This is a genomic window from Nocardiopsis alba (assembly GCF_000710955.1).
Lineage (GTDB): Bacteria > Actinomycetota > Actinomycetes > Streptosporangiales > Streptosporangiaceae > Nocardiopsis > Nocardiopsis alba.
Genome location: NZ_BAZE01000010.1, coordinates 1 through 57,671 on the forward strand (window position 1 = coordinate 1; position 57,671 = coordinate 57,671).

General features: G+C 66.9%; 51 protein-coding genes (1 of these 51 running past the window's edge). 26 read left to right on the forward strand and 25 right to left on the reverse strand.

Going from position 1 to position 57,671, the window contains the following annotated elements; translation table 11 throughout:
- The coding region (locus TR33_RS17825) for an IS5 family transposase (protein ID WP_042284279.1) at window positions 1–490 on the forward strand (490 nt) is incomplete at its 5' end.
- Between the two features lie 362 nt (window positions 491–852).
- Here TR33_RS17825 and TR33_RS17830 read toward each other — a convergent pair.
- Together TR33_RS17830 and TR33_RS17835 are read right to left on the reverse strand one after the other, a co-directional pair.
- On the reverse strand, window positions 853–1,047 hold the full coding sequence (locus TR33_RS17830; protein WP_014909542.1) for a type II toxin-antitoxin system VapB family antitoxin: 195 nt from the start codon (window positions 1,045–1,047) through the stop codon (window positions 853–855).
- A 104-nt stretch (window positions 1,048–1,151) separates the two neighbouring features.
- Window positions 1,152–1,682 carry a DinB family protein gene (locus TR33_RS17835; RefSeq protein ID WP_042284282.1) on the reverse strand — a complete coding sequence of 177 codons (531 nt, stop codon included), beginning with the start codon at window positions 1,680–1,682 and terminating at the stop codon, window positions 1,152–1,154.
- Window positions 1,683–1,834: 152 nt separating this feature from the next.
- On the opposite strand from TR33_RS17835, the gene TR33_RS17840 reads away from it, so the two are divergent.
- Window positions 1,835–2,602 carry an alpha/beta fold hydrolase gene (locus TR33_RS17840; protein ID WP_014912709.1) on the forward strand — a complete coding sequence of 256 codons (768 nt, stop codon included), beginning with the start codon at window positions 1,835–1,837 and terminating at the stop codon, window positions 2,600–2,602.
- 34 nt (window positions 2,603–2,636) lie between these two features.
- Here TR33_RS17840 and TR33_RS17845 read toward each other — a convergent pair whose 3' ends face one another.
- The gene (locus tag TR33_RS17845; protein ID WP_014908197.1) at window positions 2,637–3,080 is read right to left on the reverse strand and encodes a VOC family protein; all 444 of its coding nucleotides are present in this window, start codon (window positions 3,078–3,080) and stop codon (window positions 2,637–2,639) included.
- Between the two features lie 252 nt (window positions 3,081–3,332).
- On the opposite strand from TR33_RS17845, the gene TR33_RS17850 reads away from it, so the two are divergent.
- The 3 genes from TR33_RS17850 to TR33_RS17860 are packed head-to-tail and all read left to right on the forward strand — an operon-like array spanning window position 3,333 to window position 5,414.
- Window positions 3,333–4,301, forward strand: a complete 969-nt coding sequence (locus tag TR33_RS17850) for an ABC transporter ATP-binding protein (protein WP_042284284.1) — start codon at window positions 3,333–3,335, stop codon at window positions 4,299–4,301.
- On the forward strand, window positions 4,298–5,155 hold the full coding sequence (locus TR33_RS17855) for an ABC transporter permease (RefSeq protein WP_014909133.1): 858 nt from the start codon (window positions 4,298–4,300) through the stop codon (window positions 5,153–5,155). Before TR33_RS17850 ends, TR33_RS17855 begins: the two co-directional genes overlap by 4 nt.
- Complete coding sequence (locus tag TR33_RS17860; RefSeq protein WP_014911179.1) at window positions 5,145–5,414, forward strand: helix-turn-helix transcriptional regulator; 270 nt, start codon at window positions 5,145–5,147, stop codon at window positions 5,412–5,414. The genes TR33_RS17855 and TR33_RS17860 overlap by 11 nt, the downstream gene beginning before the upstream one ends.
- A 93-nt stretch (window positions 5,415–5,507) precedes the next feature.
- Here TR33_RS17860 and TR33_RS17865 read toward each other — a convergent pair whose 3' ends face one another.
- On the reverse strand, window positions 5,508–6,173 hold the full coding sequence (locus TR33_RS17865; RefSeq protein ID WP_042284286.1) for a class II aldolase/adducin family protein: 666 nt from the start codon (window positions 6,171–6,173) through the stop codon (window positions 5,508–5,510).
- Between the two features lie 315 nt (window positions 6,174–6,488).
- On the opposite strand from TR33_RS17865, the gene TR33_RS17870 reads away from it, so the two are divergent.
- The 7 genes from TR33_RS17870 to TR33_RS17900 all read left to right on the forward strand — a co-directional run bounded on the left by TR33_RS17870 (window position 6,489) and on the right by TR33_RS17900 (window position 16,295).
- The gene (locus TR33_RS17870; RefSeq protein ID WP_017533014.1) at window positions 6,489–8,015 is read left to right on the forward strand and encodes an aldehyde dehydrogenase family protein; all 1,527 of its coding nucleotides are present in this window, start codon (window positions 6,489–6,491) and stop codon (window positions 8,013–8,015) included.
- A 173-nt stretch (window positions 8,016–8,188) separates the two neighbouring features.
- Window positions 8,189–9,766 carry a GMC family oxidoreductase gene (locus tag TR33_RS17875; RefSeq protein ID WP_017533015.1) on the forward strand — a complete coding sequence of 526 codons (1,578 nt, stop codon included), beginning with the start codon at window positions 8,189–8,191 and terminating at the stop codon, window positions 9,764–9,766.
- On the forward strand, window positions 9,763–10,929 hold the full coding sequence (locus tag TR33_RS17880) for a quaternary amine ABC transporter ATP-binding protein (protein ID WP_017533016.1): 1,167 nt from the start codon (window positions 9,763–9,765) through the stop codon (window positions 10,927–10,929). Before TR33_RS17875 ends, TR33_RS17880 begins: the two co-directional genes overlap by 4 nt.
- Before the next feature lies 1 nt (window position 10,930).
- A complete protein-coding gene (locus TR33_RS17885; protein WP_042284289.1) occupies window positions 10,931–12,892 on the forward strand; it encodes an ABC transporter permease in 1,962 nt (653 codons plus the stop codon).
- Window positions 12,885–13,856 carry a glycine betaine ABC transporter substrate-binding protein gene (locus TR33_RS17890; protein ID WP_026124709.1) on the forward strand — a complete coding sequence of 324 codons (972 nt, stop codon included), beginning with the start codon at window positions 12,885–12,887 and terminating at the stop codon, window positions 13,854–13,856. The genes TR33_RS17885 and TR33_RS17890 overlap by 8 nt, the downstream gene beginning before the upstream one ends.
- A 139-nt stretch (window positions 13,857–13,995) precedes the next feature.
- Window positions 13,996–15,876: an endonuclease/exonuclease/phosphatase family protein gene (locus tag TR33_RS17895; protein ID WP_042284290.1), complete on the forward strand. Its 1,881-nt coding sequence runs from the start codon at window positions 13,996–13,998 to the stop codon at window positions 15,874–15,876.
- 98 nt (window positions 15,877–15,974) lie between these two features.
- The gene (locus TR33_RS17900; RefSeq protein WP_042284292.1) at window positions 15,975–16,295 is read left to right on the forward strand and encodes a helix-turn-helix domain-containing protein; all 321 of its coding nucleotides are present in this window, start codon (window positions 15,975–15,977) and stop codon (window positions 16,293–16,295) included.
- Between the two features lie 64 nt (window positions 16,296–16,359).
- Here the strand turns inward: TR33_RS17900 and TR33_RS17905 are convergent, their stop codons facing one another.
- Window positions 16,360–16,608, reverse strand: coding sequence for a membrane protein (locus TR33_RS17905; protein WP_014908460.1), 249 nt, complete (start codon window positions 16,606–16,608; stop codon window positions 16,360–16,362).
- A 174-nt stretch (window positions 16,609–16,782) separates the two neighbouring features.
- Between TR33_RS17905 and TR33_RS17910 the strand changes: the two genes are divergently transcribed.
- Window positions 16,783–17,343, forward strand: coding sequence for a hypothetical protein (locus TR33_RS17910; RefSeq protein WP_017533022.1), 561 nt, complete (start codon window positions 16,783–16,785; stop codon window positions 17,341–17,343).
- Window positions 17,344–17,418: 75 nt separating this feature from the next.
- Here the strand turns inward: TR33_RS17910 and TR33_RS17915 are convergent, their stop codons facing one another.
- The 8 genes from TR33_RS17915 to purS form a co-directional block, all read right to left on the reverse strand.
- On the reverse strand, window positions 17,419–18,597 hold the full coding sequence (locus TR33_RS17915; RefSeq protein WP_052358188.1) for a PQQ-binding-like beta-propeller repeat protein: 1,179 nt from the start codon (window positions 18,595–18,597) through the stop codon (window positions 17,419–17,421).
- Between the two features lie 140 nt (window positions 18,598–18,737).
- Complete coding sequence (locus TR33_RS17920) at window positions 18,738–21,146, reverse strand: TPR repeat domain-containing protein (protein ID WP_159068797.1); 2,409 nt, start codon at window positions 21,144–21,146, stop codon at window positions 18,738–18,740.
- Window positions 21,147–21,164: 18 nt separating this feature from the next.
- Window positions 21,165–21,515: a hypothetical protein gene (locus TR33_RS17925; RefSeq protein WP_042284300.1), complete on the reverse strand. Its 351-nt coding sequence runs from the start codon at window positions 21,513–21,515 to the stop codon at window positions 21,165–21,167.
- Between the two features lie 162 nt (window positions 21,516–21,677).
- Window positions 21,678–23,972: a phosphoribosylformylglycinamidine synthase subunit PurL gene (gene purL, locus TR33_RS17930; protein WP_042284303.1), complete on the reverse strand. Its 2,295-nt coding sequence runs from the start codon at window positions 23,970–23,972 to the stop codon at window positions 21,678–21,680.
- An 81-nt stretch (window positions 23,973–24,053) separates the two neighbouring features.
- A complete protein-coding gene (locus tag TR33_RS17935) occupies window positions 24,054–24,581 on the reverse strand; it encodes a hypothetical protein (protein WP_042284306.1) in 528 nt (175 codons plus the stop codon).
- Between the two features lie 59 nt (window positions 24,582–24,640).
- The gene (gene purQ, locus TR33_RS17940; RefSeq protein WP_014913193.1) at window positions 24,641–25,336 is read right to left on the reverse strand and encodes a phosphoribosylformylglycinamidine synthase subunit PurQ; all 696 of its coding nucleotides are present in this window, start codon (window positions 25,334–25,336) and stop codon (window positions 24,641–24,643) included.
- A gap of 286 nt (window positions 25,337–25,622) precedes the next feature.
- Window positions 25,623–26,108, reverse strand: coding sequence for an ATP-binding protein (locus tag TR33_RS17945; RefSeq protein ID WP_017533028.1), 486 nt, complete (start codon window positions 26,106–26,108; stop codon window positions 25,623–25,625).
- 237 nt (window positions 26,109–26,345) lie between these two features.
- Window positions 26,346–26,588 (reverse strand): phosphoribosylformylglycinamidine synthase subunit PurS, encoded by a 243-nt coding sequence (gene purS / locus TR33_RS17950; protein WP_014910038.1) that lies wholly within the window; start codon window positions 26,586–26,588, stop codon window positions 26,346–26,348.
- Window positions 26,589–26,864: 276 nt separating this feature from the next.
- Between purS and TR33_RS17955 the strand changes: the two genes are divergently transcribed.
- Window positions 26,865–27,500 (forward strand): sigma-70 family RNA polymerase sigma factor, encoded by a 636-nt coding sequence (locus tag TR33_RS17955; protein ID WP_017533029.1) that lies wholly within the window; start codon window positions 26,865–26,867, stop codon window positions 27,498–27,500.
- A gap of 251 nt (window positions 27,501–27,751) precedes the next feature.
- Here TR33_RS17955 and TR33_RS17960 read toward each other — a convergent pair whose 3' ends face one another.
- From TR33_RS17960 to TR33_RS17970, 3 genes are all read right to left on the reverse strand, one after another.
- A complete protein-coding gene (locus tag TR33_RS17960; RefSeq protein WP_042284309.1) occupies window positions 27,752–28,819 on the reverse strand; it encodes a CPBP family intramembrane glutamic endopeptidase in 1,068 nt (355 codons plus the stop codon).
- A 125-nt stretch (window positions 28,820–28,944) separates the two neighbouring features.
- Window positions 28,945–29,331 carry a VOC family protein gene (locus tag TR33_RS17965; protein ID WP_017533031.1) on the reverse strand — a complete coding sequence of 129 codons (387 nt, stop codon included), beginning with the start codon at window positions 29,329–29,331 and terminating at the stop codon, window positions 28,945–28,947.
- Window positions 29,328–29,621: an ArsR/SmtB family transcription factor gene (locus TR33_RS17970; RefSeq protein WP_042284311.1), complete on the reverse strand. Its 294-nt coding sequence runs from the start codon at window positions 29,619–29,621 to the stop codon at window positions 29,328–29,330. Before TR33_RS17970 ends, TR33_RS17965 begins: the two co-directional genes overlap by 4 nt.
- 254 nt (window positions 29,622–29,875) lie before the next feature.
- Here TR33_RS17970 and TR33_RS17975 point away from each other — a divergent pair, with 254 nt between their 5' ends.
- The 5 genes from TR33_RS17975 to TR33_RS17995 all read left to right on the forward strand — a co-directional run bounded on the left by TR33_RS17975 (window position 29,876) and on the right by TR33_RS17995 (window position 36,507).
- The gene (locus tag TR33_RS17975) at window positions 29,876–32,248 is read left to right on the forward strand and encodes a molybdopterin oxidoreductase family protein (RefSeq protein WP_234305883.1); all 2,373 of its coding nucleotides are present in this window, start codon (window positions 29,876–29,878) and stop codon (window positions 32,246–32,248) included.
- A complete protein-coding gene (locus tag TR33_RS17980) occupies window positions 32,245–32,712 on the forward strand; it encodes a hypothetical protein (RefSeq protein ID WP_042284313.1) in 468 nt (155 codons plus the stop codon). The genes TR33_RS17975 and TR33_RS17980 overlap by 4 nt, the downstream gene beginning before the upstream one ends.
- Before the next feature lie 290 nt (window positions 32,713–33,002).
- A complete protein-coding gene (gene pdhA / locus TR33_RS17985; protein WP_042284314.1) occupies window positions 33,003–34,118 on the forward strand; it encodes a pyruvate dehydrogenase (acetyl-transferring) E1 component subunit alpha in 1,116 nt (371 codons plus the stop codon).
- Window positions 34,119–34,121: 3 nt separating this feature from the next.
- Window positions 34,122–35,102 carry an alpha-ketoacid dehydrogenase subunit beta gene (locus TR33_RS17990; protein ID WP_014909586.1) on the forward strand — a complete coding sequence of 327 codons (981 nt, stop codon included), beginning with the start codon at window positions 34,122–34,124 and terminating at the stop codon, window positions 35,100–35,102.
- 19 nt (window positions 35,103–35,121) lie between these two features.
- Window positions 35,122–36,507, forward strand: a complete 1,386-nt coding sequence (locus TR33_RS17995; RefSeq protein ID WP_042284316.1) for a dihydrolipoamide acetyltransferase family protein — start codon at window positions 35,122–35,124, stop codon at window positions 36,505–36,507.
- Window positions 36,508–36,719: 212 nt separating this feature from the next.
- Here the strand turns inward: TR33_RS17995 and TR33_RS18000 are convergent, their stop codons facing one another.
- The 8 genes from TR33_RS18000 to TR33_RS18035 all read right to left on the reverse strand — a co-directional run bounded on the left by TR33_RS18000 (window position 36,720) and on the right by TR33_RS18035 (window position 47,179).
- Window positions 36,720–37,652 carry an AEC family transporter gene (locus TR33_RS18000; protein WP_017533035.1) on the reverse strand — a complete coding sequence of 311 codons (933 nt, stop codon included), beginning with the start codon at window positions 37,650–37,652 and terminating at the stop codon, window positions 36,720–36,722.
- Between the two features lie 77 nt (window positions 37,653–37,729).
- Window positions 37,730–38,173, reverse strand: coding sequence for a GerW family sporulation protein (locus tag TR33_RS18005; RefSeq protein ID WP_014913479.1), 444 nt, complete (start codon window positions 38,171–38,173; stop codon window positions 37,730–37,732).
- 110 nt (window positions 38,174–38,283) lie between these two features.
- Window positions 38,284–39,399 carry a hypothetical protein gene (locus TR33_RS18010; RefSeq protein WP_042284318.1) on the reverse strand — a complete coding sequence of 372 codons (1,116 nt, stop codon included), beginning with the start codon at window positions 39,397–39,399 and terminating at the stop codon, window positions 38,284–38,286.
- Between the two features lie 124 nt (window positions 39,400–39,523).
- Window positions 39,524–41,860, reverse strand: coding sequence for a serine/threonine protein kinase (locus TR33_RS18015; protein ID WP_042284321.1), 2,337 nt, complete (start codon window positions 41,858–41,860; stop codon window positions 39,524–39,526).
- Between the two features lie 52 nt (window positions 41,861–41,912).
- Window positions 41,913–42,272 carry a hypothetical protein gene (locus tag TR33_RS18020; RefSeq protein ID WP_042284323.1) on the reverse strand — a complete coding sequence of 120 codons (360 nt, stop codon included), beginning with the start codon at window positions 42,270–42,272 and terminating at the stop codon, window positions 41,913–41,915.
- An 11-nt stretch (window positions 42,273–42,283) separates the two neighbouring features.
- Window positions 42,284–42,577 (reverse strand): WXG100 family type VII secretion target, encoded by a 294-nt coding sequence (locus TR33_RS18025; protein ID WP_042284325.1) that lies wholly within the window; start codon window positions 42,575–42,577, stop codon window positions 42,284–42,286.
- A gap of 46 nt (window positions 42,578–42,623) precedes the next feature.
- A complete protein-coding gene (locus tag TR33_RS18030; protein WP_159068798.1) occupies window positions 42,624–42,962 on the reverse strand; it encodes a hypothetical protein in 339 nt (112 codons plus the stop codon).
- A gap of 296 nt (window positions 42,963–43,258) precedes the next feature.
- Window positions 43,259–47,179, reverse strand: a complete 3,921-nt coding sequence (locus TR33_RS18035; RefSeq protein ID WP_042284328.1) for a type VII secretion protein EccC — start codon at window positions 47,177–47,179, stop codon at window positions 43,259–43,261.
- A 280-nt stretch (window positions 47,180–47,459) separates the two neighbouring features.
- Here TR33_RS18035 and eccD point away from each other — a divergent pair, with 280 nt between their 5' ends.
- From eccD to TR33_RS18065, 7 genes are all read left to right on the forward strand, one after another.
- Window positions 47,460–48,800 carry a type VII secretion integral membrane protein EccD gene (gene eccD, locus TR33_RS18045; protein ID WP_042284331.1) on the forward strand — a complete coding sequence of 447 codons (1,341 nt, stop codon included), beginning with the start codon at window positions 47,460–47,462 and terminating at the stop codon, window positions 48,798–48,800.
- A gap of 359 nt (window positions 48,801–49,159) precedes the next feature.
- Entirely contained in the window at window positions 49,160–50,269 is a 1,110-nt protein-coding gene (locus tag TR33_RS26670; RefSeq protein ID WP_159068799.1) for a hypothetical protein, read from the forward strand.
- A 6-nt stretch (window positions 50,270–50,275) separates the two neighbouring features.
- Window positions 50,276–50,890, forward strand: coding sequence for a PQQ-binding-like beta-propeller repeat protein (locus TR33_RS18050; protein WP_159068800.1), 615 nt, complete (start codon window positions 50,276–50,278; stop codon window positions 50,888–50,890).
- A 31-nt stretch (window positions 50,891–50,921) separates the two neighbouring features.
- Window positions 50,922–51,626, forward strand: coding sequence for a hypothetical protein (locus TR33_RS26675; protein ID WP_159068801.1), 705 nt, complete (start codon window positions 50,922–50,924; stop codon window positions 51,624–51,626).
- 655 nt (window positions 51,627–52,281) lie between these two features.
- The gene (locus tag TR33_RS18055; RefSeq protein ID WP_042284337.1) at window positions 52,282–52,605 is read left to right on the forward strand and encodes a hypothetical protein; all 324 of its coding nucleotides are present in this window, start codon (window positions 52,282–52,284) and stop codon (window positions 52,603–52,605) included.
- A gap of 98 nt (window positions 52,606–52,703) precedes the next feature.
- A complete protein-coding gene (locus TR33_RS18060; protein WP_159068802.1) occupies window positions 52,704–55,103 on the forward strand; it encodes a TPR repeat domain-containing protein in 2,400 nt (799 codons plus the stop codon).
- On the forward strand, window positions 55,103–56,485 hold the full coding sequence (locus TR33_RS18065) for a PQQ-binding-like beta-propeller repeat protein (protein ID WP_052358192.1): 1,383 nt from the start codon (window positions 55,103–55,105) through the stop codon (window positions 56,483–56,485). The genes TR33_RS18060 and TR33_RS18065 overlap by 1 nt, the downstream gene beginning before the upstream one ends.
- 70 nt (window positions 56,486–56,555) lie before the next feature.
- Here the strand turns inward: TR33_RS18065 and TR33_RS18070 are convergent, their stop codons facing one another.
- Window positions 56,556–57,671, reverse strand: partial view of a protein kinase family protein gene (locus TR33_RS18070; protein WP_042284341.1) — the 3' portion only. Its footprint extends 972 nt past the window's final position; the window shows 1,116 of its 2,088 coding nt (coding positions 973–2,088); its start codon lies off the right edge, out of view; the stop codon is at window positions 56,556–56,558.

The window sequence follows — 57,671 nt, forward strand, 5'->3', positions numbered from 1 at the left end:
ATCCGCGCCAAGAGAGGGGGAGAAGACAGGGCCAAACCCCACCGACCGGGGTAAACCCGGTTCCAAGCTCCATCTGCTGTGCGACAACCAAGGGCTGCCGCTGACCTGCGCGATCTCCGCGGCCAACGTCAACGACGGCGAAGCGCTCAAACCCCTGGTGCGAGGCATCCCCGCGGTGCGCTCACGCCGAGGACCCCGCAGGCGACGCCCCGCCAAGCTGCACGGCGACAAGGCCTACCACTCCCGCGACCGGCGCCGCTGGCTGCGCGAACGCCAGATCGGCGTGCGCATCGCCCGCCCCGGCGTCGAGTCGTCCCAGCGACTGGGCAGGCACCGGTACAAGGTCGAGCGCTCCATCGCCTGGCTGGGCTCTTACCGCAGACTGAACGTGCGCTGGGAACGCAAGGCCTCCAACTTCCTGGCCATGCTCGGCATCGCCTGCATCCTCATCTGCTACAAGCATCTGGCCAAGCACAGCGAGGACTTTTGAGATGAGCTCTAAGTGATTTCTCGTGACGGAGGGTTGTTCTTCGTGGTCGTGGTGGGTACTGTTTCTATCAACGCGGAACGACAAGGTCGCTTCCGCGGAGAGACCTTCCAGGCCGCGACTCCAGGGGGGAGGAGTCGTGGGCCGCTTCCCAGAGCGGGGGTCGCCTCCGTACTTTGAGGGGGGATGCGGAGGCGACCCTCGCCACCTCGTAACGGGGGCGTTCTCACCGAAGGGTGAGGGCGCCCCCGTCGCCTTTCCCGTGGTCTCGTCCGCCTCGTGCGCGAAAGTCCGTCCGAGGGACGACGGGCGCCCCGGCCGAAGAGGCTTCGACCGGGGCGCCGTCTTTCCGGGGGCGTCCGCCGTCAGTCCTCCGGGGCCCGACGTTTGGCGGCGGCCTCCGCCCGGTTGCGCTCGTGCATCGTCTCGGCCCGGCTCCGGTGGCGGGCCGCGTAGACCCGCAGGGCCAGGTTGACCGCCTCGTCCTCGCTCCGGGCCCCGGAGAACCGTATGGTCTCCCGGAGGGCCTCGTCGTCGATGTCGATCCAGGTCGGGCTCACTCCGCGCTCCTCGGGCTCTCGGGGGTGGGACGACCCCATCGTCCCGCACGCGGAGGGTGACGAGCGCGCTACGGAGAAAAGCGACCCGGGCGTGTCGCGGGTGGTCAGCCCATGGTCTTCTGCCCGTCCAGGGACTCCCGGACGATGTCCGCGTGACCACAGTGCTGTGAGATCTCACGGAGCATGTGCAGCAGGACGTCGCGCGCGGTCCAGGAGACCCCCTTCTCGAACCAGGGGGCCTCCGGAAGCGGGTGCGAGACCTCCAGGTCGGGGAGCGAACGCACGTACTCCTCGGTGGCCCGGGCGGTCTCCGCGTAGTCGGCCAGGATCCCCTCCAGGGTCTCGCCTTCGAGGAGTCGGAAACCGTTCTCGTGCTTCTCGAAGGTCTCGGGGTCCTCATAGTCGACCTCGACGGGTCCGTCCTGGATGAACGCGATCCAGGAGCGTTCGACCTCGTTCAGGTGCTTGACGATCCCGGCCAGGTGCAGGGAGCTGTCCGTGGTGCACCGGGTGGCCCGCTCCTCGTCGAGGCCCTGGAGAGTGGTGAGCAGGAACTCGCGCTGCCGGGCGAGGAACGTCAGGAGCGCCTCCCGCTCGACGTCGATGGTGCCGTTCACGCTGCTGTTCGTCGTCATGGTGGTTCCTTCACAGCTCGCCGTCTCGGATGCCTCGACACTAGAGAGCGTGGCGGTCGATTCCCGTCCTCCACTCCACGCGGGCCCTGGAACCTTCTGGCCCTCCCGAAAGCACTACGGATAACCTGGCGTTCCGGCGACCCGGAGGTTCCATGGCTCTGATTCCGCTCCAGTACCGACTCGACGGCCCCGCCCACGCCCCCGTGGTCCTGCTGGTACCGCCGTTCGGCACGACGATGTCGGTCTGGGAACCACAGCTTCCCGAGCTCACCCGCGACCGGCGGGTCCTTCGGGTCAACCATCGGGGCCACGGACTCTCGCCGACGCCGGAGGGGCCCTACTCCGTCGAGGGTCTGGCCTTGGACGTGCTGGGGCTCTTGGGAGAACTGGGCTTCGGTCGGGTGGCGGCGGTCGGGGCCGGTTTCGGATCCTCGCTCCTGCTGTGGATCGCGGCCAACTCCCCCCGTTCCCTGGACCGGCTCGTGCTGCTGGCGTCCGCGTCGCGCACCCCGCCCATGCACCACTGGGCCCGGGTCGCCGACCGGGCGCGTGAAGGTGGGATGGAGGCGGTGGTCGAGGAGGTGACCCTGCCCTGGTTCACCCCCGGCTTCACGGCCGACGCCCCCGAGGTGGCGGCTCTGCTCACCGATGAGCTCCGCGGGGTCGACCCGGTCGCCTACGCGTCGCTCTGTGACGCGATCGTCCATATGGATCAGCGCGACCTGGTCTCCGGTGTGCGGGTTCCGACCATGGTGCTCTCCGCCGCGCACGACCCCCTGCTCCCACCCGGGCATGGGCGCAGACTGGCCGACGGGATCGCCGATTCCCGGTTCGAGGTGGTATCCGGGGCGGCGCACCTTCTCGGTGTGGAACGCGCCGACCGGGTCAACGAGCTGCTGAGGGAGTACGTGGCCTCCTGAACGGCCGCGTTCCGGTCGGCCCGGGTCGGGCGGCTCAGCCCTCGGAGGACTCCATGTCCCGCACGGGTTCGTCCAACTCGACCATGGGGATCAGGGGCCGGTTGATCTCCAGGAGGTAGCCGTCCGGGTCGCGGAAGTGCGCGGCCCGGATGCCCCAGGCGGTCCAGTCCCGGGGCTCCATCACCTGGCGGGCCCCGCCGGCGGTCAGCCGCGCGGCCTCCTCGTCCACGTCGTCGACCTCGAAGATCACCGCGAGTCGATCCTGGTGGGGCAGTTCGGGGTCGGCCGTGTCGGTCTCCAACGCCTCGGCCATGACCTCGCGCTGGTTGAGGGCCAGGCGGGTCCCCGAGCGCACATCGAATTCGGCGTACCTGCTCTTCTCGTCGCCCCAGAGCACCGGGAGTCCGAGGACGTCGGAGTAGAAGTGGAAGCAGGCCTCGTAGTCGTTCACGAGAAGCCGGATGTAACTACAGCGCATGGGAGCCTCCTGCCGTGCGGGTGGGTGGTCGGCACCATTGTCATGTCCGAGAGTGGCGGATTCCCGGCTATCCGTACCCGCATCCCGGGTGGCCGAATGTGGTCACGTCCTTTCATTCCCCCATCGACCTGCGTGGACGGGTCCGGTTCTCTCTGATCTTCGCATGTGCTCGCCAACAGCGGCTGTACTCATAGATGTAGTACTCCTACTATCAAAAGAAGAAGAGATCCTATGGATAGGAGGAGGTGCGCTATGGGAACACCGGTCACACGACGGTCCGAGGCCCTGGCCGCCGGAGTCGACGCGGAGATCGTCCTGCGCGTCGAGGACCTGCGGATGAACTACGGGAGGAAGGAGGTCCTCAAGGGGATCGACCTCACCGCCCGGCGCGGCGAGATCATCACGCTCCTGGGTCCGAACGGGGCCGGGAAGACCACCACTCTGGAGGTCCTGGAGGGCTTCCGGCGCCGCTCCTCCGGGAAGGTCGACGTCCTCGGTTCCGACCCGGAACACGGGGACGAGGCCTGGCGGGCGAGGTCGGGCGTGGTCCTCCAGTCCTGGCGCGACCACGGCGCCTGGAAGGTCCGCGACCTGCTCCACCACTTCGGTCGCTTCCACGCCCCCTACTCCACCCCCGACCGGATCCGCCCCTACGACACGGACACGCTGCTGGCCCTGGTCGGCCTCACCGAGCACGCGGGGCAGCGGATCAAACACCTCTCCGGTGGACAGCGGCGGCGCCTGGACGTGGCGATCGGCGTGGTCGGTCGTCCCGAGATCCTCTTCCTCGACGAACCCACCGCGGGCTTCGACCCGAAGGCCCGTCAGGCGTTCCACGACCTGCTCTTCCGGCTGGTCGACGAGGAGGACACCACGATCCTGCTCACCACCCACGACCTGGACGAGGCCGCGAAGCTCTCCGACCGCGTGCTCCTCCTCGCGGGCGGCAGGATCGTCACCGAGGGCAGCCCCGACGAACTGGCCGCCTCGGTGGCCGGGGACAGCGAGGTCACCTGGACCGTCGACGGGCGGCGTCACGTGCACGGCACGGACGCCCCGGCCCGGCACATCGCGGAACTGTACGCGGTGCACGGCGACGGGATCACCGACCTGAAGGTCACCCGGACGTCCCTGGAGGACGTGTACATGACCATGGTCCGGCGGTACGAGAGCGGGGACGCGGAGGTCGCCCCCGCCGACCTCGACGAGGAGAACCGATGAACCCCACTCTCAACGCGGTCCGCGCCGGTCTCTCCCGCGGTCGGATCGAGTACGGACTGTCCTTCCGCAACGGTCAGGAGCTGTTCGGCTACCTGTACATGCCGTGCCTGTTCCTGGGGTTGGCCCTCATCTTCCAGACGATGGGTCTGGGGGAGGGCGAGGTCCAGATGCCCGGGGCGTTCGTCCTCAGCGGCGGGTTGGCCTTCTCTCTGACGATCCTCGGTATCGCCACCGTCCTACAGACCCTGGCGAGTGAACGTGAGGACGGGACGCTACTGCGTGCCAAGGCCGTCCCCCGCGGGCTTTTGGGCTACACCGTGGCCAAGTCCACGCACATCGCGGCCGTGGCCGTCACGATGGCGCTTCTCACGGTGGTGCCGGGGCTGCTGTTCGTCGACGACTTCGGTTTCGAGCGGTGGACCGATGTGCTGGTGCTGCTCTGGGTGTGCGTCCTCGGGGTGCTCGCCCTCGCGCCCATCGGCGCGATCATCGGCGCTCTGGTCGGAAACGCCCGAACGGGTGTCTCTCTGGCGATGCTGCCCACCGTCGTCGTCCTGATGTTCTCCGGCCTGGTCATGCCCTTGACGCTCATGCCCGACTGGATGTTGGACATCGGCCGTCTCCTGCCGGTGTACTGGCTCGGCCTGGGGCTTCGCGCCGCCCTCCTGCCGGACTCCTACGCGGCCTTCGAACTCGCGGGTTCGTGGGAGTTGCCGTTGGTCGCCGGTGTCCTGGCAGGCTGGGCGGTGGTCGGACTCCTCCTCGCACAGTGGGTGCTGCGGAGGATGGCCCGGAAACAGTCGGGGTCGAGGGTCCAGGAAGCCCGGGAGAAGGCGATGAAGCGTGCCTGGTGAGAAGAGCGTCGGTCGCCGTGACAAGGCGTCCACCGAGATCATCCACAACCGGATCGCGATGCTGCGGGCCGAACGCGGGGTCTCCCGTCGGCAGCTGGCGGAGGCCCTGGGCGTCCACTATCAGACCGTCGGCTACCTGGAGCGGGGCGAGTACAGTCCGAGCCTCCACCTGGCGCTGCGGATCTCCCGCTACTTCGAGGTCCCCGTGGAGGTCGTCTTCTCCATCGAGCCCTTCCCCCGTATCGGCCACCGACCGTAGATCCCCCGACCCGACCGGAACGAGGGGTCGGCCTTCACGGGAACGGGGCCCGCGACATCGTCGCGGGCCCCGTGGGCTTCGGTGGGGGAGGAACTAGAGGAAGGGGTCGGGTCCGGCCCAGCCGTAGGTGTCGCGGTGACGGATCTCGGCGAGCTCCTCCTCGGACAGCACGCGCGGTTCGCCGACCTGACGGGCGCGCAGGTAGGTGCCACTGAGCCAGTCGAGCAGCCGCAGGTTCTCCAGGGCGTGCTCCAGGTTCCGGCCGAGGGCGAGACCTCCGTGGCCGGCCAACAGGGCGGCGTCGCGCCCCTTGAGGGCCTTGACCGCCTGGTCGGAGATGTCGCCGGTGCCGTAAGGGGCGTAGGGGGTGACGGCGACGGCGCCGCCCAGACCGGCGGCGCGGTGGTGGATGGGAGGGAGCTCGACCAGCACGGTCGACACGGCCACGGTGTCGGTGGTGAAGGCGTTGACGACCGCGCCGACGTCGCGACCGTGTTCGGCCGCGTCGCGGTGGACGGCCAGGTGGAGGGTGGCCTCGGCGGCGGGGTCGCGCCGTCCTTCCAGCACACGGTCGTCCAGGGACATGACGGGGCAGTCACCGGGGCCGAGCTGTTCCAGGGGGATTCCGTGCGGGGTGACGACCACGAGGTCCCCGCTGCGAACGCTGATGGTGCCCGCCTCGCCGGGCGCGGTGCCGGGGTGTCGGGCGATGGACCGGGCCGTCAGGCAGACGTCGCGACGTTCTTGTTCGAGCAGCATGCGTTCCTCGATCGGGTTCGCGGTCGGCACTCCAAGGGGTGCCCCGGATGAGCGGGACGAACCGACTTAGGTACACCTAAATGTACGTCAAAGTCTCGTTCCGGTATTCCCCAGTGCGGTGTGTTCCAAGACCGTGAGCGCGGGGTGGGACGTAGGTCTGTCCTCGAAGGGCCGGTGATACAGACCACCAAGGGGTGTCCCATAGTCCACCGGTCGGCGTTTCGCCTGATCAGTGATGCCTATGGCAACGTTGGGGTGAGTGTGACTTATGAGACGAGGCAGTTTGTGACTACCGATCTTGGGCAAAAGGGATCCGTGAAGCACCCTTACGTAACCCTGCCGTCCGCGCCGTACCTGGCAGAGCCCGGTTCGGCCACCGCCACCAGCCTCTACATCGACGGTGAGTGGCGAGCGGCGAAGAACGGGCGGGTCCGGGAGATCCTGGACCCCGCCGACGCCTCCGTCCTGACCATCGTCAGCGAGGGCGGAAGAGCGGACACCGAGGCGGCCATCGCCGCGGCCCGACGCGCCTTCGACACCGGTGAATGGCGTCGTACCTCCGCGGACGAACGCGGACGCGTCCTCGAGAAGATCGCCGACCTGCTCCAGCGCGACCGTGAAGAGATCGCGATCATGGAGTCGTTCGACACCGGCAAGACCATCGAGGAAGGCGGGATCGACGTCGACGACGTCACCAATGTCTTCCGCTACTACGCCGGTCTCGCCGACAAGGACGCGGGCCGTCTGGTCTCCGCGCCCGAGGGCGTCCACAGCAAGATCGTCTACGAGCCCGTCGGTGTCTGCGGCATGATCACGCCGTGGAACTACCCGCTGCTCCAGCTCGCCTGGAAGATGGCCCCGGCGATCGCCGCCGGCAACACCATGGTGATCAAGCCCAGTGAGGTCACCCCGGTGACCACCGCCAAGCTGGTGGAGCTGTCCACCGAGGCGGGCATCCCCGCCGGTGTGGTCAACCTGGTGATGGGCAGCGGCCCCGACGCGGGCGCGCCCCTGTCCGAGCACCCCGACGTCGACCTGGTCTCCTTCACCGGTGGCCTTGTCACCGGGCGCCGGATCATGGCGGCCGCCTCCGAGACGGTCAAGAAGATCGCCCTGGAACTGGGCGGGAAGAACCCGAACATCATCTTCCCCGACGTCGACCTGGACACGGCCGTGGACTACGCGCTCAGCGCCGCGTTCTTCCACTCCGGCCAGGTGTGCTCGGCCGGCGCGCGACTCATCGTGCACAACGACATCCACGACGCCTTCACCACCGAGCTGGCCCGCCGCGCCGAGGCCATCCGGATCGGCCGAGGCCAGGACGAGGGCGTGCGTTGCGGGCCCCTGGTCTCCGCCGAGCACCGGGCCAAGGTCGAGAAGGCCGTGGCCCGAGGCGTGGAGGAGGGCGCGCGGGTGATCGCCGGAGGCAGGCGCCCCGACGACCCCGAGCTCCAGGACGGCTACTTCTACCGTCCCACCGTGTTCGTGGACTGCGACCGCGCCATGGACATCGTGCAGACCGAGGTGTTCGGTCCGGTCGTGACCGTCGAACGCTTCGAGACCGAGGCCCAGGCGATCGAGCTGGGCAACGACACCGACTACGGCCTCTCCGGCGGCGTATGGACCGACGACACCGCCCGTGGCGAGCGTGTGGCGGCCGCCCTGCGCCACGGCACCGTCTGGATCAACGACTACGGGCCCTACTTCCCGGGTGCGGAGTGGGGCGGCTTCGGTCGTAGCGGCGTCGGCCGCGAGCTCGGCCTGGCCGGTCTCGACGAATATCGCGAGGCCAAGCACATCTATCGGAACCTGGCTCCCGAACCGCAGCGCTGGTTCGGCTGACCTTCCCAGGCCCCGGGGTTCGAACGATCCCGGGGCCCCGCCCGTTCGGGGGCACGAGCGCTTCCGCCGTGCCCTCGGCCGGGCCTTTCCACGAGAAGAAGAGACACCCGACGCAGCACAGGTCGGTTTCCCCCGACGCCCCCCATGCGTGACACAACGAGAGGAACCGGGTCGTGTCCAACGAAGAGACCGTGTACGACTACGTCATCGTCGGTGGTGGCACCGCGGGTTCGGTGATCGCCAACCGGCTCACCGAGGACCCCGGCACCACCGTCTGCGTGATCGAGGGCGGACCCGACGACCGGAACCTGGAGCACGTGCTCCGACTCCGCGACTGGCTGAGCGTCCTGGACGGTGAACTCGACTACGGGTACACCACCACCGAGCAGCCCAACGGCAACTCGCACATCCTGCACTCGCGCGCCCGGGTCCTGGGCGGCTGCTCCTCGCACAACACCCTGATCAGCTTCCGGCCGTTCGCCGAGGACCTCGACGAGTGGGTCGCCGCCGGCGCCGAGGGCTGGGACAACGCCACCGTGCAGTCCTACGCCGACCGGATCAAGTGCAACATCATCCCGATCGCCGAGAAGGACCGCAACGACATGGTCAAGGACTGGGTGTCCTCGGCCTCGGAGGCGGCGAACGTTCCGGTGATCGAGGACTTCAACGCCCTCACCTCGCACGGCGACGGTTTCTCCGGTGGCGCGGGCTTCCTGTCCATCGCCTACGACCCCTACACCGGCTACCGCTCCTCGGCCTCGGTCGCCTACATGCACCCGATCATGGACGTGCGCGAGAACCTCACCGTACTGCTGGAGACCTGGGTCGGACGGATCCTCTTCGACGGCGACCGCGCCACCGGGGTCACCGCCACCACCAAGGACGGCGAGCGGATCACCGTCAAGGCCCGTCACGAGGTCATCGTGTCGGCCGGCGCGATCGACAGCCCCCGACTGCTGATGCTGTCCGGTGTCGGCAACGCCGAGGAGCTGGGCGCCCTGGGCATCGAGTCGCAGCACGACCTGCCGGGTGTGGGGGAGAACCTCCAGGACCACCCGGAGTCGATCATCATGTGGGAGACCACCCGTCGGATCCCCGAGAACACCGTGATGGACTCCGACGCGGCCCTGTTCGTGCGACGTCACGAAGGCGACGACCCGCGCCCGGACCTGATGTTCCACATCTACCAGATCCCCTTCGACGACAACACGAAGCGGCTGGGCTACGACTCGCCCGAGGACGGTTACGCGGTCTGCATGACCCCGAACATCCCCCGGTCCCGCTCCCGAGGCAGGCTCTACCTCACCAGTGGCGACCCCGAGGCCAAGCCCGCCCTCGACTTCCGCTACTTCACCGACCCGGAGGGCTACGACGAGCAGACCATCGTGGACGGCCTGAAGATCGCCCGCGAGGTCGCCGAGACCGAGCCGTTCAAGTCCTGGATCAAGCGCGAGGTCGCCCCCGGGCCGAAGGTCCGGACCGACGAGGAGCTCTCCGAGTACGGCCGTCGCGCCGCGCACACCGTCTACCACCCGGCGGGCACCTGCCGTATGGGCGCCGTCGACGACGACGCGGCCGTGGTCGACCCCCGCCTGCGCGTGCGTGGGCTGAAGGGGCTGCGCGTGGCCGACGCCTCGGTGTTCCCGACCCTGCCCACCCCGAACCCGATGGTCATGGTGCTCGCGCTCGGGGAGCGCGCCGCCGACCTGATCCGCGAGGATCGGCGGGCCGAGGAAGGTGAGGCCCGATGAGCGCGCAGACCGCCGAGGAGAGCACGCCCCCGGGCGCCACGGACGTCACCTTCTCCGTCCGCAACCTGTGGAAGATCTTCGGTAAGAACGCCGACAACGTCATCGGCACCGAACTGGAGCGGGCCGACCGCGACCGCATCAAGGAGGAGACCGGCTGCACCGTCGCGGTGCGCGACGTCTCCTTCGACGTGCGCCCAGGAGAGACCTTCGTGGTCATGGGGCTGTCGGGGTCCGGCAAGTCCACGCTCATCCGCTGTCTGACCCGCCTGATCGAGCCCACCTCGGGTTCGGTCCTGCTCGACGGCGAGGACATCGGGGACGCCTCCGACCAGCGTCTGCGCGAGCTGCGTCGGCGCAAGATGGCGATGGTCTTCCAGCATTTCGGACTCCTGCCCAACCGCAAGATCATCGACAACGTCGCCTACGGGCTGGAGGTGCGCGGAATGCCGCGCGCCGAACGCTACGAGCGGGCCCGCGAGATGATCGAGATGGTCGGCCTGAGCGGATACGAGAGCTCCCGTCCCGGCCAGCTCTCTGGAGGTATGCAGCAGCGCGTGGGCCTGGCCCGCGCCCTCGCCGTCGACCCGCAGGTGCTGCTGTTCGACGAGCCGTTCAGCGCGCTGGACCCGCTGATCCGCCGCGACATGCAGAACGAGGTCGTCCGGCTCCAGAAGGAGCTGAACAAGACCTCCGTCTTCATCACCCACGACCTTCAGGAGGCGCTCAAGCTGGGCGACCGCATCGCGATCATGCGCAGCGGAGAGATCGTCCAGGTGGGCACCCCCGAAGAGGTGGTCGGTCGTCCGGTCAACTCCTACGTCGCCGACTTCACCTCCGACGTGGCCCGCACGACCGTGCTCACCGCCCGATGGCTGGTCCGCGACGCCTACCCGGAGGAGCGCACCGACGGCCCGACCACCGAACCCGGCACCGTCCTGGCGGAGGTCCTGCCGATGCTCGCCGCGAGCACCGCCCCGGTCCGGGTCGTGGAGGGCGACACCCTCCTCGGCTACGTGGGCCGCGACGACGTACTGCGCGCCATCGCGGAGGATCAGCTGGAGGGCTCCGAGCAGGTCGACGCGATCGTCGAGGAGACGGTGGAGGAGATCTCCGACGACGTCGTCGACCCCGGGGGCGCCGCCTCGACGGGGAACGGTGGGTGACATGGCCACGGTGACCGAACCCGCCGGCACCAAGGAGGCCGGCACGGAGAACACGGGGGACGGCGACGGCGGGCTTCTGCGCAGGAGCTGGTTTCAGGCCCTGCTGGTGGTCGTGGTGCTGATCCTGGGCTACCAGCTGACCCGCCTGATGGGCTCCCCGTCCTGGGCGGGCGGTTTCCCGGGCGCCACCGGCAGCGCCTTCATGGCCTGGCTCGACGGTGTCTACGCCTGGATCGTCGCCAACCGCAACGACAGCCCGCTGTTCCTCTACTTCTTCAACTACATCTCCGTGGGCCTCGGGTCGGCCGTCGTGCTGATCAACCAGGTCCTGAACACGTTCACCTGGCTCGGCGTGACCGTCATCGGCGTGCTCGCCTCCTGGCGGGTCGCGGGATGGCGGGTGGCCCTGCTGGTCCTCGCCACCTTCGCGGTGTTCGCGCTGACCGGGCTGTGGAACGAGTCGATGACGACGTTGTCGCTCATCATCACCTCGGTGTTCATCGCCCTGCTGTTCGGTATCCCGCTCGGCATCCTGGCCGGTCGGAGCGAGGGGTTCTACCGGGCGATCCGTCCGGTGCTGGACTTCATGCAGATCATGCCGGCCTTCGCCTACCTGCTGCCGTTCGTGCTGCTCTTCGGCATCGGTAACGCGTCGGCCGCCGTGGTGACCGCCGTCTACGCGCTCCCGCCGGTCGTACGGATCACCGCGTTGGGCATCCGCGAGGTGAACAAGGGCGCCATCGAGGCGACGACCTCGTTGGGCTCCACCCCGTGGCAGATCCTCACCAAGGTGCAGCTGCCGCTGGCCAAGCGCACCATCCTGTTGGGCGTCAACCAGACCATCATGCTCGCGGTCTCCATGGTCGTCATCGCCTCGGTCATCGGAGCGGGCGGTCTCGGCGACGCCATCTATCAGGCGCTGTCCAAGATCAACGTCGGTCAGGCGTTCCAGGCGGGTCTGGCGATCGTCATGCTCGCCATCGCCATGGATCGGGTCACCGGCGCGGTCGGCCACGGAGCGCACACACCGCGGATCGAAGCACGTTATCGGCTGCCGCTCTTGGGCGGCATGCTCGCCGCGGCCGTCGCGGCGATGGTCGTGGGCCGTCTCCTCGACCTGGGAGGCTGGCCGCGCGACCTGTCGCTCCGGATCGACATCCCGGTGAACGCCTTCGACAAGGCGATCGAGGCGGCGATCGGCCCGGCCGCCGCCGCTCTGGGCTCCTGGACACAGAGCTGGATCCTCGGACCGCTCGACAACCTGCTCAGCGGATCGCCGTGGTGGTTGGTGACGCTCGCCGCCGCCGCGCTCGGGCTGATCTTCGCGGGCAGGCGGGTCGCGGTGATCTCCGCGCTCTGCTTCATCGCGATCGGCCTCCTGGGTGTGTGGGACAACGCCATGGCCACGCTCTCCCAGGTGCTGGTGGCCACGGTGGTCACCATCGCGCTGGGCGTGGTCCTCGGTGTCCTGATGTCGCGCAACGACTTGGTCGCCGTGGTGTTCCGCCCCGTGCTCGACTTCATGCAGACCCTGCCGCCGTTCGTCTACCTGATCCCGGCGGTGGCCCTGCTCGGACTGGGCCCCGTGCCCGCTCTGGCGGCCGCGGTCATCTTCGCCCTGCCCCCGGTGATCAGGTTGGTGAACGACGGTATCCGCGGGGTGCCCGAGGGCACCCTCGAAGCCGCCGTCTCCCAGGGCTCCACGAAGTGGCAGCTGCTCACCAAGGTGGAGCTGCCCATGGCGCGCGGCTCCCTGCTGTTGGCGGTCAACCAGGGCATCATCCTGGTCCTGTCCATGGTGGTGATGGGCGCCCTCGTCGGCGCCGGCGCGCTCGGTAACGACGTCGTCCTCGGGCTGGCGCAGAACGAGCTGGGCCTGGGTATCGCCGCGGGCCTGGCGATCGTGTTCCTGGGTCTGTTCCTGGACCGGGTGACGCAGGGAAGGAGGGCACCCCGTGCCTAGGTTTCTGAAGAGGGGCGTCCTGCTCCGGTCGCTCGCCGTGGGGTTGGCCCTGGTGATGGTGAGCTCCTGCGCGGTGCGCACCGATCAGATCGCCCGCGACCCCAACACCGTCCGGATCGCCGTGAACGGCTGGGTGGGCTACGAGGCCAGCGCCGAGGTACTGGCCAACATCCTGCGGGAGGAGATGGGCTATGAGGTCCAGCTCATCCGCGTGGACGAACAGCCCTCCTGGCAGGCGCTCGATCAGGGCGTCATGGACGTGATCGTGGAGAACTGGGGCCACGAGGAGCTGTTCGAGCTGTACGGACCCGACGGCAACGGCACCGCCGTGGACGGCGGTCCCAACGGCAACGAGGGTGTGATCGGCTGGTACGTCCCCGCCTACCTCGCGGAGGAGTACCCGGAGATCACCACCCTGGAGGGTCTGAAGGCCAACACCGACCTGTTCCGGACGGCCCAGACGGGCGACAAGGGCGAGTTCCTGGCCGGAGCCCCCGGGTTCGTCAGCCAGGACCAGGGGATGATCAACGCCTTCGACCTCGACCTCGAGATCGTCTACGCCGGGTCGGAGGCCGCGCAGATCACCGAGGTGCGGCGCCGTTACGCCAACGAGGAGCCGGTGCTCTTCTACTTCTACGACCCGCAGTGGTTCCAGGAGGAGGTGGACCTGGTCAAGGTCGACTTCCCCGACTATCACGAAGGTTGCGACGCCGACCTGGACGACGTTCCCTGTGACTACCCGGTCTACGACCTGAACAAGATCTTCAGGGCCGGTTTCGTGGAGGAGGACGACTACGCGTACCGCTTCCTCGACAACTGGAAGTGGACCAACTCGCAGCAGAACGAGGTCGCGCAGATGATCGCCGACCAGGGGATCTCTCCGCCCGAGGCGGCCGAGATCTGGGTGAGCGAGAACCGCGACGTGTGGGAGAAGTGGCTTCCGGAAGGCCACGAGACCCGCTGACGCGTGGACGACGGGTGGGGGCGGCGACCGGTGTGGTCGCCGCCCCCACCCGTGCCCGGGGTCTTCGCCCTTGCCACGGGCCGGGGGAGAAGGTGAGAATCCTTCGGGAACCTCGCCTGCCCCCACAGAGCGGAGCACCATGCGTCAGGGACGCCTCGCCACACTCCTCGGAACCGTCCTGCTGCTGGACGTGCTCCGGGTCTTCCTCCCCTCGCTCATCACCCTCTTCGGGCAGGCGGGCTCGACCGGCCCCGAGGTCATGGGCGCCTACGCCCTCGCCTGGTTCCTGCTCCCCTTCCCCGCCGTACTCCTGACCCGGTGGGTGCCGCCCGCCACCCTCGCCCTGGTCACGGCGGGCCTCCTCGTGGTCGGTCGGATCGCGCTCCAGGCCACCGAGGGAGGAGACCCCCAGCTCTACCTGTCCTCGGCCCTCGTGGGGCTGGGCGTCGTCTGGCTGACCTGCGTCGTGGCCGCCACCGCCACCGACGGTCGAACGAACGCGCACGAGGTGATGATCGGCGTGGTCGCCGGTACGGCCGCCTCGTCCGTCGCGCACACGGCACTCGGCACCGTCGATCCGCTCTGGCGCGAGGGCGTCCTCGTCTGGACCGGGGTCGTGGTCGTGTGCGCGGCCTTCCTCGCCGCGTCCCTGTGGACCCTGCGGGCCGAGGCGGGAGAACCCGCCCCCGTCGGCCCCCGCGCCTGGCTCTCCCTGGGGCCGCTGCTCTTCCTGACCGGCCTCTACACCGCCAACCCGGCCGTGGCCCGCACCCTCGCCGAGACCCCCTACGCGTCGGTCGTGATCGCGGTCGTCGCGGTCCTGTCCGTCGCCGTCACCGCCCGACCCCGCGCCTTCGTCCCGGGCCCCCTCGTCCCCTTGACCTTGATGCTCGTGGTCCTGACGGCGTTGTCGCTCGTGTCCTCACTCGACGGCGACGTGCCCGGAGTGCCGCCCACCTGGACCTGGGCGCTCCTCGTCCCGGGACAGCTCGCCCTGGCCGCCTGCGCCGGGCTGGCGGTGTCCCGCCCCGCCCCTGGGGCCACCGCGGCGCGCACCGGGGCCCTCGCCGCCTCGGGGCTCCTGCTCTTCGTCGTCCTGGTGTTCGCCTTCTACGCCGCCTACGACCTGCACATCCCCAACACGTACGTACCGTTCCTCGCTCTGCTCCTCCTCGCCGCGGCGCTCCCGCTCCGCCCCGGAACGGACACGACCCCACCGGCCCGGACCATGCCCGGGGCCGCCGGCGCCGCCGCCCTCGCCCTGGCCGTCACGCTCGCACCCCTCTTCGTCCGAGCCGAGACCACCCCCGCCGAACCCGGCTCCGACGGCCTACGGGTGGCCGCCTACAACGTGCGCATGGGGTTCGGCATGGACGGACGCCTGTCCACCGCCGAACAGGCCGAGACCCTGCGCGCTCTGGACGCCGACGTCATCGCGCTCGGCGAGGTGGACCGGGGCTGGCTGCTCAACGGAGGTCACGACCACCTGTCGGCGCTCGCCGAACACCTGGGCATGACCGCCTACTGGGGGCCCGCCGACGGCCCGTTCTGGGGAGACGCCCTGCTCACCGACCTTTCGGTCACCGAGGTGCGCGGCCACACCCTTCCCGCGAGCGGACCCACCGGCGCCCAGGCTCTGGAGGCGACCCTGACCTGGCGGGGCGCCGATGTCACGGTGATCGCCACCCACCTGCAACCCGAGGGCTACGACCTGGCCGACCCGAGCTCCCGAGCCCAACTGGCCGCCCTCATGGAGATCGCCGAGACCGCCCACGGCCGCGGCACGCCCGTGGTGGTCGCGGGCGACCTCAACCTCGAACCCGAGGACCTGCCCTTGGGGGAGACCCTCCACGACGCCTTCGCCGACGCGCGCCCCTTTCCCACCATGGTCGCCGCCGCCCGCTCCGACCAGCAGATCGACCACATCCTGGTCACCGACGACTGGAGGCCGAGCGACCCCGCCGCCCCGGACGTGCCCCACTCCGACCATCGCCCCATCGCCATCACCCTCCACCCCTGACGGTGACGGAGCAGGGTTCTCCCGATATCCCCGAACAGGGGCTTTAGGATCTTCTCGAACCCTGCACCGCATGGGGAACGGCGAGAGGCGGACGAGGCATGAGCATGGGCCGAAGCCAGCGTGACAGCGGCCATCTGGAGAAGGCCGTCGAGACCTCTGGCGGGGTGGAGCGGTTCGAGGCCGAGGTCGCCCGTCTCCAAGACCAGGCCAGGGCTTGGCGTCTGGTCGAGATGCGGAGGCATCGAGGGCTGGGGCAGGCCGAGGTGGCGCGTCGGATGGGGGTCTCGGTCTCCAGGGTCTCCCAGATCGAATCCGGTGACATTTCGACCCGCGACGTCCTCGACCGCTACGTCACGGCCTTGGGCGGAACGCTCGTCCTGGTGGCCGACTTCGGGGACGAGCAGCTGAAGGTCGGCTGAGCAGGAGGGGTGGGAGGCCGGAGCGGCTCCGGCCTCTACCGTCCTCTTCATCCGACGGTGTGGATCAGTGCTGGGGGCGCTCGTAGTGGAGCCGCCGGTTCACCCAGTAGACGTTCACACAGGCGGCGACGAAGCCCGCGCCGAGGAGCACCGCCAGCCAGAGCTGGTCGGTCCAGAGCACGGCGGCGATGGTGCCCAACAGGAGTACCAGGGCCCCGAACACCGCCAGGACCCGCCGGAAACCCAGGGCGCTGGCCGGGCGGTCATGGCTGCCGAGCGCGCCCTTCAAGCTGCCACGTCTGGCGCGTTCCATCTTCCTCCACCTCCTCCTAGTAGTCCTACCCCAGTGGGACCGGGTCCTTCCTCCGGGGTGCCCTTCAGGCAGGGGCCGTTAACGCGCACGGCGGGGGAGGGGCGGTGCGCGGTGGGTCCGTCTCCTTCAACAGAATGGGGTGGACCTTCCGACCATCGCCCCCGAAGGAGCAGCTTGTCCCGCCACCCGGGCCGCGGGCCCGCCTTCTCGATCATCGCTCTGTCGATCGTCCTGGCTCTGGCAGGTTGCTCCTCCGCCGAACCCGAGCCCCCACCGGACACCGAGTACGCCTCCGAACTCGTCTCGGTCTTCTGGGTCGAACGTCAGGTGCGGGTGGTCACCCTGGATCGGATGATCGACGAAGTGGGATCGGACGAGGTGCTCGTGAACATGGGTGGTGCCCGTGAGCTCCTGTTCGACCAAGGGATCATCGTCCCCGAAGGAGGGGGTGACGCGGACGTGGACTGGGAGGCCGGCTACCAGGACGGTGACCTGGAGGGGTACGTCGTCGAGCTCGACGAGGACGCCTGGGACACCATGGTCGGCTTCAACCGGATCGACAGCGCCCTGAACGACGCCATGCACCACAACGAGGTCACCTGGTGCGGGGACACCGTCACCGGCGAGGAGTTCGTCGACGCCTACATGGACGAGCACCAGGGGGCCTTCGACACCCACGACGCCTACGAGGCGAGCGTCGCCGACCACGTCGACTGCGGCGACGGAAGGATCTGACCCGCCCCGAGGACGGAGAGACCCGCGCCCGCCCGAGGGACTCGGGCCGGCGCGGGCGGGTTCATTCGTAGGTGCTCACCTGAGCGCCACGACGCCCTCGATGGCGTCGATGCCGGCCCCGCGTTCCACCGGGACATAGGCGATGACCGACCCGGGCACGGAGAGCAGCCGACCGGGATCGAGACTGCTCGCCGTGGCGGTGGTGGTCGCGGTGATGACGTCCTCCGCGCCCTCGTCGTCCCAGGGGGTCACCACGACGTCGATCGCGTCCTCGTCGGAGCCGCGTTCCATGTCGATGGTGAGCAGGTGGTCGGGCAACCCGACGGCGGTCTCCGGTGTGTCTCCGGAGAAGCGCCCGTCGGGAAGGGTGACCGAGGAGAGCACCTCTCCGTCGAAGGTCCGCAGCTCGTGGCTCGGATCCTCCGCCAGGTGATCCGGACCGGCGAGGTAGGTGCCGTCCCCGAGCTCCAACACCGGTTTCGGGGACTCGGCGAGGACCTCACCATCGGCGGGGTCGATGATCGTCCACCCCTCCTCACCCGGAAGGTCGGCCACCAGGCGGCCCTGGAGGAGCTTCGCCTCCGCCAGGCCTCGGCCCTCGGTGTCCTCGGCCTCCCGACGCCAAAGTTCCTCGCCGTCCTTCGGGTCCAACGCCACCAGGGCGTTCACCGTGTCGGGGGCGGGAACGCGGAGCGCGTCCTCGGAGGTGTCCTCCGAACAGTGCAGGAGCAGGACGATCGCCTCGGGGAAGGAGAGCGTGGTGATCGTCCGGGAGGGTCCGCCTTCGGAGCAGGTGAGGGACTCCTCCTGCCGCCAGAGGGAGGCTCCGGTCTCCAGGTCGGTCACCTCGTGGAGGGCTTCGGTGGCCTCGCCTTCACGGTGGAACAGGAGCTCGCCGTCCAGAAGACGACCCGCGCCGTTCCAGTCGAGGTCCCGGGCCGCGGCCTCCCCGGTAGAGGTGTCCAGTAGCAGGGCGGGCTCGTTCGAGGCCGAGACGAGGACGCGTTCCCCCGAAGGAGAGAAGGAGGCGGAGAACCCCTCCGCCTCGGGCGTCTGGTAACGCCACAGTTCGTCGCCGGTGTCGCCGCGCAGGCCGACCAGTCCGTCCGTCAGTTCGATGATGGTCCCGGTCGGTCCCGCGTGCACCTTCGAGACACGCTCGCCCTCGCCGGGACTCCACTCCCAACCGACCTCGCTCACCGAGACCACGGCCTCGGGTGTCGTCGGCGACCCATCGGACACCCGGTGGATCACGTCTGTAGCGGAGAAAGGGTTCTCCTCAGGAGAGGAACAGGCCGATACGGTCAGTGTCAGGCAGAGAGCGGACACCGATATTCTTAGAGCATTTTTTTCGTTCATGTTCCATTGTGTATCGATCATTCGGTCTTCACCGATCAGGTCCTCGAGTCCAGAGCTTCTCTCCCGAGGTCATAATGCTCGCCGAAGCCTTCGACTACACTGCCTCCGAGCTCATTTTCCGCGTCAGGCCACTTTTCGTCCCGGAGTTCTTTCAAAATGCTGTCGGCGGCGTCTTGGTAAGCTTCTGCATCGAACTCTTCATCCTCGTTCAGCCAGCGATGTGGATCCAGGCTGATTTCTCCTGTGTTGGGATCTCGGAGGTATTCGACATCTTCTCCGAATTCGTACTCACCTGAGTTTTCCACGGCGATCGCAGCATGAATGTTGGCTCGGTTATTCAGTGCGATGGGTGAGAAATCAGAGCTTGTGTCACGCTGTATGTCGATGCTGTCCATCGAAAGCACTTCCTTGAAGCCCTGCTTCATGACTTCACTGATGGTGCTGACTCCAGGGACAGGAATCTCGTTGAAGATGGCTGCGGCCATATCGACAGAGTTGTTGTTTACCTGGTTCTTGTAGTCGATGGCCTTGTTGGTATTATTGACTCGATTTTCGTGCTCGTTGTCGATGGCCTTGTCGATAAGGGAATTGAAGATCCCGGATGCTCGGGCCTCCGCGTGGTCGGGTGGGTAGTCACCGAAATATGTGGCTGCGGCCTCTTCTGTGCGGAAGAAGGAGGCGGTTTTCAGGCGGGATGCGGCTTCTTCGCTACCCACGATATACTCGGCGAAGGCGAGGCGTGTCATGGGGTCGATTTCAAGGTTCCCCTCGCCGCGGTATCTATTCTCCACCGAGTTGAGGGTCGGATCGTCTCCCCCGGCACCATCGATGTTGAAGCCGATGGTGCTTTCCATGGCTTCGATATTGTTCAGGAAGAGATCTGCGAAGGAATCCGCGATTTCAGGGTTCAAGTGGGTAAAGGATACGTTTTCCCAGGTGACATCGTTCGCTTTGTCCTCGACATCGTGACCGGTCTCACCGAGCTTTTCCTGCATCTCTGGAGTGGTGATGGTCTCCAAGAGCGCGAGGAAGGCCTCGGACCCTCGATCGACCTTATCCTGATCATCGCTGTTCTGGAAGTGCTCGATCCAGTTGGTCACGCTGCTCACAGCGGCTCCGTCATCGGACCAATCGCGAGTGTAGATGCTTCCGAGAAAGGACTCCGGAGTGACGTTTTTATGGTTATCGTGGTGAGAGTATTCCTCTCCAGAGAAATCATTCCCTGTCAACATGATGTAGTTGGCCTCGGGGTTGCGGGCGGCTACACCGATGATGTCCTGGTAGGCCTCCTGGTCCGGTTCGCCTCCGTAGAAGTCGGCAAAATGGATGTTGGTCGCGGTCGTCGCCAAAAGGCTGGTGGAGAACTCAGTTCCCCCCACCAGGCCAGGCCCAGAGGAATCGAGAAATTCAGCAAGTGTGGAAAATTGGGAACCCCAGGCCCGGTAGGCGGACATATAGTCTTGAGGATCCTTGCCGTCGATGACGGCTTGCGGGTCGAACTTCTCGGGCCCCAGGGCGACTTCCCGAACATCCGATGGGAGACGGTCCATGCCGCCGCCGAGGGCTTCGTTGGACAGCCCTAGCATTCCATTGGCGAGGTTTCGAGTGAGATCGTCTCGTAGTGTGGGATCCAGTTCACTTTCGCCGATTTTCTCGACGAATGCGAGAAACTCACCCTCGTCTCCACCGAGAGAGCCGTAAAGACGTTCCAGGAACTCGAGCTCACCTTCGCTGAGTTCGGTGCCCTGATCCTTGGCTGTCAAGGAGCGGTGCACGACCGAGGTCAGGAGGGCGAGGGCCATCGGGTGGTCCTCGAGGAACTCTATGGCGTCCTCGTCGCCATTGATGGCAGCCTCAATTTGCAGAGCCAGCTCATCGGCCTCGTCGCCCTCAATGTGGTAGTAGTCCACATTGCCAGTGGTGTAGTAGCCGATCTGGCCGAGGTATCCTGCCTCTACCAGGGTTCGAATGTTCTCCGCGGTCGGCCCTTCGGCCAGTTGGTCCTCTGACGCTTGGCAGCGCTTCTCCAGCTCTTTCCAGGCCTCATCGGCATCATCGTTCTTCTGTTTGAGTAGAGAGTCGCGCAGTTCTTGATCGAGCTCTTCGTCGCCGGTCGAGATCATTCCGCTCTGAGTGGAGAGCATCATTTTGATCTTGTCGATCTCGTCCTCGTACCAGTCGACGTCGGTGATCACCTTCTCGATAACTCCGAAGGCATGGATGCATGCCATGAGGGCGCTGCTCCACGCTTCCTCGTTCTCCTGAGCGGTGGAGCGCAACTCGGCCGAGATCATTCCACTGAAGTGGTCCGATACGGGCTCGGTGATCGTGTTGTACTCGCTCGATCGTCCACTGATCTTTGCGTGTAGATCTTCAAAGGAAGCCTGATCGTCTGCGAGTTTTCCGGTGTCTATTTCACATTTTTCGTAACTGAGTTCGGGCAACGCGATTTCCTTGGGGGGCTACTGCTGGGGGAGGGGGCCGGTGTGGTTGACCGGACGCATGGGCATGTCCGTACTGTTGTACACGTCCTCGCTTTCAGCATCGGTGCTCGAGACCTCTTCGGCACCACTCTGAATGTTGCCCGCGAGGGTCAAGGCGTGTTCTTTCACTTTTTCCATGTGGCTGGAGTGTGCTTCGCTGAAGACATCCCAGTTCTCGACCCCGGGGGCTTTGGACATTCTCTCTCCGACCCCGAGGGCCAGATCCTCGAAGTCGGCAGGGAGGTCCCTCAGTTGAGCAGCCGCCTCTTCTGAAGCAGTGCCGCCACTGTGGGCATCGTCGACATTGACTTCGAGCTCATCCGCGCTCATCAATCCACCCCTTTCAGAGTATTTTATTTCACTTTTGTTTCGTCGACATGTGAGGAATGATTTTACTAGGGTCGGGTGATATTCCGGGCTGTCGGGGGCAGGAGACATCCGGACATGCGGAAGGGGGCACCCCTATAGGAGTGCCCCCTCGGTCGTTCGGTTCTACACGCCGTCCATCAGGGCGGGCAGGGCCGCCTCGTAGGAGGAGCGCAGGTCGTCGAGACCGACCTCCACGGCACCGCCCGGGTGCTCGACCACGAGGGCGTCGCCGCCGACGGTGCCGATCCGCCGGAGCGGAACGCCGTGCTCGGCGGCCAGGGCCGTGAACGCCTCCGCCTGCTCGGGGCCGACCGAGACGATCGCGCGCGCGGCCGACTCGCTGAACAGTTCGGTGAACACGTCCTCGGTGACCTCGACCCGGATGCCCCGGCCACCGCGCAGCGCGGACTCGGACAGCGCGACACCCAGGCCGCCGTCGGACAGGTCGTGCGCGGCCGTGGCCAGGCCCCGCTCGGCGGCGGTGGCCAGGACCTCGCCCAGCGCGGCCTCGGCGGCCAGGTCCACCTCGGGCGGCAGCCCGCCCAGGTGCTCGTGCACCACGTCGGCCCAGGCCGAGCCGCCGAACTCGGGGCGGGTCTCGCCGAGCAGGAACACGTGGGCGCCGTCGGCGTCGAAGCCCGAACGCAGACGGGCGTTGACGTCGTCGATGACACCGAGCACGCCGATGACCGGGGTGGGGTTGATCGCCACGTCACCGGTCTGGTTGTAGAAGCTGACGTTGCCGCCGGTCACGGGGGTGCCGAGCTGCTTGCAGGCGTCGGCCAGACCGCGGGTGGCCTCGGCGAACTGCCACATGACCCCGGGGTCCTCGGGGGAACCGAAGTTGAGACAGTTGGTGACGGCCAGCGGGCGGGCGCCGGTGGCGGCGACGTTGCGGTAGGCCTCGGCGTAGGCCAGGCGGGTGCCCGTGTAGGGGTCGAGTCGGGTGAAGCGGCCGTTGCCGTCGGTGGCCAGGGCCACGCCCCGGTCGGAGTCGTCGGCGATGCGGATCATGCCGGAGTCGTGCGGGGTGGACACGACGGTGTCGCCGCGCACGTAGCTGTCGTACTGGCCGGTGACCCAGGTCGGGTCGCCCACACCGGGGGCTCCGAGCACGCGCAGGAGCTGTTCGCGCAGTTCGGTGTCGTCCTTCGGGCGGGGCAGCGCGGCGGCGTCGTCGGACTGGAGGGCGTCCTGCGAGTCCGGGCGCGCGTAGGGGCGCTCGTAGACGGGGCCCTCGTCGGAGGCGGTCCGCGGCGGCATGTCCACGACGGTCTCGCCGTGCCAGGTCATCACGAGGCGGCCACCGCGTTCGGCCTCCTCGGGGGTCACGTCGGTGACCTCGCCGATCTCGGTGGCGAGGATGCCCCACTTGTCGCAGACGGCCAGGAAGGCGTCCATCTTGGCGGGTTCGACGATCGCCATCATGCGCTCCTGCGACTCGCTCATGAGGATCTCCTCAGGCGTGAGCCGGTGGTCGCGCAGCGGGACCCGGTCGAGCTGGATCCGCATTCCACCGGTGCCTCCGGCGGCCAGCTCGGTGGTGGCGCAGGAGACGCCGGCGGCGCCCAGGTCCTGGATGCCCACCACCATGTCCTCGGCGTACAGCTCCAGGCTGCATTCGATGAGGAGCTTCTCCATGAACGGGTCGCCGACCTGGACGCTGGGCCGCTTGGCGTGCGACTCGTCGTCGAAGGTGGCGCTGGCCAGCACCGAGGCACCGCCGATGCCGTCGGGGCCGGTGGTGGAACCGAACAGGACCACCTTGTTGCCGGGGCCGGGGGCCTGGGCGAGCTTGATGTCCTCGTGCTTCATGACGCCCACGCACAGGGCGTTGACCAGCGGGTTGCCGATGTAACCGGGACCGAAGCCGATCTCACCGCCGATGTTGGGCAGGCCCAGGCAGTTCCCGTAGAAGGAGATGCCCGAGACGACGCCGGGCAGGACCCGCTTGGTGTCGTCGGCGTCTGCGGGGCCGAAGCGCAGGGCGTCCATCACCGCGACGGGGCGGGCTCCCATGGTGAGGATGTCGCGGACGATGCCGCCCACGCCGGTGGCCGCGCCCTGGTGCGGTTCCACGTAGGAGGGGTGGTTGTGCGACTCGATCTTGAAGGTGACGGCGTTGCCCTCACCGACGTCGACGACGCCCGCGTTCTCGCCCATGCCCACCAGCAGGGCGTCGCTTTCGGGGGCCTTCTCCCCGAACTGGCGCAGGTGCACCTTGGAGGACTTGTAGGAGCAGTGCTCGCTCCACATGACCGAGTAGATCGCCAGCTCGGCCGCGGTGGGTCGGCGGCCCAGGATCTCGCGGACCCGCTCGTACTCGTCCTTGGCCATGCCCAGTTCGGCGTACGGCTGAGGGGTGTCCGGGGTGTCGTGCGCCGTGGCGACGGTGTCGAGGCCGGGTACTTCAGACATGCGGTGGTTCCGTTCGGGTGTCGCGGAGTTGCGCGGGTTCTTCGGGCCGGGCCTTGGCCGTGTCCGCCGCCCGGTGTCGGATCAGTAGGCGGGCATGCCCGCGTTGCCCAGCATGAGGACCGGCACTGCGCCGGCGGCCGGGGCGGAGGAGTCGGCGACCAGGGTCTCGCCGTCGGTGAGGACGGAGTCGGCGAGTGCGATGTCGTCCGAGGATTCGGCGTTCTCGGGGAGCTCTTGGCGCCAGCCGTTGCCGAGCAGGTGTTCGTACACCGTCTCGACGGCCTCGTTAGCGTCGACGTCGAGTTCTTCGCCCTCCTCGCCGGCGATGAGGATCAGGCGGAAGCACTGGCCCTGGGCGCAGTGCGCCTCGTCCTGGTCCACGTAGGTGAAACCGGACGGGGGGCTGCCGAGGGCACCGACCTCCGGCGGCGGTTCGGGCTGTTCGCCCTGCGCCTGGGGCGGGGGCTGTTGCCCCTGCGCCCCGGGCGTGGCCACGGGTGCCGAGTTGAACGACTGGAAGAGGCCGATGGCCCCGGAGACCACGAGGCCGATCACGACCAGTCCCACCAGGACGTACATGGTCTTCCGGGAGCGCAGCAGCGCCATCATCGCGAGTCGTCCCCCTGTCGGGTGAGGTCGGTTCGGCGGTCGCGCCGATCCGGTGTGCGTCAGGCGTGGGCCGGGGTTCCGGCCGCCAGGTGTCCGAGGATCGAGGTGAAGAAGCCCAGCCCGTCGGTGGAGGGGCCGGTGAGCGCCTCGACGGCGTGCTCGGGGTGGGGCATGAGCCCGACGATGTTGCCGTGCTCGTTGGTCACCCCGGCGATGTCGCGGCGGGAGCCGTTGGGGTTGGAGCCGACGTAGCGGGCGATGACCCGGCCTTCGCCCTCCAACCGGTCGAGGGTCTCCTCATCGGCGACGTAGCCGCCCTCGCCGCTCTTGAGGACGACCAGGATCTCCTGCCCCTCGTCGTAGGAGCTCGTCCAGGCGGTGTTCGTGTTCTCCATCCGCAGGACCTGGTCGCGGTTGACGAACCGCAGGGAGGAGTTACGGGTGAGGGCACCGGGCAGCAGGTGACTCTCGCACAGGATCTGGAAGCCGTTGCAGATGCCCAGGACCGGGAGGGCGCCCGAACGCGCCGCCGGGATCAGTTCGGACATCAGCGGGGCGAACCGCGCGATGGCTCCACAGCGCAGGTAGTCGCCGTAGGAGAACCCACCGGGCAGGACCACGGCGTCGACCCCCTTGAGGTCGGCGTCCGCGTGCCAGAGGGAGACGGGTTCGGCACCCGCCAGGGACACCGCGCGGGCGGCGTCCTTGTCGTCAAGGGTGCCTGGGAAGGTGACGACGCCCACACGGGCTGTCATGAGCACACTCCGGGGTTGTTGTTCGACGGGGAGGGGTCGGTGCCTGGCCCCGTCACGGGAACGGAGCGTCCGCTACCCCCGCAGCGTACCCGCTCACCTGTACTCGGGTACGACCGTCACCCCTTTCCGAGGCGGTGCTCCTGTGCGATCCTCCCAAGGAACCCCCTTCTGGGAGGGGTGGAGGTGTACGACCGGACAGGTCCGTGGGATGCGTCACGGCGTCCGGAGGGCGGGGTACCGCGCCCCGTGTGGACGGTCCACGGGGCGCGGGGCCGGTGCGGGGGCATCAGGACAGGGCGAGTTGTCCGGACGAGGATCGGTGGTCCCGCGGCGGTGCCCCGTTCGCGGCCGGGTCGCACGCGGTGAGGCGTTTGCGCAGGACGACGGTGGTGTGCGGTTCTCCGTGGAAGGCGACCTCGTCCATGAGGTACCGCATCAGCAAGATGCCCCTGCCCGATTCCGATTCCAGACCCGGGAGGGGCGTGCGGTCCGAGGTGAACCTCGCGGCGAGCGCGCCGGGGTTCGGCGCTCTTCCGGTATGGGAGATCCGGAGTCCGCACCAGCCGGGGGCGAACTCGGCCCCGACCTCGTAGTCGGCGGCGGGGTCGCCGTGCTCGACCGCGTTCGCACAGGCTTCGGAAGCGGAGAGCAGGATGTCGTCCACGCAGGCCCGGCACATCCCCATCCTGTCCAGGAGGGCGCCGAGCACGTCGCGTACGACGGCGACCGTGTACGCCTCTCGGGGGAGGGAGATCGAGAAAACGGTGTCCATCCGTGTACCTCTCGTGCTCCGTGTCGGTGACCGTCTCGGCACGTTAGGGAGCCTTCCCGAGGTCGCTCCGGGTAAAACGAACAGCCGCGCCCTCGGGGGACGCGGCCGAACAAGCCGGACACTTCCGGCACGTGGGACCAACGGTGTGTCCGTTCCCGCCGTCCGATTACCCGTCGAAGGGCGGTCCCCGCCGGTGAGGGCGGGGAAGACCGGGGCCGTTGGGGAGGTCGAGACCGATCAGGCGGGACGGACCTCGAAGTCCTCGATGACGGTGTTGGCGAGCAGGGTCTCGGCCAGACGACGGACGTCGGCGAGCTTGGCCTCGTCCACCTCGCCCTCGACCTCGACCTCGAAGCGCTTGCCCTGGCGGACCTGTTCGACCCCCTCGAAGCCGAGTCGGGAGCAGGCCCCGGCGATGGCCTGGCCCTGAGGGTCCAGGATCTCGGGCTTGAGCATGACGTCAACCACGACGCGGGCCACAGGTCCTCCACAGGAAAAACGGGTATGCCACTGGATCCACCGTCCGAAGGGCGCCTCGTCGGGACGCGCCTGGTGGCGACGTCAGCGTATGACACCGGAGGACGGTGTCGCGTTCCGGCCAGTCGCCACGCGGGACTTTTACCGCACACTTACGGGTATCGGGGACGGTTTCGGTACGTTCGTGACCCGTATCACGGACATTGATGTCATCATTGGGAAGGTGAAGCTGCGTCTAACAAGGTGGAAGTGATCGTTCGGTCGTCCCTAGGGGGAAACTTGACGACTCTCGAGAAAGATCAGACCTCCACGGCCGGTGGAGCCCGCGACGAGGGCCAGACACTGGACTTCGCCACCGCGGTCACGCCGTTCGCAGACCAGCTCTACCCGACGGCTCTGCGTATGACGCGCAATCCGGCCGACGCCGAGGACCTCGTGCAGGAGACCTTCACGAAGGCCTTCGCCAATTTCCATCAGTTCCGGGCCGGCACCAACCTGAGGGCCTGGCTTTACCGGATCCTGACCAATACCTTCATCAACGGCTACCGCAAGAAGCAGCGGGAGCCCCGTCAGGAGACCACCGACGAGATCAAGGACTGGCAGCTCGCCGCCGCCGAGGCGCACACCTCCTCGGGAATGCGGTCGGCCGAGACCGAGGTCCTGGACCACCTGCCCGACTCCGACATCAAGCAGGCCCTGGCCCGTCTTCCGGAGGAGTTCCAGGAGGTCATCTACCTCGTGGACATCGAGGGCTACGCCTACAAGGAGGTGGCCGCGCGCATGGGGACCCCGCTGGGCACGGTCATGTCCCGCCTGCACCGAGCCCGCCGTCAACTGCGCGAGATGCTCGCCGACTACGGGCGTGAGCGTGGTATGAGGGTGCCCGCTCCGAAGGCGCGTACAGCGGCCGAGTGAACGGCCGTTCCGGGCCCGAGGAGAGGGTGGACGAGGGCCCGGGAAGAAGGCCTGGACGAACGCCTTCGCGGCGTTCGGAAAAGGCCGTGACCCCTCTTTCTCCGGACGTTTCCCGGACCGACCGGGAACGACCCCCGAAGAGGCGACGACGAACACGCCTCCGCCGTTATCCGAACCTCCGGATACGGCGGCGGAGGGCGGCCGTCCCCGCGAATGCGTGCGCCCCCTCCGCCTTTTCCCGAAACGATCCGTCACCGTTCTCGCGGGGCCTCGTGCGTCTCCCTTTCCGAAGGTGTGAGCGCGGGTCCCGTTCCCCGTGTGCGCGCCCACACCACGATGGTGATCAGGATCAGAAGGACGCAGGGCACGAGCATGATCGCCGAGCCGGCTCCCACCGAGCGGTCCATCCCCTCGACGAGGTCGCTGCGGGTGACGAGCGTCAGCAGGAAGGCGATCGTGTTGTTGACCGCGTGGACGACCACCGCCACCTCCAGACCTCCGGTCCGCCACGTGATCAGGGCCAAGGTCACGCCGAAGGTGAGGTAGTAGAGGTTGAGCCACGGATCCAGGGCGAAGTGCGCGAGCATGAACAACAGACCGGAGACAGCGACACCGAGGAGGAGCGCGGCGCGCGGGCCCTTGCCCCAGCTCGCGGCGACCCGGAAGGCGAGACCGCGGAAGCCGTACTCCTCACCGGCCGACTGCAACGGTGTGAGCAGGAGGACGATGCCGAACATCAGGACGAGGTCCGAGGGCCGCCACACCCCCTCCGGCATCGGGGTGAACATCGAGAAGACGGTCATGTAGACCGCCCAGATGGGCAGGATCACCAGGAACGCCCGGCCGAAGACCGCCGGCCTGAAGACCGACAGAACCGAGTGCAGCGAGGCCCCCTTCACCCCGTAGAGCCATCGCTGGATCAGCATGCTCCAGGGCACCAGCAGGGCGAGCCCGATCAGGGCCGACGCCTGGGTGGCCGGGGTGAACTCGTCGCCGCCGAGGAGCACGCTGGGGCGGCCGAGCGCCATGTCGACGAGCGATCCGAGGATCGTGAACCCGAACGAGAAGGCGAGCATTCCGCCGAAGAGCAGGACGAGCGCGGCGATACCCCGCCAGATCCGGCGCCGGTCGTCGGCGAGGACCCGGTGGTACTCCACTCCCGGCGGGACGGGGCGAGGGCCCCGTCGTCTCGGGGCCGGAGCGGCGGCCCCGACGGGGGCCGAGGGCGCGTGGCCCGTCGGGTCGATCCCCGTCGAGGGGAGGCCTCCGGCCGGTTCCGGTGAAGGTGTCGGGGTGCTGCGGTCTTCTTCGCGGTCCATGTCTCGAATCTAGATTTCCGAGGACCACCGCGAGTAGTGGCGCGCGTAACCGGTCGTCTCCGTGTTCCTCATCGGACCGGTGATGACGGATGTCATGCGTCGATCCGAGCCGACACCTCGACCGGTCAGGCCACTCGCATGATCTGGATGAGGTTGCCGCAGGTGTCGTCCAGGACGGCCGTGGTGACCGAGCCCGCGTCGATCGGCGGCTGGGTGAACCGCACCCCGTGAGCGCGCAGGCGTTCGTACTCGGCGTGCACGTCGTCGACGGAGAAGGCGGCGGCGGGGATCCCGTCCGCGACCAGGGCCTCCTTGTACGGACCCACGGCCGGGTGGCCGGAGGGCTCCAGCAGCAGTTCGGGCCCCTCGGGGGCCTCGGGCGAGACCACGGTCAGCCACCGGGCGTCCCCCACGGGGACGTCGTTCTTCTTCTCGAAGCCCAGCACGTCGGTGTAGAAGTCCAGCGCCTTGGCCTGGTCGTCGACGAAGACGCTGGTCAGGTCGATCCTCATGTGTCGTTCTCCCGTGTACGGGGACCGGTCCACCGTTCGACGAGGTGTCGCAACGGCTCGGGGTCCAGGTCGTGGAATCGGTAGCGTCCCTCTCGCCGGATCTCGACCAGCCCGGCCTTCTCCAGCACCGCGAGGTGCTGCGATATGGCCTGGCGGGACATGGTGAGCCCGTGTCTCATGTTCAGGCGCGAGCAGATCTCGAACAGGGTCTGTCCGGACCGCTCGGTGAGCTCGTCGAGGATGCTCCGGCGTGTGGGATCGGCGAGGGCCTTGAAGATCTCGTCGTCCACGTCGCCACTATAGGCAAGTTTTCACTTGCCTATCAAGCTCTGATCTGCCCGTTCTCGGTAAAGATCGTGTCCGTCGCGTCCACGGTCGATGTGTGGGGGCGCCGGCGCCCGGGTAGCCGAGGGGACATCGGCGCGGCCGGTCCGGACCGCGTCACGACGCGAAGGGGTGATCTCCCGTGCCGTTCAGGGACCCGATCGCCGATCCGTGGGGTACACGGACCCCCTATGGCCCGGGGGAGCGGTGGCCGACGAGAGTGGACCGGCACCTCGCCGAAGGTGTGGAGCCCGACGACGTGGACCGTTGGGTACGGTCCGCGTCGATCCTGCACTCGAACGGCGACGCGATGGACATCGCGGTCAAGGACGGCCGGATCATCGGGGTGCGCGGCCACGGGGAGGACCGTGTCAACCGCGGACGCCTGGACCCCAAGGACCTCTACGGTTGGCGGGCCGAACGCTCCTCCGACCGGCTCACGCGACCACTGGTGCGTCGTGACGGAGAGCTGGTCGAGACCGACTGGGACACCGCGATGGACCTGGTGGTCGAGAACAGCCGAAGACTCCTCGCCGAGCGTGGCGCGGGCTCCATGGGCTTCTACACCAGCGGTCAACTGTTCCTGGAGGAGTACTACACGCTCGCCGCCATCGGCCACGGAGCCATCGGCACCAATCACATGGACGGCAACACCCGCCTGTGCACGGCCACGGCCGCCGCCGCTCTGAAGGAGTCGTTCGGCTGCGACGGGCAGCCGGGTTCCTACGGCGATATCGACCACGCCGACGTCATCGCCCTGTACGGCCACAACATGGCCGAGACACAGGTGGTGCTGTGGTCCCGGGTCCTGGACCGGCTGGCCGGACCGAACCCGCCCCGGCTGCTCTGCGTGGACCCCCGACCGACGTCGGTGGCGCGCGCGGCGACCCTGCACCTGGCGCCGCGTCCGGGCACCAACGTCGCCCTGATGAACGCACTCCTGCACGAGCTGATCCGCACCGACCGGGTCGACCACGCCTACGTCGAGGCGCACACCGTCGGATACGAGGAGCTGGTCCGGACGACCGAGGAGTACCCGCCCGAACGCGCCGCGCGGATCTGCGACCTGCCCGTGGAGGCCATCCGTGAGGCCGCCGCGCTGCTGGGCGGGGCCGAACGTCTGCTCTCCACCGTGCTCCAGGGCTTCTACCAGTCGAACCAGGCCACAGCGGCGGCCGTCCAGGTGAACAACGTGCACCTGCTGCGGGGCATGCTGGGCCGACCGGGTGCCGGCGTGCTCCAGATGAACGGCCAACCCAGCGCCGAGAACACACGAGAGTGCGGGGCCGACGGCGATCTCACGGGCTTTCGCAACTGGAACAACGACCGGCACGTCGCCGACCTGGCCGAGATCTGGAACCTGGACCCGATCCGTATCCCGCACTACGCCCCGCCCACGCACGCCATGCAGATCATGCGCTATGTGGAGAAGGGATCGATCCGTTTCCTGTGGGTCAGCGCGACCAACCCGGCGGTGTCCCTGCCCGACCTGCGTCGTGTGCGCGAGCTCCTCACGGGCCGAGACCTGTTCCTGGTCGTCCAAGACCTCTTCATGACCGAGACGGCCGAGCTCGCCGACGTGGTGCTGCCCGCCGCGACCCGAGGCGAGAAGACGGGGACGTTCACCAACAGCGACCGCACCGTGCACCTGTCGGAGAAGGCCGTGGAGCCACCGGGATCGGCGCGGCCGGATCTGGAGATCTTTCTCGACTACGCGCGACGTATGGACTTTCGAGACGCCGACGGGAACCCCTTCCCACAGTGGCACGACCCCGAATCGGCCTTCGAGGCGTGGAAGAGGGCCGGGGCCGGCCGCCTTTGCGACTACTCCGGGATCTCCTACGACCTGCTGCGTCGCGTGGGAGGCGTCCAATGGCCCTGCGACGCCGAACATCCGGAGGGCACCGAACGGCTCTACGCGGACGGACGATTCCGGGCGAGCCCGGAGGAGTGCGAGAGCTACGGCAGGGATCTCGTCACGGGGGCTCCCTGGGAGGAGGCCGAGTACCGTGCGGCCAACCCCGAGGGGAGGGCGATGATCAAGGCGGTGGAGTACGTGCCCCCGCATGAGGAGCCCGACGCGAGGTATCCCTTCACCCTGATCACCGGCCGCACGCTCTATCACTTCCACACACGCACCAAGACGGGTCGCGCTCCCGAACTCCAACGGGCCGCGCCGGAAGTGTGGGTGGAGATCTCCCCTTCCGATGCGGGGGAGGCGGGGGTCGAGGAGGGGGATCCGGTGGAGGTCCGTTCTCCGCGCGGCACGCTCCACGCCCGCGCCCGTGTCTGTGGGATCCGACCCGGAGTGCTCTTCGTCCCCTTCCACTACGGCTACTGGGACACCGACACCTCGGACGAAGGCGGGGACCATGATCGAGCCGCCAACGAGATGACCGTCGACGACTGGGACCCGGTGTCCAAACAGCCCCTGTTCAAGACCGCCGCCGCGAGCCTGAGGCCGTTGGGCGGGGGCGACGGGCGGCCGTCCTCTGCACCCACGACGGCCGCCTCCGCCCCGGTCGGCGCGCGGGTCCCGGCGACGCGGGGTCGGCCGGACACGGAGGAACGCTCGGACGGAGGGGCGCGATGAGGATCGGAAAGGCTCTCCAGGAGCTCCACCGTTCGGAGAGCGCCCTGGCCGTCGAATTCTCGAGGGTGGCCGAACGGTATCCGCGAGAACGGGAGGTCCGTCACGTGGCCGGGGACCTGGCGGTGTGGTCCCGCGACCACGTACGCGAGATCGTCGCGACGGCGCCTCGCTACCGTGTGGATCTCTCGGGCCCGGAGAACCCCGTCCCCTTCGAGGAGGAGAGGCGTGAACTGCCCGATGAGGACTCCGACCCGGAACTGGCGCTCCTGGCCGACCTGAGACGGCTGTACCGGATGAGCGGCGGGGTGGCACTGGACTGGGACCTGCTCGGGCAGGGGGCCCAGGCCGTGGCGGACGCCGACCTGCTCGTGGTCGCCGACCGGTGCGGTCCCCGGTCGGCGCGACAGATGCGTTGGGCGCGGGGGATGCTCAAGATCCTCTCGCCCCAGATCCTGGCGACCTGAGGGCGTCCACGTGGTAGAGGTGGGGCAGGGCGCGGCCACGTTGTCACAAAGTTGTTGGAAGTCCTTGTAAATGCTAGGAAGCCCTGATAATCGGCCTGGCCGGCGATGAGAGAACATGGCTCGCGCAGCGTAAAAGGTGTCGCTGGGGGCTTGCGCTCTCCATAGTGAGTTCTGTCACGATATGGGGAGGACTGTCCGCGCCCATCCGACACCCCGGGTGCGCGTGGACCGTTAAACGGTCGATCAGCGTTCACCCACGCGAAGTCGGCCCCGAGAACCCGAGGAGCGACGTGTCGGACACCGCCGCGCACGAGGAACCGGAGCTCATCCAGCTCCTGACACCGGAAGGGGAGCTCAAGGAGCACCCCGACTACCCCCTGGACATCAGCGCGGAGGAGATCCGCGCCCTCTACCGTGACCTGGTGCTGGTCCGCAGGGTCGACAGCGAGGCCGTCTCCCTGCAGCGTCAGGGCGAGCTGGGCCTGTGGGCCTCGCTTCTGGGCCAGGAGGCCGCGCAGATCGGCTCCGGCCGCGCTCTACGCGACAAGGACATGGCCTTCCCCTCCTACCGTGAACACGGCGTCGCCTGGTGCCGCGGGATCGAGCCCAAGGAACTCCTCGGCATGTTCCGCGGGGTCACCAACGGCGGTTGGGACCCGCACGAGCAGGGCTTCCACCTGTACACGATCGTCATCGGCAGCCAGACGCTGCACGCCACCGGCTACGCCATGGGCGTCCAGCGTGACGGCGCCGTCGGCGAGGACGGCACCGCCGTCATCTCCTACTTCGGCGACGGGGCCACCAGCCAGGGCGACACCAATGAGGCGTTCAACTTCGCCTCGGTGAACAACGCCCCGGTGGTCTTCTTCTGCCAGAACAACCAGTGGGCCATCTCCGAGCCTCTGGAGCGCCAGGCCCGCGTGCCGATCTACCGACGCGCCGCCGGCTTCGGCTTCCCCGGCGTACGCGTGGACGGCAACGACGTCCTCGCCTGCCTCGCGGTCACCCGCGCCGCGCTGGACAACGCCCGCAGCGGCAACGGCCCCACCCTGGTGGAGGCGTTCACCTACCGGATGGGCGCGCACACCACCAACGACGACCCCACGCGCTACCGGGACGCGGCCGAACTCGACGAGTGGAAGGCCAAGGACCCGATCCTGCGGGTGCGCCGCTACCTCGAACTCAACGGTCTGGCCGACGAGGACTTCTTCACGGCGATCGACGAGGAGGCCGACAAGGTCGGTGAGCGGGTCCGCACCGAGTGCCGCTCGATGCCCGACCCCGAGCCTCTGGACATCTTCCACGAGGTCTATGCCGAACCCAACGTCCACATCGACCGACAGCGGTCCGAGTTCGCCGACTACCTGGCCTCCTTCGAGGACGCCGGCGCGGAAGGGGGCCGCTAGGCCATGGGAACCAACCTCACGATCGGCAAGGCCATCAACGCCGGCCTGCGCGCCGCCATGGAGCACGACCCCAAGGTCCTGGTCATGGGCGAGGACGTCGGACGGCTCGGCGGTGTCTTCCGGGTCACCGACGGCCTGCACAAGGACTTCGGCGCGGACCGCGTCATCGACACCCCGCTGGCCGAATCCGGCATCGTCGGCACCGCCATCGGCATGGCGCTGCGCGGCTACCGCCCCGTGGTGGAGATCCAGTTCGACGGTTTCTTCTTCCCGGCCGCCAACCAGACCTTCACCCAGCTGGCCAAGATGCGTCGCCGCTCGGCGGGCAAGCTGAGCATGCCCCTCGTCATGCGCATCCCCTACGGCGGCGGCATCGGCGCGGTCGAGCACCACAGCGAGTCGCCCGAGGCGTACTTTCAGCACACCGCCGGTCTGCGCGTGGTCAGCGTCGCCAACCCCGAGGACGCCTACTGGATGATCCAGCAGGCCATCCGGTCCGACGACCCGGTCATCTTCCTGGAGCCCAAGCGGCGCTACTACGAGAAGGCCGAGGTCGACACCGAGGCCTCCCTCCAGGAGGTCACCCCCCTGAACTCGGCCCGGATCGCGCGTTCCGGCACCGACTGCACGCTGCTGGCCTACGGGCCGATGGTCAAGACCGCCCTCCAGGCGGCCGAGGCCGACACCGACCACTCCATCGAGGTCATCGACGTGCGCTCACTCTCGCCCGTCGACTACGACACCATCAACGCGTCGGTCAAGCGCACCGGCCGTCTGGTGATCGCCCACGAGGCCACCCTCACCGGAGGACCCGGCGCGGAGATCGCCGCCCGGGTCACCGAGGAGTGCTTCTACCACCTGGAGTCGCCGGTCATCCGCGTGGCCGCGTTCGACACCCCCTACCCGCAGTCCAGGCTGGAGGAGTACTACCTGCCGGACCTGGACCGCGTCCTTGACGGGGTCGACCGGGCGTTCGCGTACTAGATCGGGGAAACCGCAAGACATGGCGATTCAGAAGAGCACGCCCGCGGTCGACGGCGTGCACGCGTTCAAACTGCCCGACGTCGGCGAAGGGCTGATCGAGGCCGAACTCCTCACCTGGTACGTCAAGCCGGGTGACGAGGTCAAGGACGGTCAGATGATCTGTGAGATCGAGACCGCCAAGGCCGTCGTCGAGCTGCCCTGCCCGTATTCGGGCACCGTCAAGGAGCTGTTCGCCGCCGAAGGCGAGACGGTGGAGGTCGGCACGGTCATCATCACCGTGGACGACGGCACCGGCGGTTCCGGCGGCGGAACCGTCGAGGCCGACACGGGCGCCGAGACCGAGGAGCGGGAGAAGCCGCTGGTCGGCTACGGGGAGAAGGCGGCCTCGACGCAGCGCCGTCCTCGTCGCCGTCCCGCCGTCACGGCCCCGACCCCGGCGGCGCCCGCGCCCCGACCGGCTCCGGCCCCCACCACGCCGGAACCCGCGGCTCCCGCGGCCCCGGTCCGGAGCGAGGGACGTCCGCTGGCCAAGCCGCCGGTGCGCAAGCTCGCCAAGGACCTGGGGATCGACCTGGCGACGGTCTCGCCCACCGGCAAGGACGGGATCATCACCCGCGACGACGTCCACGCGGCGGTCGAGGCCGTCCGCACGCCGGAGGCCGCCCCGGCCCCGGAGACCCCGGTCGAGACGGACCGGAGCGCTCGGGAACAGCGGATCCCCATCAAGGGCGTGCGCAAGCACACCGCGGCCGCCATGGTGAACAGCGCGTTCACCGCCCCGCACGTGACCGAGTTCCTCCAGGTGGACGTCACCCGGACGATGAAGGCCGTCGCCCGCCTGCGCGAGCGCCCGGACTTCGCCGACGTCAAGGTGTCGCCGCTGCTCCTGGTGGCCAAGGCGCTGCTCATGGCGATCCGCCGCCACCCGGGGATCAACGCCTCCTGGGACGAGGAGAACCAGGAGATCGTGGTCAAGAACTACGTGAACCTGGGGATCGCGGCGGCCACCGAGCGAGGCCTGGTGGTGCCCAACATCAAGGACGCCGAATCCCAGACCCTGCCGGAACTGGCGGCGTCCCTGAAACGGCTCACCGAGACGGCCCGGGCGGGCAAGACCGGCCCGGCCGACATGTCCGGGGGCACCATCACGATCACCAACGTCGGTGTGTTCGGGGTGGACGCCGGTACCCCGATCATCAACCCGGGCGAGGCGGCCATCCTGGCCTTCGGCCAGATCCGCGACATGCCCTGGGTGCACAAGGGCGAGCTGAAGATCCGCAAGGTGACGACCCTGTCGTTGTCCTTCGACCACCGACTGGTCGACGGCGAGCTGGGGTCCAAGGTGCTGCGTGACATCGGCACCGCGCTGGAGGACCCGGAGCTGACCGCTCTGGCCTGGGGATAGTCTTCCCCAGAGCCACGGACGAGGGGCCGGCACGTCGCGACGTGCCGGCCCCTTCCACGTTGGAAGGGCCCGTCCCCCAAGGGGGTGGGGGCGGGCCCTCGAAGTCGGTATTCCCGCAACCGGACCATGACCAACCTTTGGCCGACGTTTTTATCGACGGATCCCGGAGCCGACCGACGCCGCGTGGGCCCGCCTTCCGTTCAGGGGCCGGATCAGCCGAGCAGGAAGGTGACGGCGAACAGGACCGGGACGGTCAGCAGCGTGGTCAACAGGACCACCTCTCGTGTCAGCACCTCGCCCGTCCGGTACTGGGTGGCGTAGTTGAACACGTTCTGGGCCGTGGGCAGGGCGGCCAGGACCACCACGGAGAACAGCGCGGCGCCCTCCATACCGAACACCAGAGCCCCCAGGACCCAGGCGACCAGCGGCTGGACCACCGACTTCAACGCGACGGCCAACAGGACCGGGACCTGCTCGGGGCCGCCCTTGCCGGGCATGGCGCTTCCGTGCAGCGAGATCCCGAAGGCCAACAGCATCGCCGGCACCGCCATGCCGCCGACCAGGTCGAAGGGTTCCATCAACGGTTCCGGCGGCACCCACCCCGAAGCCGATACCGCCACCCCGGCCAGGGAGGCGATCACCACCGGGTTGCGCACAGGGGTGCCCAGGGAACGGCGGAACACCGGCCACACCCCGCGCACGTTCCCGTTGTTCAGGTCCAGAACGGTCAACGAGACGGGTGCCAGGACCAACAGCTGGAACAGCAGGATCGGCGCCACCAGGGAGGCGTCGCCGAGCACGTAGGAGGCGATCGGGATACCGAGGTTGCCCGCGTTGACGTAGGAGGAGCCCAGGACGCCCACCGTGGTGCGGCCGACACCCCATCTGCGGATCACGCCCACCACGAGGAAGGCCAGGGCCACGACCACCACGCTCAACACGCTCACCAGGACCGGCGGCGAGAGCAGGATCGACAGGTCCGTCCGCGCCAGGATCGTGAACAACAGAGCCGGGCTGGCCACGTAGAACGCCAGCCGACTGAGGACCTCCCGGGCGCCCGGCCCGAGGAGGGAGAGTCGGCCCAGCATGTACCCGATGGCCACGATGCTGGCGATGACCCCGAAACCGACGATGACCCCGGACAAGAGGCGACCTCCGTACGACCGTGCCTCACGAGCCCGGTAACGCTACAGGAGGCCGTTTCGCGACGGTACGGCCCAGGTCACATCTCCGGTGATCCGCAGCACGATTCCGACTCCCGACGGGCGGATTCCAGGGCTTTGCGCCGACGCGCCTCACGCAGGGAGACCCCGACGATCCGGGCCGCGGTCAGAGCGCCGATCGCCGCCAACGGCAGGACCAGCCTCGTGACCGGCTGCCGGATCGACCGGTAGGCGGCGCCCTCGGGTGAGACCACCAGGAACCCCGAAGGCCGGGCCCGCACCAGGCCGGTACCGCCGGCGCCGTCGCCGTTCGAGACGACGAACCGTCCCGTGCCGCCGCCCATCAGGGTCAGCGCGCTGATCCGCGCCACCGGCACCACGGTGGTCGCGCCGGACGTGACCGGATCACCGAAGACCGTCGTCGCCCTTCCCAGCGCACGGGTGCTCTCGATCAGCCGGTCCAGAGCGGCCATCGTTCCGCGCGGACGGTCCTGCTTCGACATGATCCGGGTCCTCTCCGGGCATGGGCCATGGAATTTCACGCTATAACCGTTTCCCGCGAGCGTGGGGAAAGGAGGACACCGGTGTGTCCGATGGCCGGAAACGGCCCCGGTCAGTCCTCGGAGGCGTCCGAGGGCTCGGCGCTCGGATCGCCCGGAGGGTTCTGGGCCCAGCGCACGACCAGGGGCCACCCCTCCATGGAGGCGTCCTGGTAGAGCGGGAAGACCTCCTCGGCCTCGACCGCGCCCTCCTCCCCCAGGTCCACCCGGAACCAGGCGTTCTCGGTCTGGAGCAGAACCGCGTCACGCTCCTCGGCCGGCGCGTACTGCACGACCGGTCCGGGCTCCTCCTCCAACAGGCGGGTCGCGGTGTAGCCCTGCCCCTCCGTCGACAACAGGTACAGCCCGTCGGGCGCCTCACCGTTGCCGTCGGGGCGCAGCAGCGCGTCGCCGCCGCCCCAAACCTCGGTGCCGTCGAAGGTCTGCCACTGCTCGCCATTGGTCGTCAGGGTGGCGTTGACGACGGTGCCGTTGGTCGCCCTGACCACCGCCGAACCCTCGCCGCCGGTCAACTGCTGGGTCGGCACGCTGTTACGGATGTGCAGGGACCCATCGGGGGTGAGGGCCCAGTCGCTGGGACGGTTCCCCTCGCCCAACGCCAGACTCCCCTCCTGGTTGGGGGTGCCGTTGGGCGCCTCCAAGGGGACCGACATGACCTGCGGCGGCTGGCCGTCGCCGTTGCCGAGGACGTACCAGAGGCGCTCCCCGTGGATCATCGGCCGTGACACGAGCCCACCCTGAGAGGAGGCGATCGTCTCGACCGGCTGGTAGGAGAACCCCTCCACCTCGTCGTCCTCCGCCTCGTCCGGATCGGTCAGGACCGCCAGGTGCACGGCGTTGGGCTCACGGGTGGCGAAGGCGAAGTACTGCCAGTCCTCCGAGAACTGTCCGTACACGGGCACGTCGGGCGACATCGGGTCCACCGCGCCGTCGGGCAGCTCGATCCGCTGGAGCGGAGCGCCGCTCTCCGGGTCGTGGAAGACCAGGACCTGGTCGGTCTCCGGGTCACCGCCCTCGAACCCTCGATGCAGCAGGGCCAGGCCGACCAGCCCGTCCTCGGTGAGCTCCTCGACCGTGCCGGGGGTGCCGTCCGAGGAGTCGGAGGAGGAATCACACGCGGTCACGGCGAGCAGACACACGGCCGAGGCCAGAGCGAGGGAACGCCGCATGGGGTCGCCTTTCGGGGGAGAGGGGGCTGAGGAACCTGTCCGAGACATGGGATCACCGATGTCATGCGACGGTTCTCCCGGTTCCTCACGTTATCCGGCGGACGTCACCGGAGCGGGGCCGAACTCAGTCTTCGCTGCTCGGAGAGGGTGCGTCCGACGGCTGGGCGTCCTCCTCCTCTTCCTCCTCCGCTTCCTCTTCCTCCGCCTCGGCGGCGGCCTCCTCCTCGGCCCGACGCTCGGCCTCGGCGCGTTCGGCCGCGCGCGAGGTGCACACCTCGTCGGCGGGTGCCGATCCGCCCTCGACCGCCACCACGACGAAGCAGTACTCGGCGACCGTGTTCTCGGTGTTCACCTGCGCCGTCACCGCGCCGGGTCCGGTTCTGGCCAGGGTCATCAGATCGTGCCCCTGCTGCCCGCCGAGCACGAAGTACGACCCCGTGCCACCGGTGCGATCGGTCCAGGTGAGGGTGACCCCGCTGAGCGTGTCGTCCAACGCGACGTCGGTGGGCGGATCCACCGACGGGAGCGGCGAGGGCTCGGCCGTGACCGCGGGGGCCTCGGCCTCCTCGCCCTCGGCCCCTTCGGCGGCCTCCGTCTCCTCGTCCTCCTCCGCCGCCGCGACCACAGGTCCGGAAGAGGAGGTCGCCGCGAACGCGCTGGCCACCGAGGTGACCAGGAGGATGCCGCAGACCGTCACCGCGATGTGCAGGTGTTCCCGCCAACGCGGCTGTCTTCCGGAGGCCGGGTCGGGGGCGTCCCAGACGGGATCCGACCCCTCCCACTTCTCCTCCACGACCTCGTCCACCGGCAGCCGGGAGTCCTCGGCGCCACCGGTCCAGCCCTCCAAGCGGGCCCAGGCCACACGCGGGGAGATCTCCTCGCCCCGAAGACGCGCCATCGCGATCTCGGCCGTGGTGTTGGGCGACTCTCGCTCGGGTACGGCCCCGTGCCGCTCACGCTCCTCCGGGGTGGGGAGCGGACGGTTCGGGAAACGGAGACTCGTGGAGGTCTGGAGGCGGGCCGGGGTCTCGGAGCGCAGGCTCCGCTCTTCGGGCTTCGGGGGGTCGGGCGGGAACCAGGCTCCGGCTGGCGGCTCCTCGACGGGCGGTGGTGCTGCGGGGCGCTCGGGGGCCTGGAAGGGCCTCTGAGGTCCGCTCGCGGGCTCTTGAGGACGCTCCTGGTGCACGGGCTCCGCCGGGCCCCGGTGCTCTCCGAAGGACGGAGCCTCGGGGCCGCCGAAGGCCGGGTTCGGACCGGAGAACGGGGCGTGCCCACCGGTGGCGGACGCACCGGTTCCCGGGCCGAAGGAGGCGTTCCCTCCGGTGATCGGGGCGTTCCCCCCGGTCGACCCGGACAGGGACGGATGGGGCCCGGAGAAGGCCGCGTGGCCACCGGTGGCACCACCCTGAGGAGCGTGCCCACCGGTCGGATGGTTCAGAGAGGCGTTCGGGCCGGAGAGGGGAGGGTTGGGTCCGGAGAACGCCGTGTTCGGGCCGGACAGGGGGGTGTTCGGCCCCGAGAACGCCGCGTTCGGTCCCGACAGGGGAGGGTGGCCACCGGACGGATCCCGCACGGGCTCGTTCGGGCCGGAGAGCGGGGCGTTCCCTCCGGTGATCGGGGTGTTCGATCCGGACATGGTGGTGGCCGGTCGCGAGGTGCGGGCCTGCTCGAAGGCGGCGCTGAACTCTGCCGCGTTCGCGTAACGTTCCTCCGGACGCTTGGCCAGCGCACGGGTCAAGACCCCGCGCAGCTTCCGCGAGACGTCCTGACGACCGATCGGACGAGGGGCCTCGCCCAACACCCGATTCGCGTAGGCGTGCGGATCGAAGGGGCCGCCGTCGGTGGACGAGAAGGGCGCCTGCCCCGTCAACATCGTCCAGATCGTCGAGGCGAGCTGATAGACGTCGGACGCCGGCGTCCGTGCCTCGCCCCGCAGAGCCTCCGGGGACGAGTGCAGGAACACCTCCTCGGAGGCCTCCGGCGGCGAGAAGGCCTGCCCCACGGGCATCACGAAACCGAACCCGGTCAGCACCGGGGTCCGACCGGCCCGCAGGACGTTGCCCGGGGTGACGTCGTTGTGCGTCAACCCTCGGGCGTGCATGGCCCCCAACGCCACGGAGATGCTCCTGGCGACCGCCGCCGCCTCCTGGATCGGCGCGGGGCCCACCCGGGAGAGCATGTCGGCGAAGGAACCATCGGGGTAGTGGGGCAGGACCACGAACATGTCGCCCGCGGCGGTCGTCCCCGCGTCCAAGAGCGGAACGACACCGGAGACCCCGCCGAGCGTGCGCAGACGGTCGAGCTCGTTGCGCCCCGCGTCGGCGGCCAGCACCTTGAGCACGACGTCGGCGCCGCTGGTGGCGCGGGTCGCGCGCACGATCACGGCACGACGTCCCTGCTTCAGGACGTCCGAGGTGTCGTACCCGGGGGCCCAGGAAGGGCCGGGCGCGGAGTCGGACACGAGAGATCGACCCCCTGTTCGTGGTGGAGAGGTGAGAGGGGTCCGACGAACGTCAGACCCGATCCGGCAGCAGGGGGGCTTCGAACACCGAGACCGGGGCCGACTGCTGTCGGAACTGCCCGATCCCGCGTTGTTCGTTGACCTCCTGCTGCCGCTCGAAGGCCCCGATCAGGGCGATGACCCCGCAGACCAGAGCGGTGATGATGAGACCGCCGATCACCGCCGGCCACACCCGTTGCCGACGGCGCCAGTAGCGACTGGAGCCGTAGAGCATCGCCGACCTCAACTGCCGATGCCGGAGAGCGTCCGCCTGGAGGACGTACTTCTCCTCGTCGGGCGTGTAGTGGAATGCCTCCGGGAGCTGAGGATCAGGGTCGGGCGGAGGTGTCGGGGAGGTGGCTGCGGTGGACATCGATTTCGAGTTTACCGGGTGAAGATCGTTTCAAGGTTTTTGTGCAGGTACGACATCTTGTCGATGACCTCGTCGTTGGAGCTGATGAGGTTCTGGAACGCCTGCTGAACTTCTTCGTACTTGGTCTGGAACTCTTCGTTCTCGGTCATCGCGGTTTCGCGACCCGCGCCCTCCCAGGCCCCGAAGGTGGAGTTGGCCGTGGTCATCAGGGCGTCCATGATGTTCTGGAAACGTCCGTTGGTGTCGGACAGGTCCATGGAGGTGTTCTCCATGGTGCTGATCCGGCTGTAGTGCTGATCCGACATGATCGCCTTTCTCTTTTCCTGAAAAGTCTTTTCTCGCTGAAACGGATCAGCGGTTGACGCCGCGGGCCAGGGGGTCGATCTCGGCGGCGGCGGCGCTGTAGGTCTCTTCGGCCTCGGAGGTGAGACGGTTCAGTTCGTTCTGAGCCTCGCCCAGGTTCATCCCGTTGGTCTGGCACCAGGTCAACAGCCCGGAGAAGGCGTCCACGAGGTTCGCGCCCGCAGCGCTGAAGGGGGCCTCGGGACCGCGGAGACCCTCCGGGATGCCCTCGACGTCACCGATGAGGTTACGGATGTCCTGCGTCATGCTGTCGGCCTGGTCGAGGGTGCCCTGGCTGCCCTCGCCCATGGCGTTGACGTTTGAAAAATCGAGATGATCGCTGCTCATGCGCTTTCCTTCGAGGGAAGTGGGGAATTCGGCTACCTGGAACAGGGGCAGGGCATCGCGAACCGATGCCATTCACTACCGGACGTGGAGGACGATAGCCAGTTCGTACTCGCGAGGTCAATGAACCTCATCTCTTCCTCCACACGGTGTGAGTGAGACCCTGCCGGTTGTCACCGGCCCGGGCCGGAGCACGGGCCCGTCCGCTTTTGGGACGCCTTTCCCATCGGGATGGTTCTGATCCATGGGAATCCAGGGGCTCGTGTGTTCACCCGAACCGGGTGAACACACGAGCGGACTCAGGCCGGCGGATCGCTCCATCCGGCCTGGAGGAGCTCCGGCCTGCGCCCCCGCAAGGAGAGCTGGGCACGACCGGGTGGAAGTTCCTTGGAGGCCACGCCGTTGGAGATCCGGCCCTCTCTCCGGTCTCCGGAGAAGAGGACGCCCGGGGTGGCCATGTCGTTCAGAGCCTGCATCACCGCTTCGAACATGGCACGCCCGGCGCCACCGGTACGCCTGGCCACGATGAGGTGCAGACCGAGATCGGCGCCCTGCGAGATATAGGGGGCCAGGGGGGCCAGTGGATTGTTCCTGCTCCCCAGCATGTCCATGTCGTCGACCACGATGTACAGGTCCAACCCCTTCCACCAGCTGCGCTCGCGCAACTGCTTCGGGGTGACGTCGGGGCCGGGCAGACGTTCCTTGAGGGCCTTGGCCAGACTCTTGGCGACGGCCGCGGTCTGGTCCACGTTGGTGCAGTAGGAGAGGAGGTGGTCCTGCGGCACCAGCTCCAGATGGCTGCGCCGGAAGTCGACCATGACCACGCCCACCTCTTCGTGTGAGCGTTGGATGATCTGTTTGACCATTCCTCGGACGAAGGTGCTCTTGCCGCTCTTCGGGTCACCGAAGACGAGCAGGTGCGGGTCCTTGGCCAGGTTGGTCCGCGCGGGGCTCAAGGTGCTCTCGGCCAGCCCCAAGACCAGCTCGTTGCGGCGGGCACTCATCTTATGGCCTCTGAGCAGGCGTTCCAGTTCGACCTTCTCGGGCAGGGTCTTGACACCCTGGACGGCCTTCTGGGGCCAGCGCGTCTTCACCCGTTCGATGAGATCCCGGATGCCATCGGTGACGCTTTCGGCGTCGGTGATCCCGTCCACACGGGGAAGAGCGATCTGGAAGTGACGCTCGTCCGCGCCCATACCGCGTCCGGGCTGGTCCTTGGGCAGGGTCTCCGCGACCCTGCGGCTGAGACCGGAGTCCATGGGGTCGCTCAGACGCAGCTCCAGACGACCACCGAACAGGGCCTGGAGGCGGGAACGGATCTGTGTGTTCGAGGCTCCGGACAGGACACAGTGGATCCCGAGAGAAGGACCCCGCGTGGCGATGTCCATCAGCAGCTCGTCGGCCTCCTCGAAGTCCTCCCGGACCGCGGACCAGCCGTCGATCAACAGGAAGATGTCCCCGATGGTGCCGCTGGGAACCTTGCCCTCGGAGCGAGCCTGACGGAGGGCTGCGGGAGAGTCGAGGCGGTGTTTACGGAAGAGGCGCTGACGACGGTCCAGCTGGGTCTTGACGTCGATCAGCACCCGCTGCACACGCTCGGGGTCGGTCCGCCCGGCCACACCGGCGACATGCGGCAGGTCCTCCATCGCCTGCAGCGCGCCGCCTCCGTAGTCGATCGCGTACACGGCCACTCGGCCGGGCGGGTAACGCCAGGCCAAACTCGTGATCATGGTCCTGAACAGCGTCGACTTACCGGACTGGGGCCCGCCCAGAAGAATGACGTTGCCCTCACCACCGGTGAAGTCCAGCTCGGTGGGGACGACCTTCTGCTCGCGGGGGATATCGGTCAGACCGAGGACCGCGCGAACCTCGGACGGTTCCGGTTCGACCCCTTCCTCGTCCAGGCCGTCCCCCTCGCCCAGGTGCTCCAACACGGTGTCGAAGGTGAGGAGCTCGGGCAACGGGGGCAACCAGACGGGACGTACACGCTCGGCACCGGAGGCGACGATGCGATCGATGGTCACCTGGAGGGTCGTACGGGACTCTTCCTTGGCCTCCTTCTTCGCCTCCTTTGCGTCGATCCGCATGGACTGGACCAGCGACTCGATGAGAGAGCTGTCGGTCCCCATGGCCTTGTCCAGCCCATTGAAGGACAAGAGCGGGAGGACCGGAACGTCCTCCTCGGTCTCCTCCTCCGGGTCCGGCGGGACGTAGGGCTGAGAGACCATGGCGGCCTTGAACCGCTCGAACACCGAGGTGTCCACCTTGAGATAGCCCGAACCCGGCTCTGGAGGCAGATGGTAGGCGTCGCCCACACCGATCGCCTCCCGGCTCTCGGCCTCGGAGAAGGTACGCAGACCCACTCGGTAGGACAGGTGGGATTCCAGCCCCCGGATCTTGCCCGCCTCCAGGCGTTGAGTGGCCAAGAGCAGGTGTACACCGATGGAACGTCCGATACGGCCGATCGCCACGAACAACTCGGCGAAGTCGGGGTGGGCCGTGAGGAGCTCGGAGAACTCGTCGATGATGATCAACAGGTGCGGGAGCGGCTTCAGGTCGGGGTTCTCCTCCCTGGCCGCCTCATAGGCGTGCAGGTTGGGCAGGTTCCCCGCTTCCTTGAGCACCTGTTGCCTTCGCGTCAGCTCACCGAAGGTCGCCTCGCGGAACCGCATGACGAGAGAGTCGTCGTCGGCCAGGTTGGTGATCAGGCCCGCGCTGTGCGGAAGCCGGTCGGTGTCCGCGAAGGTGGCGCCACCCTTGAAGTCCACCAAGAGCAGGGCGAGGTGATCCGGGTCGTGGTTGATCACCAACGACGCCACCATCGTCCTGAGCATCTCGGACTTACCCGAACCGGTCGCGCCGACCACGAGACCGTGCGGCCCCATACCGCCGAAGGCCGACTCCTTCAGGTCCAAGAGCACGACGTTGCCGTGCGGACCCACACCGATGGGGACACGCAGGTAGTCACCGGTGCTACGGGGTCTCCACGTCTTACGGGTGTCCAACTGGGCCACGTCCGGCACGCCCAGGATCTCCGGAAGACCGACGGTCTCGTGCATGGCGTCGTCGGCGTCGCTGACCGAGATGCCGTACGGGGCAAGGGTCCGGGACAGCGTGGTCAGGTGTGCGACCGTGGCGTTGTCGGCCTGCCCCGCCAGAGGGGTGCGATCTCCGTTCTCGGAGTCGTCGGCGTCCTCGACGTCCTCTGTCAGGGTTCCGTCCGCCGAGACCGTCAGCCTCAGATCCACCGCCTCCGGTTCCTCGCGCTTGTCACCGACCAAGGCGATCACGTGGATACCGAGGTCCGCGAGCGAGGTGACGGGGGGCTCGGCCTGGAGACCCGAGAGCGTCGACTGGTGTTCTCCGTCCAGGATGACGACCAGGCGCCGAGTACCGGGGCCGGGCGCCTTGTTCCTACGACGTTGCAGGTCGACGGTGCGGCTTTCGATCTCCTCAGCCATCATCTCGGCCATCTGCATGCTGTTCACGCTGACGAACCGAGCCGGGAACGGCCCGTCCTTGGCCTCATCGAAAGTGTTGTGGGGAAGCCACTTGAGCCATTCCCATTGGGCTCGGAGCTTCTTGTCGCGGACGACGCCCACGCGTAGGTCGTGGGGAGAATGGAAGGTGGCCATCTGTGCCACGAGGGCTCGGGCCAGACCACGACCCGCGGTACGGTCCCCCACGATCGAGATGACACCGTGCTGACGCAGCGGGATCACGAGAGGCATCTCGGGGACGTCGGCGTACAGGTCGATCAACTGCTCCGCAGCACCCTGACAGACGGGGTCGTAGACCACCAGCGGGTTGGAGGTGTCGACCTTGAGCTGCAGTCTCCGTGACAGGGGGCGGGTCCCGACACCGGCCCGCACCTCGAGGAAGTCCGGATCGCTCGCCCTTCGCTCCCATCTTCGAGCCCTCGAGCGGGACGGTTCCGTCAGGAGTTCCGGTCGAGGATGTCGGAAGGCGTTGTCCGCCCGCTGGGTCGAGGCGACCTCACGAATGATCTCTCGAAGTTGATCCAGATAATCGACATAACGTTCCCGTTGTTCACGGATGCGTTTACGCGGTCCGTTGTACTGGGACACGAACATGATGATGCCGACGATGACGCTCGCCACCATGATCATCACACCGGCGACGGCCATGAGCGGTCGATGACCCATGGTGATCGACATCAGCAACGACCCCGAGCCCGTGATGATGGGCATGATGATCATCGCGCCGGAGCTTCCGGCCGGAGTGTTCTCCGGCATCTGCGGCGGCGTCGCTATGACCAGGGGTTTGTCGCCTGGCGACTTGGGGGTGCTGCGGGCGGGCCGCGGGACCGATCTGGTCGCCACAGTTCTCTCTCTTCCGTCCACCGTCGGGGGCTCTGGTGTCTGGTGACTACGCTCGGGGCTCAGGATAATCTCGCGAACGCCGTGAACCATCCTATTCACGGCCGACCTTCGCGAGGTCGGAGTGTCACCCTCAGTCGAGAACAAAGGAACCCTTGGTGTGAGCGGATACTGCCGAGTCACGGTCACCGGCCCGCAGAAATGGGCTGACCTGGCCTTGCCCGGAACGGTCCCTGTGGCGACATTGATGCCTCGGATCATCGAGGTCTGCGTTCCGGACGACGAGAGCACCGAACCGGGGACCTGGACGCTCAGCACCGCCGACGGGGAGCCCATCCACGGGGATGAACCCCTGGAGAACGCCGGTGTCTACGACGGTGACGTGCTCCTGCTCAATAGGCACAGCGCGCCCCAGCGCCCACAGAACGTCGACGACGTGCGAGGCGCGGTCGAGGACGAGGTAGACGAGCACGCGTGGATCTGGAACTCCACCGTCACGCTCTCCTTCGGTCTGATCGTCGCCGCGGTCGGCCCCCTGTTGATGCTCGCGCTGATGATGTGGCTGCGACCGTCCCCTCTCTACCTGGCGACCGCCTCACTCGGCACCGCGTTCACCCTGGCGATCATGGTGTACGCGGCACGTCGGCCACTGCCGGTGGTGGCCCACATACTGTTCTCCGCCGCCTGTCTCTGGGGAGCCGCGACCGCCCTGATCGGGGGGCGCCTGGTGAGCGGCCCCGACCCCTTGGTCGCCGGTGCCTTCGCTCTCTCCGGGGCACTACTGGTGGCGATCGTCGGCTGGTCACTGCACAAGACGGGGCTCGCCTACATCGCGGGCCTCGGGGTCCTCGCTCTGGCCGCGGGTGTCCTGGTGACCGTCGGGATCTTCGTGGAACCGATCCAGGGCGCGCGTGCGATGGCCCTGGCCCTGGTGCTGTGCGTCGGCGTGCTGCCCAGGACCGCGATGGTGATGGGCGGGCTCTCCGGCCTGGACTACGAGGTGGGCCGGTCCGGGCAGGTCTCCACCGACCGCTTCGAGGAGACCTTCGGTAACAGCGACCGCCTTCTACTGGGCATCATCACCGGCGCGGGTGTGAGCGCCGGAATGGTGCTGCTCCTCCTCGCCTATTACGCGGACGGTCTCCCCGACCTGCTGCTCTGCGTTCTGATGTCCGCTCTTCTCCTTCTCCGGTCGCGTGTATTCGACCGGATCCGTCACGTCCTTCCCCTGCGGTTGGCCGGGGTTCTGGGAATCGGTGCCGCGGGAGTGGCCACAATCGGTCAATACCAGGTTCTTGGCCCCTGGCTGCCTCCGGCGGTACTGATGGTGGGGGCGACCGTGGGAATCTTGAGCGGTATCCGTCTCACGGATGTCCCGAGAGCCTCTCTGCGTAGGTTGCTCAACTGGACGGAGATCGTCGTCGTTCTCGCCATGGTCCCCATTTTCGCGTGGGGGATGGGGCTCTTCCAGTTCGTCGGCGAACGCACGGGAACCTTCTGATAAGAAACACCATCACAGCAAGAATATCGTGCACCAAGAGGGAACTCCCTGCTCAGGCGGGGAGCTCTTTCTTTGTCGCACCCATGGGGTGGGGTGGGTGGAAATTCTGAATCCTGTAGGCGTGGCTCGTGTTTTTGCTAAATCCGTGTTGGGGATTTTGAGGAGGCTGCGAGGGGTGCATTGAAATTTTTTGGGTTACATATGGTCGTGTTCGCTTTTCGGTTCAGGCGCCGGGTTTTGGTGTGCATGAAAATGAATTATAGGTTTATTCCTCCTTTTTTGTGGCCTCTTTGGCTCTTGTGGTCGTGGGGTGTTCTTATTTTTCTGAACCTGGTTCCACGGAGTCATGGGACCCTGAGGTGGAACACAGGGTTTTGGGGGACGTCGGCTCCCAGTCCCCGAAAAAAGTAGAAGAGTATGAGTATGAGAATGTGGTGGGCCTGGTAGATGACCCTGAGGTCACCCGTTTTGTCCTTGTCGAAGGCTCCATGGTCGCGGTGACTGAGAATGGCGTCTATGGAGTGGATCGTACTGACGGGAATGAGAGCTGGAGGTACCAGGTTTTCGATGCCGAGGTTGCGGTCGCCTTTGACTCGTCGCTTGAGAATGTTGTCATTTCCTATAGACCGATCTCGGATTCTTCTCATGAGGTCACAGAGGTGACTTTGAACGTCGAGACAGGTGAGATCGAAGCCAGTGTAGTTTTTCCTTTTGTCCAGGATTTCGATGTTCTGAATGATACTCGCATGTCCGGCGCTCGCGTCTTTGTGGAAGAATATCCGGTTGAAGTTGTCGCTCAAAAAAGAGGAGATGAATCAACTGAACCGGAAGAGCGATGGCGTATGGGGATGGGAGAGCTCTGTAATGATCGGGACCTGGACGAAGATGATGTCAGTGTGACGTCCGGAGGGGCGGGCGTCTATATTTCTTTGGCATGCGAGGGCGAAAATGTGGCACACGTTGTATCGGTTGAGAGTAGTGGGAGTATCGATTTCATCGAAACTTTTCCACTGAATGAGAGTGGAATCCCTGTCGAGGTTTTTGACTATAGCGAGGGAAGGCTCTACGAAGGAGAATCAAATGATCCTGTTCACCGCGCTATCCGTGGAGATTTCAGCTCCGACTATGCATTTATTGATGCAAGGTGGGGTGAAGTTCTGACCCCTGAGGTTTGGGGTATCCATGGTATGGAAGAGGCTCTGGGGTCGGCCCCTGTGGTTGACGAGGGAGAAGCTTATTCAGTCGTTATTGGGAATTGGTCGTCGATCGAGATACAATCGGCCGTGAAGGTTGCTGATTTTTTGATCGACCAAGGTGTTGTCGACTTCTCTGATTTTCCCGAGAAGCTTCTTATTGAAGACGAGGGGGGCGGATATCGACCCCCTTTGAATTCGCGAGAGTTTTCGGGTGATGCTTCGTACTTTGATATTCTGGATTTCTTGGAAAATTCTCTTACTCGGGAAAATTGATCTTGTGTGATTAATGAAATCTCTCCCCTTTCTTTCGGTATGAGGCTTGGACTTCTTTGTTCGGTGGGTGCGCTGGTGATGGTCGCCATCGGATGCTCGACCGTGGAGACCTCTGATACCGAGGGGGGAGAACCCGCTGTCGGTGAGGTCGTCCATGTGAGGAACGACCGCCTCGATGGGGGCGAGGAGATCCCGGAAACGGTCTCCGAACAGGCATGGGTGTGGGAGGGGGTGGGCTATGAGGAGATGGTCGTGGAGAGGATCCTTCCTCTCGCTGAGGGTGCCCTGCTGGTCTTTGACGATGGCGTGGTGGCCCTGGATACGAGTACCGGCCGGGAAGCCTGGAGCTATCGGAAGATAGGCGTCTCTTCCGCCTCGGCGGTCTCCCCCGACGGCTCTTTGGCGGCGATCGCCTCTCCGGGGTCGATGATCCTTCTGGACACGGCGGATGGCGAGTTGGTGCGAGAGATCGAGGACACGAACTTCCAAGAGGGAGCTTTCGTCATCCAGGACCTGGGGCTGATGGCGGACGACGGGTTCGTTCTCGCCCGCTTGGAGGAGGGGAAGGCCGCTTCTGTCCGGCGTGAGGACTGGGGGGGGCGAGTCCCGATGGTCGAGTGATGAGATCACATGTGACGAAGGATCGAGCGGAGTGACCTCGATCCTGGGCGGGTTCTTCTCTCCCACGGGGGTCGTGGTCCATCTGGAGTGCGGGATGGACGAATCGATGCTGGTCTCCTTCGACCCCGACAGCGGTGTTGAGGACTGGCGACTTGGCTTCTCTGAAACTCCGTATCACTTCGAAAACCTCGATGATGTTACTTTTGCTCCTGTCGGCGATAAGGCAGTTCTGCAGAACCACGCACAGCTGCGCGGGACAGTAATCGTCGATACCGGCAAAGGTGAGATCGTCGCGGACGAAATTCCAAGCATGGTTGGAGATGACCCTGTCCGTATTCTAGAGGAAGGATATATTTCCAGCCTTTCGGAAAAGCTCGAAGATGAATCAATTTGCAGGTATTTCGAATTTCGAGATTTTTCTGGCGAGGTCGCTAGGAGTATCGCTGTCGATGGATACCAGGGTCATTCGGTTACGGGTTTGCTGCCGCTGGGGCGAGATCTTCTTTCGCTGCACAGGGGGCGGTATGAAGAAAATGGTAGAATCTCGGTTTTTTCTTGGGGGGGAGAAAGGGAGATAGTGGTAAGCCTCGATATTCAGGTTTACGTCGACGATATATTTCCGCTTTGGGGGCAGGATCGGGAGTTCGGGCCGGGGACCTTTCAGGAGGTTCCGGGGGCGGTCCTGGTGCGGGAGTACCCCTTCGACGAGATCCCGAGAGTCGCGGGTCTCTCTTGAAGCCGCGAGCGTAGACGGGGGTCCCGCCCACCGATCCTCCGTCCATCGCGCAGACCCTGCCGGGCTTCGACCTGAGGGAAGAAGTCCGGCTTTCGTGTTCCTTCGGTCGGGCGCCCGCTCATCCCCTGTACACCGCCACCTCTCGGGCTCTTGCCGGTAAGAGGAGGCGAGACCGATACCGGTCGGTGACGACGCGTTCATGTGCCTTCGGTAGGATCCTCCTGCCCGACCGATCAGATGTCGATCGGTCGTTGTGCGCCCCTTGTCCCGTGGCCGCCGCTTGTTGTATTGGTTCTGAGGTACCGCGGGACGCCGGCCGTACGCCGTCGGGTGAGGCGGATCAAGGTGTTCCCGGACCTTCTTCCGGTCGGATCGAAGTCGAGGTCGACAAACTGATGTCCCTATCCCCCACATGTTCTGCGTCGGTCTTGGTGGTCTCCTCGGGGGTAGCGGCGTTCTCGGCCGGATGATGGCTTTCCGTGTTGGACGCATGAGGAACTTTTCGTGTGTTCCTGTAGTCGAATATCGGGAACCGAGGGCCGTCTCGGATGCCGGAGCGTTCATCTCCAGATCAGAGCTCTGTGTGGCGTCTCGATCATTCTCTGTAATTGCCCGGTCGATTTTTCATTGGTGAAGGAAACGGAGTGGATGGCTCGTGGACGAGCTCGAAGCCAATCCTTGGCAGGGATACAGCAAGGGTGAGGTCGCCGAGGGGCTGGCGCAGGCGATGGTCGGTCTGGACGATGACTTCGATCAGCTGATCACTCGGATCATGTCCGCGGCCGGCGACGCCTCGAGCGGCTACAGCGGTTTCAGGTCCGAGGTGAAACCGGAGCTGGAGATCATTCAGACCAACGGTCTGAACCTCGCGGAGGACACCCAGAGCGGTGCGGCGGAGATCGCGAAGGCCGATTACGAGGCCGAGGACGTCTACCGCGGAGCCTGGCCCGATATCCCTGAAGTCAACTTCGGAAACTGACGTAGGAGGAGAGAGCTGTGCCTGGTGAGTCTCAGGGCGGAGACGCTTCGATCCCGGGGCTGGTCTCCTATAAGGGGTTCCGGCCGGAGTTCAACGAGGTGGTGGAGGGAAGCCCCTCTCTGCTGAGGACCTATGCCGAAGACCTCACAACGATGGAGGCCAGGATCCTGGGCAGGTCCCACGACCTGGAGGGGGCCCACGACGATGCGGCGATGGAGTTCTCCAGCCTCATCATGTGGAACATCAGCTCCATGGGAACCGAGGATCAGGTCCAGTGGCAGAAGGCGGCCGGCGCGATCAACTTCTGCGCGGCTCTGACGGAGGAGCTCGCCGACGTGCTCCAGACCTACAGGGACGAGCGGACCCGTCTTGTCGAGAGGTGGAACACCGAGGCTTCCGAGGTCGGTGAGGACTACGGCTCGACCTCGGCGATCGACTTCCCGAATCTGCCTTTTTGGACTTCGAAGTCGGAGAAGGCGGAGCAGGCCTTGAGGGCTCTCATAGAGGAGCTCGAGGGCGATGAGCAGACCGCTCATACGAAGGCGACCGAGGAGGTCGGACAGATCTCGGACGACCTTCGGGGTGGGGCTCCTTCCCCCGACGCCATCGAGAGGTTGAAGAACGGCGGTTACATCAACTGGTCCTACTTCAACCTCGGTGGTTCGTTCGGTGATATTCCGGAGGACATCGACCCGGAGGAGATGGTCGATGAGGTGCTCGAATACGTCAACGGCGATAAGCCGTTGGACGATCGCTACTATGAATTGATGGCGATTCTCTCGAGTGTCGGTTGGCGGGCCGAGGAAGCCCGGAACGTCGACGGTGCGGAGATGGATCCTCAGGACATGGAATTCCTCAAGGAATTCTATGACAAGCTCGAGGAGACAGTGGATGTCGCTCATCTGGCGAACATCGCTCCGGAGTTCATGGGGAAGGAGGACTCGGAGCTGTTCCTGGGTGCCCTCGGCACCGGGCTTCTCGTTCTCAGCGATCCGCGGCTCAAGCACGGAGATGACTCCGTTCCCGGCGGCTACTATGACCTTCCCCCGAGTGTGCGGCTCGCCGTCGAGGGCGATCCGAACTTCGGGATGCAGGATCACAACTGGGAGAGTCTCGGCAATCTCTTCGGCCATGTGCCCGAGGGGATCGAGGGTGGCCGGGGCCTGTCGTTGACCATGGGCCTGACGGTCGGAGACGCCCTCTCCGATCCCCACGCGCTCCACTCCTTCGAGACCATCGAGCACATGGAGTCCGTGCTGGGCGTGGCTACGAGGAACGCCGACGCGAACGCCGACATGATCTCCGGTCCCGGAGATTGGTACGAGCACCCGAGGCTCGGCTCCGACATGCACGGCGAGGAGAAGCGGCACGCCGCCCTAGAGGCCATCTTCACTCAGGAATGGACCGATGGGGGCGCCGCGGCCAGTGGTTACACGGACTGGATCCTGGAGGCCAGAGAGGCCGCCGGGGAGGACACCCAGAAGGTGGACGAGGTCGCCAAGGACCTGATCGAGTTCTTGACCGACAAGGACCGCTACGAACGTATGACCGACCTCACCGGCGGTGTGTACAGCGGGAACCAGGGTGAGTTCTTCGGCCAGAGCGGTCTCTCCTTCACCCAGGTCAACCATGAGATGGCCAATGGCCTGGTCAACGTCTTCGGAGCCTACGTCGAGGAGTTCAGCCTCAACAACACCGAAGAGGGCGTTCGTTTCAGTGACGCGAGCGGGAGGATGCTCATCGGCGAGGACGAGAGGATGAGGTTCCTCGAGTACGTCGCGGGTGGGCCGGAGGCGGCCACCTCCATGGTCGCCATCTCCGAGATGCACTCTCAGGGGTTGGTCTCCGAGATGTTCGAGAACGACCTCTCCCCGCGTGGAGCCGGTCAGGACACCAGCCGACTCGACTGGTTGATCAACAGCGCGTTGATCAATGAGGCCGAGAGCCGGATGAGCTCGGAGGACGACGCGAAGAAGGAGGCCTATGACAGGAAGGTCGCCGGACGTGAGCTCTTGATCGATCTCGCCTTCAAACCGGCCTCGCTCATATCGACGAAGAGTCCTGTGACGGATCTCGTGATCGGCGAGATGATCTCCGGCGCGCAGAGCGCGATCACCAACGCCGCCACCGATTCCGTGAGTCTCGACCTCGGCCCGGTGCCGGACACCAACGCCCAGAGCGAGACCTCTATCAGCGCCAACCACATCGGCATGGGAACTTCGATCGTCGATTACTACATCGAGAACGACGTGCTGAGCGCCGAGGATCTCGCGGGCTACGATCACCTCGAGTACCGGGACGGGGGAGTGGCGATCGTCGGCTATGACAGCGATGTGATGTACGACGTCCAGGACGAGATCGTGGAACTCCTCTCAGGGGTCGATGACGGAAGAGGAGCGGAGATCCTCGAGACCTATAAAGAGGGATACAGCGACTCGAAGGTCGATAACAACAACAATCCCAGCGTTGACGACAGCGGTAGGCCGGAAGAGGACTGATGATCGGGTCGTTGTTGCGCTCCTGGTGGTTTCGGGGCGCGGTGATCGTGCTCGTGGCGGTGCTCGTCGGGGGCTGGCTGGTGCTACGAGGGGACTCCCGTGTCCGGCACGAGCCCTTGACGGGGGAGTGGTCCTCCGACGGGATCCCGGGAACGGTCACGGAACAGGCGTGGGAATGGTCCGACGAGGAGGCCACGGGTTTTCCGACCCTTTCCCCCCTGCCGAGCGGTGTTCTGGTGCGCTTGGAGGACGGCGTCGTCGCTCTCGATGGGGCTTCGGGAGAGGAACGATGGAGCTATCGGGTGGAGGGCACCCGTGTGTGGACGGACGTCTCCGCCTCGGGGGAGAGAGTCCATGTGCTCTTCCCGGACGAACCTCAGGACCGGTCGGAGAACGGTGCGGCCTCCGAGGAGGATGAGGGGGTCGCCGGCCGCCGGGTGGTCCTCGACGGGGCCACCGGTGAGGTCATCGGGGAACACGAGGAAACGTTGCCGGGCGACGTCTCCGAGTTGGGCGTCTTCGACGTGGACGCGGCGACCGACGCGGGTCTGCTGTCCCTTCCGCCCGAGCCCCGGTTGGACGCGCTCCTGCGTTCTGACGTGGACGGTGAGGAGCTCTGGCGGACCGAGGATCTGTTCTCCTGCGGAGACTCGAAGGTCGAGCGGACGGAGCGTCCCGTCGTCTTCCCCGAAACGGTGGTCGTACGGGCGGTCTGCGGTTCGGGCGAGACGGAGTTGACCGCTCTGAACCTCGACGACGGTTCCGTTCTGTGGTCCATGACCGGGGCCGATGAAGAGTTCCTGGTGTCGGACGGTGGTCTCCGTCGGATCGGGGGGCTGCTCGCCGTCGACGAGGCGGGATCCGTCTATGAGCCCGAGGGCGGCACACGATACGCCGAGAGGGTGGTCATCGACCCCGTATCCGGAGAGGTCGTGGGCGAAGGGGTCGAGGAACGGGGCGACCGGTTCCTCGTCAGGACCTTGGAGACGGGCTACCTGTTGTCGGACCGGACCGATGAGGAACGGGTCTACAACTACGAGCTGCGCGGTTTCGACGGAGAGACGGTGGCGACCACGGGCGAGTACGCGGTGAGCACACAGGCCGTGTCGGCCTATCTCCTTCCTCTGGAGGAGTCGTTGCTCAAGCTCGAACCGGGGAGAGGGACGGGAGACCTCCTGACGGTGGCCCCTTGGGCGGGGGAGAACGAGACCGAACAGGTCGCTCTTCCCCGAAGGTTGGACACCTCCCTGGCGTCTCAGGACCGCGAGGTCACGATGGATCTTCTGGGTGAGGACCGGTTCCTGGCCGTACCCGGTTCCGTGGTCATGGTCGAGCGTCCAGAGGAGGACAGGGGCGGGGTCACGGTCCTGGGCTTCCGATAACAGGACCTCCCCCGACCCGAGAGAGTCGGCCCGAGGGCCCGTGATCGTTCGGAGGTCACCGAAGTCGGTCTCATCCGATGACGTCGGTGACCTCCAGGGTCTCTGGGTCGATCAGATCGACGCCGCCGTCCTGGTTCACGGAGGCGATCACTTCGGGGAGGAAGGCGACGGGGCGGGTCATCAGGGTCTCGTTCCCGTCGAGCAGGTCCTTTCCGCTCTCGACCTCCCAGAGGTGGCCGTGAGTCTGATTCTCTCGGTCGGTGCCCAGATCGTCCGGGTCCGGATCATCGCTTCTGGTGCTCCATGAGAAGTGGACCAGGCCGCGTTCCCCGTCGACGGACAGGTCGTTGATCCACGCGCCCTGCTCGGTCTCGTCGGCCTTGGAGTAGTCGTCCAAAGGGAACGAGACGATCGTCGATTCGTCCTCCAGATCCAACCAGTCGATCCGGCCATCACGGATGAGGACGATCTGGTCCTCTCCCTCCACCACCGCCATCCTGTTCTCGATGACATTTCGAATTCTCTGTACCTCTTCGCCCGTCTCCACGTCCCAGAGGGAGATCTCCCCTCCCGTGGCGACGGCGAGTCGACTCTCGTCGAGGAACGCGAGGTTGTAGGCGGATCTGAGGGCGAGGGTGGTGCTCATCTCTCCGGTCCGCATGTCGATGATCCCCACGGCCTCACGATTCTCCTCCATGAAATCGGGTCGGTTGCCGATGGCCAGGTAGGCGCCGTCGGTGCTGAAGGAGAAGTCCCATAGGGAACGGCGGGTCAGGCTTCCGTCGGGGCCCGGGGGAGGCTGGACTCCGAGATGGTCCACGGCCTCACCCGATGGAAGGTCGTAGGTGGTGGTGACCCGGTAGTCCTGTTCCTGGTCGGCGTCGTCGCGCAGGGATGTCGCCGCGACCATGCACCCGATGGGGGCGAACTCCATGGAACCTATGCCGTTCAACTCCTCGATCGGCCGTGCGAACTCCTCGCCCTTCCGCCAGTCCCAGAGCGTGAGCCCGTGATTGAAGCTGCCGATGGCGAGAAGACGCCCATCAGGTGAGAACTCCACCTGCATGGCGTCCAGGTCCTCGATCGGACCGGAGGGCGAAGGAAACGCCGATTCCTCGGAGCAATCGGCGTTCGTGATCAGTCCCTCCGTCCCGGTCTCAGGCTCTTCGGAGCCGAGGCTCTCGTC

Bases quoted from the DNA above. Each gene is read 5' to 3' on its own strand.
- TR33_RS17835 (WP_042284282.1), bottom strand. From the start codon at position 1,682: ATGACGACGAACAGCAGCGTGAACGGCACCATCGACGTCGAGCGGGAG.
- TR33_RS17840 (WP_014912709.1), top strand. From the start codon at position 1,835: ATGGCTCTGATTCCGCTCCAGTACCGACTCGACGGCCCCGCCCACGCC.
- TR33_RS17845 (WP_014908197.1), bottom strand. From the start codon at position 3,080: ATGCGCTGTAGTTACATCCGGCTTCTCGTGAACGACTACGAGGCCTGC.
- TR33_RS17850 (WP_042284284.1), top strand. From the start codon at position 3,333: ATGGGAACACCGGTCACACGACGGTCCGAGGCCCTGGCCGCCGGAGTC.
- TR33_RS17855 (WP_014909133.1), top strand. From the start codon at position 4,298: ATGAACCCCACTCTCAACGCGGTCCGCGCCGGTCTCTCCCGCGGTCGG.
- TR33_RS17865 (WP_042284286.1), bottom strand. From the start codon at position 6,173: ATGCTGCTCGAACAAGAACGTCGCGACGTCTGCCTGACGGCCCGGTCC.
- TR33_RS17880 (WP_017533016.1), top strand. From the start codon at position 9,763: ATGAGCGCGCAGACCGCCGAGGAGAGCACGCCCCCGGGCGCCACGGAC.
- TR33_RS17885 (WP_042284289.1), top strand. From the start codon at position 10,931: ATGGCCACGGTGACCGAACCCGCCGGCACCAAGGAGGCCGGCACGGAG.
- TR33_RS17895 (WP_042284290.1), top strand. From the start codon at position 13,996: ATGCGTCAGGGACGCCTCGCCACACTCCTCGGAACCGTCCTGCTGCTG.
- TR33_RS17900 (WP_042284292.1), top strand. From the start codon at position 15,975: ATGAGCATGGGCCGAAGCCAGCGTGACAGCGGCCATCTGGAGAAGGCC.
- TR33_RS17905 (WP_014908460.1), bottom strand. From the start codon at position 16,608: ATGGAACGCGCCAGACGTGGCAGCTTGAAGGGCGCGCTCGGCAGCCAT.
- TR33_RS17925 (WP_042284300.1), bottom strand. From the start codon at position 21,515: ATGAGCGCGGATGAGCTCGAAGTCAATGTCGACGATGCCCACAGTGGC.
- purL (WP_042284303.1), bottom strand. From the start codon at position 23,972: ATGTCTGAAGTACCCGGCCTCGACACCGTCGCCACGGCGCACGACACC.
- TR33_RS17935 (WP_042284306.1), bottom strand. From the start codon at position 24,581: ATGATGGCGCTGCTGCGCTCCCGGAAGACCATGTACGTCCTGGTGGGA.
- purQ (WP_014913193.1), bottom strand. From the start codon at position 25,336: ATGACAGCCCGTGTGGGCGTCGTCACCTTCCCAGGCACCCTTGACGAC.
- TR33_RS17945 (WP_017533028.1), bottom strand. From the start codon at position 26,108: ATGGACACCGTTTTCTCGATCTCCCTCCCCCGAGAGGCGTACACGGTC.
- TR33_RS17960 (WP_042284309.1), bottom strand. From the start codon at position 28,819: ATGGACCGCGAAGAAGACCGCAGCACCCCGACACCTTCACCGGAACCG.
- TR33_RS17965 (WP_017533031.1), bottom strand. From the start codon at position 29,331: ATGAGGATCGACCTGACCAGCGTCTTCGTCGACGACCAGGCCAAGGCG.
- TR33_RS17980 (WP_042284313.1), top strand. From the start codon at position 32,245: ATGAGGATCGGAAAGGCTCTCCAGGAGCTCCACCGTTCGGAGAGCGCC.
- TR33_RS17990 (WP_014909586.1), top strand. From the start codon at position 34,122: ATGGGAACCAACCTCACGATCGGCAAGGCCATCAACGCCGGCCTGCGC.
- TR33_RS17995 (WP_042284316.1), top strand. From the start codon at position 35,122: ATGGCGATTCAGAAGAGCACGCCCGCGGTCGACGGCGTGCACGCGTTC.
- TR33_RS18005 (WP_014913479.1), bottom strand. From the start codon at position 38,173: ATGTCGAAGCAGGACCGTCCGCGCGGAACGATGGCCGCTCTGGACCGG.
- TR33_RS18010 (WP_042284318.1), bottom strand. From the start codon at position 39,399: ATGCGGCGTTCCCTCGCTCTGGCCTCGGCCGTGTGTCTGCTCGCCGTG.
- TR33_RS18020 (WP_042284323.1), bottom strand. From the start codon at position 42,272: ATGTCCACCGCAGCCACCTCCCCGACACCTCCGCCCGACCCTGATCCT.
- TR33_RS18025 (WP_042284325.1), bottom strand. From the start codon at position 42,577: ATGTCGGATCAGCACTACAGCCGGATCAGCACCATGGAGAACACCTCC.
- TR33_RS18030 (WP_159068798.1), bottom strand. From the start codon at position 42,962: ATGAGCAGCGATCATCTCGATTTTTCAAACGTCAACGCCATGGGCGAG.
- TR33_RS18035 (WP_042284328.1), bottom strand. From the start codon at position 47,179: ATGATCATCATGCCCATCATCACGGGCTCGGGGTCGTTGCTGATGTCG.
- TR33_RS18065 (WP_052358192.1), top strand. From the start codon at position 55,103: ATGATCGGGTCGTTGTTGCGCTCCTGGTGGTTTCGGGGCGCGGTGATC.